Below are 40524 nucleotides of genomic sequence, written 5' to 3' on the forward strand. Positions count from 1 at the left end.
CGACTCCGCCCGAAAAATCGTAATCGACCTGCCCGTAGCTGACCAGCAGACCGGCCGAAGCACCGCTATCGAAACGGTAGAGAGCCCCGGCCCGCAGGAATGTGCGCGCCGCCGACATTTCGCCGCCACCCGAGAGACCGGCCTCGCCCTGATAGAGCGCCAGACCATCGACAACCGGCGCCCAGCCTGATTTCGGCTGCGCCTGTCCGGCCTGCGCTCCGAGGAGCGAAAGCAACGCAAATGAGATCGCGTAAAATATTCTGGGCATGGGACACTCTTTCGATGCAAGACTCTGAATAGGATAGCGCCCGGATACCCCCTGCCCAGCCCACCGGCTGCGGAAACGAAAAAGGCGCACCGAAGTGCGCCTTTCCCAACACGGTCGCCGGGTTCAAAGGCCCTTGGCGCGATAGCTCTTGGCGACCCGGTCGATCGAGACCAGATAGGCGGCGGTGCGCAGATCCTCGACATCGCCCCGTTCATGCCAGACATCGCGCATGGCCTGATAGGCGATGCGCATGGTGTCATCTAGCCCCGAGCGCACCAGCTCCAGTTCGTCGGCGCCGCGCAGGTATTTCTCCTTGAACTGCGGCGTCATCGACCAGGCATCGCCCAGATAGCGGTCCAGCCGTTCCAGCTCGTCCACCACCAGCTGGTGGCGCGCCTCTTCCTGGCGGCGCTGCATGCGGCCGAACCGGATATGGCTGAGGTTCTTGACCCACTCGAAATAGGACACCGTCACACCGCCCGCGTTGGCATACATGTCGGGAATGATCACGCATCCCTTCTTGCGCAGGATCTCGTCGGCACCGGCGGTGACCGGGCCGTTCGCGGCCTCGATGATCAGCGGCGCCTTGATCCGGTCGGCGTTGTCAAGGTTGATCACTCCCTCCAGTGCCGCCGGGATCAGGATGTCGCACTCCTCTTCGAGAACCTTGGGGCCATCGGTCACATGAGTCCCATCCGGGAAACCGGTGACGCCACCGTGCTTGACGATCCAGTTATGCACCGCCTCGACATCGAGCCCCTCGGCGCTGACCAGGGCACCGTCGCGCTCGATAATGCCGGTGATAACACAGCCGTCTTCCTCGCTCAGGAACTTGGCCGCATGATAACCCACATTGCCGAGGCCCTGCACGATGACACGCTTGCCGTCGAGCTTGCCCTCGAGGCCCGATTTGCCAACCCCGACGCGGTCGCGGAAGAATTCCTGCAAGGCGTATTGCACGCCGCGACCGGTGGCCTCGACCCGGCCATGGATGCCGCCCGCATTCAGCGGCTTGCCGGTGACACAGGCGCGCGCGTTGATGTCGGTGGTGTTCATGCGCGCATATTGGTCGGCGATCCAGGCCATCTCGCGCTCGCCCGTACCCATATCGGGGGCAGGCACGTTCTGGGACGGGTTGATCAGGTCGCGCTTGGCCAGCTCATAGGCAAAGCGGCGGGTGATCTGTTCCAGCTCGTGCTCTTCGTATTGCCGCGGGTCGATACGCAACCCTCCTTTCGAACCGCCAAAGGGCGCCTCGACCAGGGCACATTTATAGGTCATCAGCGCCGCCAGCGCCTCGACCTCGTCCTGATTCACCGCCATCGCGTAGCGGATACCACCCTTGACCGGTTCCATATGCTCCGAATGGACCGAACGATAGCCGGTAAAGGTCTGTATCTGGCCGCGCAGGCGCACACCGAACCGGACCGTGTATGTGGCGTTGCATACCCTGATCTTCTCTTCCAGTCCCGGTGGCAGGTCCATCAGGGCCACCGCCCTGTTGAACATCATATCCACGCTTTCTCTGAAACTGGGCTCGTTCTTGCGGGTCATTAACCAAAAACCTCCATGACCTTCTCCGACTCGGGTGATGACACCTTGTCGCAGGCAACATATGACGCTTCGTCACAGGAGTGCGACATTTTTAATCGCTTGAAGAAATCGAAACCGGTCAAAACGGCGATTCGAGCGGGTATCTGGCTTCATTGTCAGCACAGGGGAAACAAAGCCGACGCAACCAGTCGGAATGTCTTTAACACACGGTTAACATTCACCCTTTCGGGCGAATTGCGCCCCAATCCTGCCATCTTTGCCGGGCACAAACCGTAAGTGGAACTGTGATCTCCGGCTGGGGTTCTGCCGGGAAGGTAGGTGGAAGATGTTCGATACGCTGATCAGCATCGGTGCGGCAACGCGTCGTGTTCATACCCGGCTCAGGGACCGCGGCCATGCATTTGCGCGCGAAGAAGACGGGCTGATGACCGTGATGGCGCTGTTTCTGTTCCTGGCCCTTGTCGGTGCCGCGGGAATAGGCGTGGACCTGATGCGCTATGAGCAGAAACGCGCCGCGTTGCAATATACGATGGACCGCGCCGTTCTCGCCGCGGCCGACCTCGACCAACAGGTTTCGCCCGAAACCGTGGTGCGCTCGTATCTCGAAAAGGCCGGGTTGCTCGAATATCTCTCCAGCATCTCGGTTGAAGAGGGTCTCGGTTATCGAAAGGTTTCCGCGACCGCCACCGCAGATCTGCCCACCCATTTCATGAAACTCTCGGGCTATGACACCCTGACGATTCCCGCCGCCAGCACCGCCGAGGAAAGCATCGGAAACGTTGAAATCTCGCTGGTGCTCGACGTGTCGGGTTCGATGAACAGCAGCAGCCGGCTCTATAACCTCAAGAACGCGGCCAAGGAATTCATCGATCACATGCTGTCCGCGACCGAACCGGGCGCGGTTTCGATCTCGATCATTCCCTATGCAACCCAGGTCAATGCCGGCCCCGACATCCTGCCCTATTACAATGTCAGCACCGAGCACACCTACTCGCATTGCGTGAACTTCATCGATGACGAATTCAGCCAGCCCGGCCTGTCGCGTGTGACGCCGCTGGAACGGACGATGCATTTCGACCCGTTCACCTATTCCAAGGATCCGATTACGACGCCGGTCTGCCCGGTGCGCGCGAGCACCGCGATCCTGCCGTTCACCAACAACCAGACGGTGTTGGAAAACTATATCGACGGGATGACCGGTCGCGGCAACACCTCGATCGATATCGGCACCAAGTGGGGGGTCGTCATGCTGGATCCCGGCACCCAGAGCGTGATCAGCGGCCTGATCGCCGACAACAAGGTTCCCGCGATCTTTCAGGGTCGCCCCAGCGCCTATGACTCGGGCGATGTGCTCAAGGTGCTGATCGTCATGTCGGACGGTGAGAACACCGACCAGTACATGCTGAACCCGTCGCTGCGCACCGGAAACTCACCGGTCTGGTACAACGCGGCCGAAGATGTGATCAGCGGGTCGCCCGACAACAACACCACCGATGCGTTCAGCATCTATCACGACAACGGCGGCGACTCTTACTACTGGCCGGACCAGAACCGCTGGTCGGACCACCCCTATGGCAACGGTCAGAGCGAGGTCTGCGGCTACAATTCCAATGGCCAATACAACTGCGCCATGCATGACGAGCCGGGAACCGCCGTTCAACTGACCTATGCCGATCTCTTTGCTAAGGTATCGCTGGCCTATAACGCCTATTACAACTTCGAATTCACCAGCAACGCCTGGGCGGAATGGTACACTGCCGCCATGACGCACAAGGAGGCCACGGCCAAGGACCAGCGCACGGACCATGTCTGCGACGCGGCCAAGGACGAGGGTATCATCGTCTATACCGTCGGCTTCGAGGCCCCCGCGAACGGCCGCCGCGTACTCAAGCGCTGCGCCAGCTCGGACAGTCACTACTATGATGCCGTAGGGCTGGAGATCAGCGACGCCTTCACCTCGATCGCCTCGTCGATCCGCAAGCTGAGGTTGACACAATGATACGGCGACTGAGCACTTTCCTGCGCCGGTTCCGCAAGGGCGAGGACGGCAACGCAACGGTGGAATTCGTTATCGTGTTCCCGGCGGTGATCGGGGTGATGCTGGCGGGGGTCGAGTTGACCTTCATGACGCTGAACCACGCGATGCTGGAACGGGCGGTGGATATTGTGGTGCGCGATCTGCGCCTGAACACGGGCTCCAACCCCGGTCACAACGAGCTCAAGTCGCGGATCTGCGACAAGGCCGTGTTCATCCGCAGCTGCAGCACCAACCTCAAGCTCGAGATGATCCGCCAGGACCCCTATGCCGGCATCACCCTACCGGCAACGCCGGACTGCACCGACCTGTCCGCCGAGGCGCGCCCGGTGCGTAACTTCGAGAACGGTCAGGCCAACGAGCTGATGGTGCTGCGGGCCTGTGCCAAGATCGACCCGATCTTTCCGACCTCGACGCTGGGGGCGACTCTGGCCAACGAAGAAGGTCAGTATGCCCTGACCGCCATGTCGGTCTTTGTGCAGGAGCCGTTGTAACGCCATGCTGATGACACGCATTCTAAACTCTCTGCGCCTGTTCCGCCGTAACGAAGAAGGTTCGATCGCGGTCGAGGCACTGCTGACGGTGCCGATGCTGTTCTGGACCATCATGATCGGCTATACCTATTTCGATGGGTACCGTGAGGCGGCCTCGAACGTGAAAGCCGCCTATACGATCGGCGATCTGATCTCGCGCGAGACGCGCACCATTGACGATGCCTATATCGATTCGATGGTCGATCTGTTCGAACATATGGTGCAGGACACCGACAATCTTCAGGTTCGCATCTCGCTGCTGCGCTATGACCAGAAGCAGAACCGGCACCGGGTACGCTGGTCGGCCAATCGCGGCTTTGATGGTACGTTGAGCAACGCCAATGTCGCTACGGTCAGCCCGCGCCTGCCGCCGATGTCCGATCAGGACACGCTGATCCTGGTCGAAACGAGGAACGTTTACCGATCACCCTTCCGGGTCGGGCTGGAAGACACCGACATGGAAACCTTCATCTTTACCCGTCCGCGTTTCACCAACGAGATCGCCGGCAGCGTCTGACGCTTAGCGCGGCAAGGTTCCATCGCGTTCCGCCATCATGGCCGAGAGCATCTCGGCCATGAATTTCGTCTGCGACCCGGGGGTGACGCCGCCGATGCCGATCCGGCGGCCCATCCGCCACCACAGGCCCGGCTGCCATATGCGCCCGCCCGGCACAGAGGTACGCAGCAGGAACCCGTTCGACGGCTTGAACGCAAAGACGCCCCGGTCCAGGGCCTCGATATCGGCAATGCGCGCGATCACGGTGCCGTCACTGCCGCGCAATTCCGTCGCAGTCATCTCGACCCGCCCCGCCGTCGCCTGGAACATGCGCTGCGCCAGCCACAGCGTCAGCGCCCCCAGCACGATCAGAAAGACCTGCCAGACCAGCGCGGGCGGTGTTACGACCGCCACATAGATCAGCAGCGCGCCCAAAATCGTCAGCACCGCCAGCGCCAGCCAGCGCCGGGGTGCCGATGCCTCGATCGTAGCTAAAACCTCATCCTGCATCTGCTTGCGTCCCCTTGTCCGTTGCGCCTGCATAACCGATTGCGCAGGCGCCGAACAGGCATCTTGCCCTACCCACAAACCCCGAGTTAGCGTGGTGGCCATGAGCTATCCCGCCAACCGGCCCGACCGTACCCGTCCGACCGATGCCGCCGCCGGGATCGAGACCACCGAGGCTTTTGAGCGCTTTTCCCAGCGCAATGACGTGTTCACCCGCGCCATGTGGGATCCGTCGGTGCGGTCGAAACAGACAGATGCCTTCTTTGCCTCCTACCGGATGGAGGCGGCGCCGCGCCGGGGCGATGGGTTCACCCAGCGTGATTTCGCGCTGCGCAACGCCGCCTGGCTGATCTCGGACGTGGTCACCAACCGGTTTGCTGCCGAGGGGCGGCGCGAGGGGTTCCAGGCCCCGATCAGCTATGACACGCCGGTGGCGCCGCAACAGGTCGAGGTCGACGATCCCGCCGCCATGCGCGCCGAGATCAAGCGCGTCGCTCACTTCTTTGGTGCCGATCTGTGCGGCGTGACCGAGCTGGACGAACGCTGGCACTATACCACCCGCGTCGATACCCGCGACATGAGCGAGGCGCCGTTGGGCCTGCCGCAGGGTCTGACCTCGGTCATCGTGCTGGGCCACGAGATGGAGCGCGACCTGGTGGCCACCTACCCCTCGGCGTTGGCCGGGGCCGCCACCGGGCGCGAATACAGCCACGAGGCAGCGGTGGTGATGCAACTGGCCGCCTATATCCGCAATCTGGGATACGAGGCCGTGGCCTCGATGAACGACACCGGGCTGGTGATCCCCTATGCGGTCAAGGCGGGCTTGGGCGAATATGCCCGCAACCAGATGGTGATCACGCCGGAATTCGGCCCCCGGCTGAGGTTTTCCAAGGTGTTCACGAACCTGCCACTGGCCCATGATGTGCCGCGCCCACGGGGCGTGCGCGCCTTTTGCGACATCTGCACCGCCTGTGCCGATGCCTGCCCGGTCAAGGCGCTGCCCTATGGGCCGCCCTCGGATGTGGCGCCGAATGTCTCGGCCATCCGGGGTGTGCGCAAATGGACCTCGGATGCCGAGAAATGTTTCGGCTTCTGGGCCAAGCTCGCCTCGGATTGCGCGATCTGCATGCGGGTCTGCCCGTTCAACCGCGACTATGCGCGGCGGCGCAACCGATTATGGCTGCGGCTCGCGCTGTCGCCGCTGCGCCACCTGGCGCTGCGGCTGGCGCGCGGGCACGGCAAGCGGCGCAAACCTGCGGAGTGGTGGGCCAGAACCCGAACCTGACAATCAGGCGGCTGTGCGCCGCTGCACAAGCCCGGTGGCGCGACGCGGAATTGCCTTGGCGACCGCGCCTCCTATCTTTTCACCAGCTTTCACAGCCCAAGCGAGACCCCACCATGTCCATTCGTCCCATCCTTGAAACCCGCCGCGCAACCCCCGCGCTCGAAGGTGCGGGGGTCAAGCTGCACCGCGCCTTTGGCTTTCATGACCCGACCGAGCTGGACCCGTTCCTGCTGTTTGACGATTTCCGCAACGAGCATCCGCAGGATTACCTGCGCGGGTTTCCATGGCATCCCCATCGCGGCATCGAAACCATCACCTATGTGCTGGCTGGCACGGTGGAGCACGGGGATTCGCTGGGCAATACAGGCACGCTGGGCGCGGGCGACGTGCAATGGATGACCGCCGGGTCGGGCATCCTGCATCAGGAGATGCCGAAAGGAAATCCGCAAGGGCAGATGCACGGTTTCCAGCTTTGGGGCAACCTGCCCGCCAGCCAGAAGATGACGGCACCCCGCTATCAGGATGTGGCCGGCAGCGAAATCCCCGAGGTGATCGACGATGACGGCACAAGGGTACGGGTGATCGTCGGTAGCTTCTGGGGCAAGACCGGCCCGGTGGACGGGATCGCCGCCGATCCGCAATATCTCGATGTCTTTGTTCCGGCGGGGGTGAAGAAGACGTTCCGGATCGACACCTATCGCCGCGCCTTTGCCTATGTGTTCGAAGGCGCAGGCGCGTTTGCCGATGCCTCGGCGCCAACCGGTGTGCTGCTGGAAAAGGAGGTGGCGGGCGAGGAGGTCAATATCCGTGACCTGTCCGGCGACCGCACCCTGATCCGCTTCGGCACAGGCGACGAGGTGACGGTGCAGGCCGGGCCGGAGGGGGTGCGTTTCCTGTTGATCTCGGGCGCGCCGATCGCCGAGCCGGTGGCCTGGCACGGGCCGATCGTGATGAACACGCAGGAAGAGCTGATGCAGGCCATGCGCGACCTGCGCAACGGCACCTTCATTCGCCCCGCGCATTGAGGCGCGCGGAATTTTGCAAGAATCCCGGCCCGGAAAACATGCGTTTTCCGGGCCGTTTTCCGAAACGGAAAACGACTAGGCCGCCACCGCCTTGCGCACCATATCCCAATAGATGCCTTCCACCTGGTCGAGCGACAACCGCCCCTCGGCCCGGTACCAGGTATTGACCCCGTTCAGCATCGCGATCACCGCCAGCGTCGCGATCTTGGTATCGGGCACCGCAAAGGCGCCCTCGGCGACCCCGGCCCGCAGGATCGCCTCCAGATCATCCTCATAGCATCTCCGCAGCCCTTCGATGGTCGCGAAATTCTCGGGCGTCAGGTTGCGGAGTTCCATATAGGCGATGAAAACCTCGTCGGGCCTGTTCAGGTGGAACCGGATGTGAAAGCCCACGAAATCGCGCAACCGGGTCAGCGCATCGCCACGCACCCGATCTTGGCGCGCCGACAGGAGTTCGTCCATGTGCCGGTGCATCAGCCCAAACAGCAGGCTCTGCTTGTCCGGTGTATAGTTGTAGAGCGCGCCCGCCTGCACCCCCACCTCGCCGGCGATCTGGCGCATCGACACCGCGGCAAACCCGTGCCGCGCAAACAGCCTGAGCGCCGCGTCCTGAATGCGCGGGCCGGTGATATCGGAATGAGAGCCTTGGGTACGTGCCATGGGGTCACGCTATCTGAACATACGTTCAGATAAAAGCCCCGCTTGCGCCGCAGCCCGCAATTTACGACAAAAGGGGCACCCTTCAACAGGTCCGGTGGCCGCATGCCTAGATCCGCATTTCTTTCTTTGCTGCTGCTGGCGGCGGCCTGCACACAGGTGCCTGAGTTGAACGAGCGGATCGGCCCCGATCTGCGCAAAGCGGAATTTCCCAAACTGGTGCCACTGGACGAGGCTCTTGGCCCGCCCGACGACCCCGAGGGCGAGGCCCTGGCGGTGCAGAAGTCCCTCGAAGCGCGCCGCGACGCCTTGGCCCAGCGCGCCCGGCGCCTGCAAGAGGCGACGCACGAAGACGCCTCGCAAAGCGAGACCGAATAACACGCCCGACGATTGCACGCCCGCCCCGAACGGGCTAAGGCACGCCGCAAGGGAGCGACCCGGCAGGGCCGCACCAGGCACGAGCAGAAAGGACAGACAGCATGAAACCGGCATTGCGGCTTGGGATCGCGGGATTGGGAACCGTGGGCGTCGGCGTTGTGCGCATCATCCGCCGTCAGGCCGATCTGCTCGAGGCGCGTACCGGGCGCCGGATCGAGATCGTGGCCGTTTCGGCCCGCGATGCGGGCAAGGACCGGGGCATCAACCTGTCCTCTTACGCGTGGGAAACCGACCCGGTCGCCCTCGCCCGCCGCGACGATGTCGATGTGTTCGTCGAATTGATGGGGGGCGAGAACGGCCCCGCCAAGGCCTCGATCGAGGCCGCGCTCGCTACCGGCAAGGACGTGGTCACCGCCAACAAGGCGCTGCTGGCCATCCATGGCCAGGCCCTGGCCGAACAGGCCGAGAACGCAGGCCGGGTGATCCGGTTCGAGGCCGCGGTCGCCGGTGGCATCCCGGTGATCAAGGCCCTGACCGAAGGGCTGGCCGGCAACGAGATCACCCGCGTGATGGGGGTCATGAACGGCACCTGCAACTATATCCTGACGCGGATGGAATCGCAGCGTAAAGGCTATAACGCGCTGTTTCAGGAATGCGCCGAACTGGGCTATCTCGAGGCCGATCCGACGCTGGATGTGGGCGGGATCGACGCGGCGCACAAGCTGGCACTGCTGGCCGCCATCGCCTTTGGAACCAAACCTCATTTCGACGGAATCGACATCGAGGGGATCGAGCGCATCAACCTCGAAGATATCGCCTATGCCGCCGATATGGGCTATCGGATCAAGCTGCTGGGCGTGGCCCAGCGCAGCGGGCGCGGGCTGGAACAGCGGATGCGGCCCTGTCTGGTGCCGGCGGACTCACCGCTTGGCCAGCTCGAGGGCGGCACCAACATGGTGGTGATCGAGGGCGACGCCGTGGAACAGATCGTTCTGCGCGGCCCTGGCGCGGGTGAAGGCCCCACGGCCAGCGCCGTGCTGGGTGATATCTGCGATATCGCGCGCGGCTTCCGCCTGCCGGTATTCGGCCAGCCCGCCGCCACGCTGGCCGAGGCTGACAGCGCGCAATCAAACTCTCCGGCGCCGTATTACCTGCGCCTGCTGCTGCCCGACCGTCCGGGTGCGCTGGCCAAGGTGGCCGCCGCGCTGGGCGATGCCGGGGTCAGCATCAACCGGATGCGCCAGACCGGCCATGACAGCGCCGAGGCGCCGGTGGTGATCGTCACTCACAAGACCCAGCGCGCCGATCTGGACGCCGCACTCAATGCCATGACGGCGGCGGGTGTTCTGGCCGCCGAACCTGTGGCGCTGAGAATCGAGGCGGTCTGACCCGCCCGAACCGTTTTCGCAAACATGCTTGTGGAACCCCGCCGCGCTGCGCTAGAGGGTCAGTAAGCCATCTGCAAGGAATTATTCATGTCCTCCATGCCCGAATTTCATGACCGTATGCTTTCCCTGGGCCTCGCGCGCGTGGCCGAACAGGCCGCGCTGGCCTCGGCTTCGCTGATTGGACGCGGCGATGAGAAGGCCGCCGACCAGGCCGCCGTGAACGCCATGCGCGAACAGCTGAACCTACTCGACATCGCCGGTGTGGTGGTGATCGGCGAAGGCGAACGCGACGAGGCGCCGATGCTGTATATCGGCGAGGAAGTGGGCACCGGCAACGGCCCGGGCGTCGATATCGCGCTGGATCCGCTGGAAGGCACCACGCTGACCGCCAAGGACATGCCCAACGCGCTGACCGTGATCGCCATGGGCCCGCGCGGCTCGATGCTGCATGCGCCCGACGTCTATATGGACAAGCTCGCCATCGGCCCGGGCTATGCCGAGGGCGTGGTCTCGCTCGACATGTCGCCGCGCGAACGGGTCGAGGCGCTGGCAGCGGCCAAGGGCTGCAAGCCGTCAGACATCACCGTCTGCATTCTGGAGCGTCCGCGCCACGAGGCGATGATCGCCGAAGTGCGCGAAACCGGCGCGTCGATCCGGCTGATCACCGATGGTGACGTCGCCGGGGTGATGCATTGCGCCGAGGCCGAGACCACCGGCATCGACATGTATATGGGCTCGGGCGGCGCGCCCGAGGGGGTGCTGGCGGCGGCTGCTTTGAAATGCATGGGCGGGCAAATATTTGGCCGGCTGCTGTTCCGCAACGATGACGAGCGCGGCCGCGCCGCCAAGGCCGGCATCACCGATCTGAACCGCGTCTATACCCGCGACGAGATGGTGACGCAGGACGTGATCTTTGCCGCCACCGGGGTGACCGGCGGGTCGCTGTTGCCGCGCATCAAGCGCGAGCCCGGCTGGGTCGAGACCACGACGCTGCTGATGCGGTCCAAGACCGGCTCGGTGCGGCGGATGAGCTATCGTACCCCGGTCTGAGCCTTTGGCGGGGAATGCGGCTGACGCCGCAGCCTCCGGCGGGAGTATTTGAGGCGAAATGAAGGGCCGGGTCCTGGGCGGGTCCGGCCTTTGCGCATGAGGTGAGTGGTGAGCTATCTGGGCATCGAACAGTCCCTGAGCGGGCGGCGCTGGGTCGGCCCCGATCTCGAGACCGAGCGGGCGGCGCAGATGATGCGGCAGCAGACCGACCTCCCGCAGGCGGTGTGCCAGGTGCTGGCCCGGCGCGGGGTCCCGGCGATCGAGGCGCGCGGCTTCCTTGACCCCAAGCTCAAGGAACTGCTGCCCGATCCGCGCAAGCTGAAGGATATGGAAATCGCGGCGACACGGTTCCTGGCCGCGGTGGCCCGGCGTCAGCGGATCGCGGTCTTTGCCGATTACGACGTGGATGGCGGCAGTTCGGCGGCGCTGCTGATCTGCTGGCTGCGCGAGATGGGGTTGGGAGCCACGCTGTATGTGCCCGACCGTATCGACGAAGGCTATGGCCCCAACGAGGCCGCGATGGCGGACCTGGCCCGGGGCCATGACCTGATCGTATGTGTCGATTGCGGCACGCTCAGCCATGGCCCGATCGCCGCCGCCAAGGGCGCCGATGTCATCGTGCTGGACCACCATCTGGGGGCCGAGACCCTGCCCGATTGCGTGGCGGTGGTGAACCCCAACCGACAGGACGAGAGTGGCGATCTGGGCTATTTCTGCGCCGCCGGCGTGGTATTCCTGATGCTGGTCGAGGCAGGCCGCCAACTGCGCACGCGTGGGCAACGCGGGCCGGACCTGATGGCGATGCTCGACCTGGTGGCGCTGGCCACCGTGGCCGATGTGGCGCCGCTGATCGAGGCGAACCGGGCGCTGGTTCGCCAGGGGCTGAAGGTGATGGCGCAGCGGCAGCGGCCCGGCCTGGTGGCGCTGGCCGATATCGCGCGCATGGACGCCATGCCCAACACCTATCACCTGGGCTTTCTGCTGGGGCCACGCGTCAATGCCGGGGGCCGCATCGGGCAAGCCGATCTGGGCGCCCGCCTGCTCGGCACCGACAACATGAGCGAGGCGCAGGCCCTGGCCGAGCGGCTGGACCTGCTCAATACCGAGAGGCGCGAGATCGAAACCGCCGTGCGCGCCGCGGCACTGGATCAGGCCGAAACCCGCGGGCTTGAGGCGCCGTTGGTCTGGGCGGCGGGCGAGGGCTGGCATCCGGGCGTGGTGGGCATTGTCGCCTCGCGCCTGAAGGATGCCGCCAACCGGCCCGCCATAGTCATCGGTTTCGACGGCGACGAGGGCAAGGGCTCGGGCCGCTCGGTGGCGGGTGTCGATCTGGGTGCGGCGATCCAGCGGCTGGCATCCGAGGGGCTGCTGGTCAAGGGCGGCGGTCACAAGATGGCCGCCGGTCTGACAGTGCTGCGCGACCGGCTGGAGCCGGCGATGGAACGGCTGTCAGAACTGCTGGCCAAACAAGGTGCGGGACAAGGCGGGCCGGTGGATTTGCGGCTGGACGGCGTTCTGATGCCGGGCGCGGCCACGGTCGAGCTGCTGGAACAGATCGAGCTGGCAGGCCCTTATGGCGCCGGCGCCCCTGCCCCGCGCTTTGCCCTGCCCGACCTGCAAATCCGCTTTGCCAAACGGGTCGGCGCATCGCATTTGAAACTGTCGCTGGCCGACGGGATGGGCGGCGGGCTGGACGCGATCCTGTTTGGCGCCTTCGATGGCGAGATCGGTCCGATGCTGGAAAACCACGGCGGCGCCCGGTTCCATTTCGCGGGCCGGCTCGAGATCAATTCCTGGGGCGGCAGGCAGAGCGTGCAGCTGCGCGTGGACGACGTCGCGCGCGCCTGACCTTTTGAAAACTAAGGGTTTTCATAGCCTTGAAAAAAAGTTTAACGAATAGTGTTTTTCCACTTGCGAGGGACAGGAGGACACCATAAAACGCCCTCCACAAGCCAGCGTGGCCCGTTCGTCTATCGGTTAGGACGCCAGGTTTTCAACCTGGAAAGAGGGGTTCGATTCCCCTACGGGCTGCCATTTCTCCCTGATATCCTCTTGGTCTACCCCGCATCGCCGCCGATGCAGCGGCTGTTCCGCTTATGTTGTGCTGCCCGAATGCGGGCCTTTCCAGAGCAGCCAGGCAGGCGACAAATGCCGAGAGAATTTCGCATTTCCCCTCTTGCGCCGTGCCGCGACTCTCCGTAAAAGCCGCCTCACGCCAAGCGCGGCCCGTTCGTCTATCGGTTAGGACGCCAGGTTTTCAACCTGGAAAGAGGGGTTCGATTCCCCTACGGGCTGCCATTTCACCCGATCAACAGGCCCTTGCGGACAGCCCGGTCATCGAGCGCGGCGTGGCAGCCACAGGACCGTGATAGGGGCTGGCACTTTTGCATGTGATGGCTTACCTCCAAATCTCGGAAAGGAAGCCCGCGACATGCCTATCAAAATCCCCGCACATCTGCCTGCATATGACATTCTGACCCGCGAGGGGGTCATGGTCATGTCCGAGGATCAGGCCGCGCGGCAGGATATCCGGCCCCTGCGGATCGGGCTTCTGAACCTGATGCCCAAGAAGATCCAGACCGAGACCCAGTTCGCCCGTCTGATCGGCGCCACGCCGCTCCAGATCGAACTAAGCCTGATCCGGATGACCGAGCATCAGACCAAGACCACCGCCGCCGAACATATGGAAGAATTCTATCGCCCCTTTCAGGAGGTGCGCGACGAGAAGTTCGACGGGCTGATCATCACCGGCGCCCCGATTGAACATCTGGAGTTTTCGGACGTCACCTATTGGGACGAATTGCGCGAGGTGTTCGCCTGGACCCAGACCAACGTGCATTCAACATTCGGCGTCTGTTGGGGCGGGATGGCAATGATCAACCATTTCCACGGCATCCGCAAACATATGCTGGACCACAAGGCATTTGGTTGTTTCCGGCACCGTAATCTGGACCCGGCCTCGCCCTATCTGCGCGGATTCTCGGATGATTTCGTGATCCCGGTCAGCCGCTGGACCGAGATGAAACAGGCCGAGATCGACGCGGTGCCCGAGCTGGTGACCCTGTTGGGCAGCGACGAGGTCGGCCCCTGCCTGGTCGCCGATCCGGAGCATCGCGCGCTCTATATCTTCAACCATTTCGAATATGACAGCGACACGCTCAAACAGGAATATGACCGCGACGTCGCGGGCGGCACCGCGATCAACGTGCCGATCAACTATTATCCCGACGACGATCCCTCGCGGCAGCCGCTCAACCGCTGGCGCAGCCATGCGCATTTGCTCTATGGCAACTGGATCAGCGAAATCTACGAGACCACGCCCTATGATATGGCGCGGATCGGGTTGGAATCCACCGACCTGCGGGGCTGAGCGGTCATGCGGGTGCTGCTGATCCTATTGTTGCTGGCGGGGGGATTCTGGGCGCTGACCCTGTGGCGTGCCGCCCGGCACGAGGCACGCGCGCAGGCCAGCCATCCCCCGCAGGGCCAGTTTGTCACCGTGGACGGGACGCGCATCCATGCCGAGGTCATGGGCAGCGGCCCGGAACTGGTGATGATCCACGGCTCGAACGGCAATACCCGCGATCTGAGCTTTGTACTTGCGCCGATCCTGGCCGGGCATTTCCGCGTCATCCTGCTGGACCGGCCCGGGCTGGGCTATTCCGATCCTGCCCCCGCCGGGGCCGAGGATATCGCCGGTCAGGCGCAGCTGTTGATGCGGGCGGCGGTGCAACTGGGCGCCGAACGTCCCATCGTGCTGGGCCACAGCTATGGCGGCGCGGTGGCGCTGGCCTGGGCGGTGCATCACCCCGACCGGCTGGCGGCGCTGGTACCGGTGGCCGCCGCGTCGAACCCCTGGACCACGCCGCTCGACCTGCTCTATCGGATCACCTCGACCCGGCTGGGCGCGGCGGTGGCAGTGCCACTGATCACCGCCTATGTGCCCGACAGCTATGTCGCCCGCGCGCTGGACGACGTCTTCGCCCCGCAACCGGCACCCGCAGGCTATGACGCGCATTTCGGCCCCGGCCTGTCCCTGCGTCGCGGCTCGCTCAGGGCCAATGCGCGACACCGGGCCAGCCTGTTGGAGGAAATCAAGGCGCTGCATCCGCGATATCGCGAAATCGCGGTGCCCACCGAGATCGTGCATGGAACCGAAGATGACACCGTGAATTTCGACCTGCATTCGGCCACCCTGTCGCGGCAGATCCCCGGCGCGGTGCTGACCGCCCTGCCCGGCATCGGCCACATGCCCCAACATGTGGCGGCCGAGACAGTCGCCGAGGCGGTCCTGCGCGCCGCGACACGTGCGGGTTTGCGTTAATCGCCAACAGCTTCCATATTGAACCCAAACGGCAGCACAAGGGAGCGCGGGCAAATGATGGGCGCGGCAACAGGCGAGATTTCCCGCTATTTCAACGACAAGGCGCCAAAGGACATCCGCCGCGCCATCGAGAAGGCGGACAAGGACGATATCCTGAACCCCAGCTATCCCTATGACGCGGAAATGTCATCGAAAGCCTACCGGGCCGAGATGGAGGCCTTGCAGATCGAACTGGTCAAGCTTCAGGCCTGGATCAAGCAGAGCGGCGCCCGCGTCGCCATCCTGTTCGAAGGGCGTGACGCCGCCGGCAAAGGCGGCACCATCAAGCGGTTCCGCGAGAACCTGAACCCGCGCGGCGCCCGGGTGGTGGCGCTGGCCAAACCAACCGAGGCCGAGCGCAGCCAATGGTATTTCCAACGCTACATCCAGCATCTGCCCTCGGCGGGGGAATTGGTTTTCTACGACCGCAGCTGGTACAATCGCGGCGTGGTCGAACATGTGTTCGGCTGGTGCAGCGAAGACGAGCGCGAGCGCTTCTTTCGCCAGGTTCTGCCCTTTGAACATGACCTGACCGATGACGGCATCTATCTGTTCAAGTTCTGGCTGAACGTGGGCCGCGCCGAACAGCTGCGCCGGTTCCACGACCGCGAGCGCGACCCGTTGAAACAATGGAAGCTGAGCCCGGTCGACATTGCCGGGCTGGACAAATGGGAGGCCTATTCCGCCGCCATCTCGCAGACCCTGACCCGCAGCCATTCCGACAGGGCGCCCTGGACCGTGATCCGCTCGGACGACAAGAAACGCGCGCGGCTGGCGGCGATCCGCACCGTGCTTGCGGGCATCGACTATGACAACAAGGACCGGGACGCGGTCGGCCAGCCCGATGCGGCCATCTGCGGAGGCCCCGACATCTGGAATGCGTAAGCAGGGCTATCATCACGGCAATCTGAAACAGGCGCTGATCGACGCGGCGCTGGAGTTGATTCGCGCCAAGGGTCCAACCGGGTTCACCCTGTCCGAGGCCGCCAAGACCGCCGGGGTCACCCCCGCCGCAGTCTATCGCCATTTCGACGGGCGCGAAGAGCTGATCGCCGAGGCCGCCCGCCAGGGGTTCGAGATCTTTGCCGACCTGATGCAATATGCCTATGACAAGGGCCAGCCCTCGGCACTGGCCGCGTTCGAGGCGACAGGCCGCGCCTATCTGGCCTTTGCCCGCAAGCATCCGGGCCATTACATCGCCATGTTCGAAAGCGGCATCTCGGTCAATCGCAGCCCGGAACTGGCCGCTGCCGCCAACCGCGCCAAAGCGGTGCTGGAGCAGGCCGCCGCCGATCTGAGCGACCACATTCCCCCCGAAAAACGACCGCCCGCCGCCATGGTCTCGGCCCATATCTGGGCGATGAGCCACGGGGTGGTCGAGCTCTACGCCCGCAATGCCGGCGCCACCGCCCCCTTTGCGCCCGAGGATCTACTGGAATCCGGGGTCGGCATCTACCTGCGCGGGCTGGGCCTGATCCCGCCCGACTGACAAAGCCCCTTGTCTCGGGTGGGGTGTCCCGCTACCCAGACAGGGACATTGACGGAGTAAACTTGCCGTGAGCCATTCGATTTCCAACACCACCCTTGTCCGCCGCGACCGCCTGCGCCAGTTGCAACAACGGGAAAAAGCCTGGTTCGACCTGGAATTCCTCAAGGCCATGGCGCCCGACGATCGCAGCCGCTGCATCGACCTGTTGGACCAATCGAAATCGCAGCTGCGCCAGGACCTGTTCGCGCTGTGCCAGACCGGGTTCAAAGAGGGCGGTTTCTTTGTCGAATTCGGTGCCACCGACGGGATCGAGCTGAACAATTCCTACCTGCTGGAGACCGGCTTCGGCTGGAGCGGCATCCTGGCCGAACCGGCACGCGGCTGGCATGCCGCGCTCAAGGCCAACCGCGCCGCCACCATCGAAACCCGCTGCGTCTGGCACACATCAGGCGAAACGCTGGGCTTTACCGAGGCGCCGCGCGGCGAAAACTCGGGCATCTCGACCTTCGTCAAATCCTCGCGCCGCATCCGCGGCCAGAACTACAAGGTCGAAACGATCTCTCTGGTCGAGCTGCTGGAAACCCACAAGGCGCCCGCGCATATCGACTATATCTCGATCGACACCGAGGGCAGCGAGTTCGACATCCTGAACGCCTTCGACTTCGACCGCTGGACATTCGGGGTGATGACGGTGGAACACAACCACGCCCCCCAGCGCGAGGACATCCACGCCCTGCTGACATCCAAGGGGTATCGCCGGGTGCTGCCGGACATCTCGCGCTTTGACGACTGGTACCTGCGCGACGGGTGAGACCTCCCCTTTCTGGTTCGGACTGGATGGCCGCTGGTTCGCGCGTGATTTTGCGTTTTTTGGAGAAGCGTCGAGTTTCGCGCGTAATCAGTGCGGCTGCCGGGGGTTGCGCGCCATCAGACGGCGGCAAACAGGCGGAACTGGCGATGGGCGGGGAACGGTCATTCGCTAGTTCGATCATCAGAAGCAGCTTTGCGGACAATCCCGTCGTTAGCACATTTACGACAATGGCCGCTTCACGGGAGGCTGTCACGTGCGGCCTCAAAGCCGGTTGGCTGTAGCTGCACGACAGTCTTGCTCAGAGCTCGACACTGTTTATGAAAATGGTTGCTTCCTTTCCGAAGACTTGGCGAGTACGATGATGATCTATCGGATATTATTCGTACACATGTGACTGGGGGATTAAGATGTTACGGATGAAAACTTTCGTCGCTTCGTTTTGCTTGGCGCTTGGGATGTCAACCGCAGGTTACGCTGCGACAATAACGGGGGCGTATTCGGGAACCACGTGGCTCGAGATTTATTTCGACGATAGCAATCTCAACGGCTTGTTGGATTTTCCGGAGTTCACGGGTTGGACGGGGTACGATAATCTCGCTGGCTATGAGCTGTTGAATCCATTACTTTTTGCCATCGGTAGTGCAGAGCCGCTCCCGGCTATCGCGGTACAAGGTGGGGCCACCGCTTGCGCCCTCGAATTATTCTGCTTCACGTCTGTTACGGGCGGTTTGTTGTCGCTCGGCCCCGACCCGAATTGGAGGTTTACTTCCGACGCCGTCCCTCCCCCCCCGGTCCCACTACCCGCCGGGCTCCCGCTGCTGCTAACCGGTCTCGCAGGCTTCGCGGGATTGCGGTTGAGAAAGAAACGGGCTGCCAGGGTCTAAGTCGCCAAGCCCACCCCGGAACCATGCGTTCCAGCGCGTGAGATACTGCCCTAGGGGCGTCGGTTGGGTCCGATGCCCCTTTTGCTCGTAAAGCCGGGCGGCAGTCTCTGTCATCTTGGCGACGGTTTTCTCGGCGGCGCTCAGCACACCGTCGAGGAAGTGATACCCCAGAAAGTCAAAGCCCTTCGAGACGCGCCCGATGAAGGTCTTTTCGGGGTGAATGTCGAGGCGCAGGCCGTTCAGCACGAACCGCACCACCGCCATCGCCTTGCGGATTTTCCACCGGGTCGGGGTAAGAATGAGAATGTCATCCATGAACCGGACATAGAACAGACCGCTGCGTTCAAAACGCTGGTCCAGCTCATATAAGTAGAATGACGCCATCAGCGGGCTGAGAGGGCAGCCAAGCGAAATGCCGCGCCTGATGTCGACGAAGTTGCCGCCATCACAAATACTGCGCCGCAGGTATTGACCCAGGAGGTTCATCACCGTCCGGTTGGTGATATGCTCCGCCAACCTGTCCAGAAGCCGGTGATGGTCGATGCTGGCGTAGTAGGATTTGACATCCGTGCGCAGAACATACCCGTGATGGGGCAAATGTTGCGCGACCTGCCGGACGGCCTGCTTAGCCCCACCATGGCCTTTGATGTGTGTGCAGGAGGGCGATGAAGGCAGCACGTTGGCCAGACACAGGCTCATGGCCTTGAGCACCAGCGCATCGCGCGAGGTCCAGACATCGACGCTGGAGCCGTCTTTCAACTCGATACGGTCGAGAGCCTCAAAGCGATAGTTGCCGGTCAGCAGATGCTGCTGCAGCCGTTGCTTCTCCGAAGCCCAGTTGCGCCGAAACCACCAGATGTCAGCATTTGCGGGATAGTCCCGCCTCCGGTGGCAGAGCCACGCGTAGGCTTCCTCCAAGACGTCATTCGAGGTAATTCGTACGATCAGCATACCAGACGTTCGCGCGGGCTGTAGAAAACGCCAATATGGGCTCAAACCAGTCCCATGCTGCAAAGAGATCAAATGACCGGTCGCGGCTGTTTCATGGTTCTGCAAAGCCTCTCCCTGCACATCGCTTGTTACCGAATGGCATCGACCAAGGCCTCGATCAGTTCTGCAATGCAGAGCCATCGCCCCCCACACCCAACAACAAAAAAGGCCGCGCACTGCGCGGCCTTTTCCATGTTCTGGGTCCGAAACTTAGCGCTTCGAGAACTGGAACGAACGGCGGGCTTTGCGCTTGCCGTATTTCTTACGCTCGACCACGCGGCTGTCGCGGGTCAGGAAGCCGGCGGCCTTGAGCGCGCCACGCAGCGAGGGATCGTAGAGTTGCAGCGCCTTCGAGATGCCGTGCTTGACCGCGCCGGCCTGACCGGTCAGGCCGCCGCCCTTGACGGTCGCCATCACGTCGAACTGGCCTTCGACACCGGCCACCTGGAACGGCTGGCGCAGGATCAGCTGCAGAACGGGGCGCGCGAAATAGGCGTCCTGGTCCTTGCCATTGACGACGACCTTGCCCGAACCCGGCTTGATCCAGACACGGGCGACCGCGTCTTTCCGCTTGCCGGTGGCATAGGAGCGGCCCAGCTCGTCGCGAACGGGTTCGCGCGGCTCGTCTGCGGCCACGGTTTCGAGGCCTGCGACGGCGCTCAGCTCTTCGAGAGTGTTGATCTGATCAGCCATCGGTTTCAGCTCCGGGTGTTTTTCTTGTTCATGGACTTGACGTCCAGAACTTCGGGGGCCTGGGCTTCATGCGGGTGCTCGGTCCCGGCATAGATGCGCAGGTTGGTCATCTGCTGACGCGACAGGCGGTTGCCCGGCAGCATGCGCTTGACGGCCTGATAGACCACGCGCTCGGGGTGTGCCCCCTCGAGGATCTGCTGCTTGGTGCGCGACTTGATGCCGCCCGGGTGGCCGGTGTGCCAGTAGAAGTGCTCTTCGCGCTTCTTGCCGGTGATCTGCACCTTGTCGGCATTGATGACGATGACGTTGTCGCCCATATCCATATGCGGAGTGAATGAGGCCTTGTGCTTGCCACGCAGGCGCATGGCGACGATCGAGGCGAGGCGGCCCAGAACGACACCCTCGGCGTCGATCAGGATCCACTTCTTGTCGATGTCTGCAGGAGTTGCAGAGAAGGTTTTCATGGCAGGATGGTCCTGTTTGATGTGAAAGACCGGCCGCAACGACCGGTCCTAATCCGATGGGCGGTTTCTAAGGAGATGTATGGGGCGGGTCAAGCGCATGTTGCGCGATTTAATCACGCAAAAACAATGACTTATAAAATAGGTATTATTTTACCCCAAGAAAATCAGACACTGATCTGCTCGGGCGGGTTGTCCAGCAGCGCGCGCAACCGCATCATCGCTGCCTCGAACCGCTCCAGCGAGACATGGGCGTTCATCGCGATGCGCACCGCATTTGGCGCGCGCCCGTCGCGCAGGGCAAACTCGTCGGCCGAACGCACCTGCACCCCTGCCCGCTCGGCGGCGCGGGTAAATGCGGCCGAGCGCCAGCCCGATGGCAGCCGCAACCAGACAAAAGGCACTGCCGAATCCCAAACCAGATCGAACCCGCCCAGCGTGTTGACCGTGACGCGCACATATTCAGCCATGCGCTGCTGGACCGCGCGGGCCAGATCGCGGGCGCGCAGGTCGCTCAGCATCAGCCGGGTCAGTTCCGCCAGCGGTTGGGCCAGGCCGAAATAGCCATATTCGGCCGAGCGGCGCAGCCCCGCGCTCTGCCCTTCGGGCGCGATGGCAAAGCCCACCCGCAGCGCCGGGGTCAGTGTCTTTGAGATGGACGAGACATGCCAGCCCCGCTCGGGCGCCAACGCCCGATAGCTGGGCGCCTGAGGCTCTCCCATCCGGTAACAATCGTCCTCGATGATTTGCAGGTCATGCTTGCGGGCGACCTCGACCACCTCCTTGCGGCGCTCCAGCGGCGAGCGGCAGCCGGTCGGGTTCTGCACCTCGGGTGAGACGCAGATCGCCTGCGCCGGGGTCTGGCGCGCGGTCAGGTCCAGCGACATCGGGTCAATGCCCCATTTGTCCATCCGCACCCCGATCACGTCGGCCCGCATCAACTCTGCCGCGCGCCGGAACCCGGCATAGGACAGGTCCTCGACCAGAACCACCGGCTTGGGCCCCTTGAACACGGTCTGGAACACAACGCAAAGCCCGTTCTGTCCGCCATGGGTCAACACGATATCATCCGCCGTCAGTGGCCCCAGCGGCAGATCGGACATCCAGTCCGCCACCGCCTGGCGCACCCCGGCATAGGCATCGCGGGTGGGATAGTTCAGGAACATCGCCGGATCAGCCTGCGCCACCTTTTGCAGACATTCGCGGATCAGCGCCACCTGCCCCATATCGGCCAGACGCGGGCTGAACAGGCTGACATTGTTGTCATTCCGCTCATCCAGAAGATAGAGCTGCCGCGACCAGACATCATCCAGCACCGGGCGTTTGGGCGGCGCCACGAATGTGCCGCGCCCCACCTCGGCATTCAGCAGCCCCTCGTCGGTCAGGATCGTATAGGCCCGCGCCACGGTTCCGGGGGTAATGCCCAGTTTATAGGCAAGCTCCCGCACCGGCGGCAGTTTCACCCCAACCTCCAGGTCCTTGGCATCAATCGCTTTTCGGATGACGTCGGCAACCAGAGTGTACTTGGCGCCTTTGGCCTGCGGCAAGGAGTCGGGCCAAATTGTACCCATTACAATCTTTCCTTTGATCTTGGGACAATTTCGAATGTATCAAACATATGTACCAAGTAAATGAAACTTGTGTCAATACAATTTTTGAAAGGACCCATGTCATGACCCGCATGATGCATTCGCCCGCTCTGATGCTGCTGAACGCCAGCCCCCGGCTGCCGCTGATCGCCGCTCTTGCCGTGCGTTTCGCCGCGACCGTGACCAAATGGGAACAACGTCGGCGAACCCGGCTCAATCTGGGCAAGCTCGACGATCACCTGCTGCGCGATGTGGGTCTGACCCGACAGGCCGCCCGCGACGAGGCTGCCCGCCGCTTCTGGCAGGGCTGAAACGGAATCCCCAGTCCCTTCATTGGGACCTCTTCACTGGCCGGGGCTTGCCCCGGCCTTTTTTCATCCGAACTGCGCGGCGGCAGAGCCCTGCGGCGGGATCGAATAGGTCATGCTGGCCCGCGCCACTGGTTTGTCGGACCCTTCGGAGAACATAAGGATATCCCCCACCGCCAACGAGCGGCCAAGTTTCAGCAGGCGGCACTGCGCCACGATCTGGGCGCCGCCCTCGGGCTTGCGCATGAAGTCCATCGAACAGTTGGTGGTCACCGCCAGCGCCTGCCGCCCCAGCCGCGCAAGCACCATCGCATAGACGCAGACATCGGCCAGCGCGAACATCGACGGCCCCGAGACGGTACCACCCGGGCGCAAATGCCGCTCGGCGGTCAACAGCCGCATGGTGATCGTGTCCTCGGTCAGATCGTCGATGGCGAAATCCTCGCGCACCTGCGGGAACACCTCGGCCAGGTATTGCGACAATTCCTCCCGGTTCAGTGCCAACGCCATGCTTTCCCTCCTCGTCTCCTGCGCCTAGAGTTGCCCCGAGTTTGGTAGGGAGGGCAAGATGGCAATTCTGGAACGTCGCGACACGGGGGCGGTGGCCCATCTGACCATGAACGCGCCCGAGCGGCTGAACGCGCTCAGCGACGAGATGCTGGCGGCGCTTCAGGCCGAGTTCGACGCGCTGCGCGACGACGCGCGCATCCGCGCGGTGATCCTGTCCGGCGCGGGCAAGGCGTTCTGCGCGGGCCACGACCTGAAACAGATGACCGCCGGGCGTCAGGCCGAGGATGGCGGCAAGGCCTACTTCAAGGATCTGTTCGACCGCTGCGCCCGGATGATGATGACCATCCAGTCGCTGCCCCAGCCGGTGATTGCCCAGGCCCATGGCATCGCCACCGCTGCCGGCTGCCAGTTGGTCGCGACCTGCGACATGGCCGTCGCCGCCGAGGGCACCCGGTTCGGCGTCAATGGCGTCAATATCGGCCTGTTCTGCTCGACCCCGATGGTCGCGCTCAGCCGCAATATCCCGCGCAAGCAGGCGTTCGAGATGCTGACCACCGGTCAATTCATCGAGGCCAGCCGCGCCGCCGAACTGGGGCTGGTCAACCGGGTGGTGCCCGCCGCCGATCTCGAGGCCGAAACCCGCGCGCTGGCCGACACCGTGGCGGGCAAGCTGGGCGCGGCGGTTCGGATCGGCAAGGAAGCGTTTTATCGCCAGCAAGTGCTGCCGCTGGATCAGGCCTATGCCTATACCGGCGAGGTGATGGTGGAAAACTTGCTCTATCGCGACACCGCCGAGGGAATCGCCGCCTTTATCGAGAAGCGCGACCCCGATTGGCGCCAGTAATCGGATCATCGCACCAATCCACGGGAATTGTTTCCAAATTTGCGCTTTCAATCGGGGCAACACTGTGGCAAAGCTGGGGCAAGGTAAATGCCTTGACGACTTTTGGGTCGCCGTGGGCGGAAGGTCCCTCCTAGCCGGCTCTCTCTCCGGCATTGACATTCCCGCAGCGGCGACCCCAAAAATCTCCCGTCTTTGATCCGCCACAATTGCCGCGCTGGCCAAACGCGTGACGTATTTTCGGTTGACAGCGCCTTGGACAGGCGAAAGAGGGCCACACTCGATCATTGCACCATGCCGCGCCCTGCCCTATGTGGCAGACCATGACAGACAGATTGCATATCGTGGGCGGCGGCATGGCCGGGTCCGAGGCCGCCTGGCAGGCGGCACAACAGGGTATCGACGTGGTAATCCACGAGATGCGCCCCACCGTCGGCACCTTCGCACATCAGACCGGCAACCTGGCCGAGATGGTCTGCTCGAACTCGTTCCGCTCGGATGATGACGAACAGAACGCCGTGGGCCTGCTGCACTGGGAGATGCGCGCGGCGGGCGGGCTGATCATGTCCGCCGCCGATGCCCACCGCCTGCCTGCCGGAGGCGCGCTGGCAGTGGATCGCGACCCGTTTGCCGAGACCGTGACCGCCCGGCTGCACGCCCATCCCCGCGTCTCGGTCACCGCCGAGGAAGTGACCGAACTGCCCCGCGACGGGCACTGGATCTTTGCCACCGGCCCGCTGACCTCGCCCACGCTTGGCGCTGCCATCCAGGCCGAGACCGGGGCCGAGGCGCTGGCCTTTTTCGACGCCATCGCGCCCATCGTCTATGCCGACACGATCGACATGTCGCGCGCCTGGATGCAATCGCGTTATGACAAGGGCGAGACCGAGGAAGAGCGCACCGCCTATCTGAACTGCCCGATGGACCGCGACCAGTACGAGGCCTTCATCGACGCGCTGCTGGCCGCCGACAAGACCGAGTTTCACGAGGGCGAGACCGCAACCTATTTCGACGGCTGCCTGCCGATCGAGGTGATGGCCGAACGTGGCCGCGAAACCCTGCGCCATGGCCCGATGAAGCCGGTTGGCCTGACCAATCCGCACCAGCCCGACGTCAAACCCCATGCGGTGGTGCAGCTGCGCCGCGACAATGCGCTGGGTACGCTCTATAATATCGTGGGCTTTCAGACCAAGATGAAATACGGTGCCCAAACCGCTGTTTTCAAAACCATTCCCGGCCTGGAAAACGCCAGCTTTGCCCGTTTGGGTGGCATCCATCGCAACACCTTCCTGAACTCGCCGACCCTTCTGGATGCGCAGATGCGGTTGAAATCGCGCCCCAATATCCGCTTTGCCGGGCAGATCACCGGGGTCGAGGGCTATGTGGAAAGTGCGGCCATGGGCCTTTTGGCCGGGCGGCTGGCCGCGGCCGAGATCCAGGGTCGCAACCTGCCCGAGGTGCCGCAAGACAGCGCCATGGGCGCGCTGATCCACCACATCACCGGCGGCGCCGAGGCGAAGACCTTTCAACCGATGAACGTCAATTTCGGCTTGTTCCGCCCGGTCGACGGACTGAAGGGCGGTCGCCGGGGCCGCAAGGACCGTTACAAGGCCTATACCGATCGCGCCAAGGAAGCCTGGTCCACCTGGCTAACCGAGGCTCAGAACGGGTAAATATCATGCGCTTTCTTATTGAAAAAACATGACTTTTACCACCCGCTTTGCACCATCCCCCACCGGCCCGCTGCATCTGGGTCATGCCTATTCGGCAATCCTGGCCCATGACATGGCCCGCGCCGCCGAGGGCAGGTTCCTGTTGCGGATGGAAGATACCGACCTGCAACGCAGCAAACCGGAATGGGATGCGCAGATCATTGACGACCTAACGTGGCTGGGCCTGACCTGGGACGGCCCCATACTGCGCCAGTCGCAGCAGCTTTCCTCATACGACTTTGCCCTGCGCGCGCTTGCCGATCTGAACCTGCTCTATCCCTGCTCGTGCAGCCGCAGCCAGATACAGGCCGCGCTGGCCGCCCCGCAAGAGGGCGTCACGCATGAGGTCTATCCCGGCCTCTGCAAACACCGCCCGATGGCAAGCCGCCGGGACGGTGATGCGCTGCGCCTGCATCTGGACCGGGCGCTGGCATTGTTTGACGGCGCCTATCCGCAATTCACCGAGACCGGACCTCGCCATGCAGGTACCCATCAAATCGACCCGAAACAGGCCATGGCCCGGATCGGCGATGTCGTCCTGTCCCGCAAGGGCGAAGATATCGTCGCCTATTTCCTGGCCTCGGCGCTGGATGACGTGGCTCAACGCATCACTCATGTAATCCGGGGCGAGGACCTGTTCGACTTCACCGCGATACAGGTCATTCTGCTGGCGCTTCTCGACCTGCCGATCCCGATCTATCACCATCACCGCCTGATCCGGGACGAGATCGGCAAGCGGATGGCCAAGCGCGACGATGCCCGCGCCATTGCGAAATACCGGGCCGAGGGCGCCAACCCCGCCGAGATCCGCGCCATGGTCGGGCTCTGAGCGTCAGACCATCGGCGCCATCAGCTCCACCTCTTCACCCTCGCGAACAGCGTTATAGAAACAGCTGCGCCGGTTGGTGTGACAGGCCGGGCCGGTCTGACGTACCGTGACCAGCAGGCAATCGCGATCGCAATCGACGCGGAAATCCACCAGTTCCTGCACATGGCCAGAACTTTCGCCCTTGACCCAGAAGCTTTGACGCGAGCGCGACCAATAGGTCACCCGCCCGCTTTCCAGCGTGCGCGCCACCGCCTGGGCATTCATCCAGGCCATCATCAGAACCTCACCCGTGGCGGCATCCTGGGCGATGGCCGGAATCAGCCCCGCAGCGTCATACTTTAGTGTCGAAGGGTCGAAGGACATGGCCAAAAACCTTTTGCATCCGGATGTTCGCCCACTATGTATGGGGAACAGCGAACGAGGGAAAGCCATGTCCGGCGAGACCGATCTGATCAAGCTCTATTCCGGCCGTATCCTGGCGCTGGCGGCGGATATCCCGCATCTCGAGCGGCTGGACAGCCCCGACGCCACCGTCAAGAAACGCTCGCCGCTTTGCGGATCCACCGTGACGGTGGACGTGAAGCTGCGCGACGGGCGTATCGACCAGTTCGGCCAGGATGTGAAGGCCTGCGCGCTGGGTCAGGCCGCCGCCGCCGTTGTGGGCGCCGCGGTTGTAGGCACCACCCGCGCCCAGATCGAGGCTGCCCGCGACCAGCTCAAGGCGATGCTGAAACAGGATGGGCCGGTGCCCGATGCCCCTTTTGACGGGCTCGAAGTTCTGATCCCCGCGCGCGATTACAAGAATCGCCATGCCTCAATCCTGTTGACGCTGGAGGCGACGGCCGAGGCGTTGGAACAGGCCGAACGCGCAAACTGCGCCTGACCGGATCAGGGGGCGCTGCCCCCGTCGCCAAAGGCGAGTCCCCCGGAGTATTTCCCGCGGAATGAAGATACCGGTAGTGCTGCTTCTTTCTGGTTCCAAATACTCCGGAGCGCGAGGCGGAGCCTCGCAAAAAAACCGCCGCTCCTCCCGGGCAGGAGGGCGGCGGCAGGTTGTGCGGGTCTCGTATGGGGTCCGGTCCGCGACGCCATGAGCCGAGGCGCGGCCCAGGAAGGGTCTTGGGATAGGCAGGTCACCCTTGCATCGAATGGGACAGGATGCGCGCGGAAACCGGGTACGAGATCGCAGGCAGAAACAGTCAGAACGTGCCGGGCAGCAGCAGAGCCGCAACCAGCATCACCACCAACGAGGCGGCCCCGGCGGCATCCTGCAACAGGGTATGCTGCGAGCGGCTCAGGACGGTCTTGATCTGGGTCAGCATCGGCTCTCTCCTCCGGGCGTCAGTTAATCCTTTGTTGACCTTTTGTTCTCACATCTCGCCGAGTCGGTAAAGAACTTTTTAAGAACATTTGTGAACTTTCAGGGGGAGTCGGGCTCAACCCACTGAAATCAAACGGATCGCCTGATCCTGTTTCATCAGCCACAGCAGGATGCGGGCCGCGCGGCCGCGCTCGCTGTTCAGCTCGGGGTCCTGGGCCAGAAGCGCGCGGGCATCCGTCTGCGCCGTGGCCATCAGCGCGGTATGTCGTTCCAGATCGGCGATACGAAATTTTGGCAGGCCCGATTGCGCGGTCCCGATCAAATCGCCAGCGCCGCGCATGTCCAGATCGGTCTCGGCGATGCGGAACCCGTCCTCGGTCTCGCGCAGAACCTCAAGCCGGCGACGGCCGCCCTCGGTCAGGGGCGGTTGATACATCAGCAGACAGGTCGAGGCCGCTTCGCCTCGCCCCACCCGGCCGCGCAGCTGATGCAGCTGCGCCAGGCCGAAAATCTCGGCCCGTTCGATCACCATGATGGTGGCGTTGGGGACGTTCACCCCCACCTCGATCACCGTGGTGGCGACCAGAACCTGGGTCTCGCCCGCCTGGAACGCGGCCATGGCAGCGTCTTTCTCGGCTGGCGGCATCTGACCATGGACCAGCCCGACCACGCCCTCGCCCAGCACCGCGCGCAGGCGCTTGAACCGGTCCTCGGCCGCGGTCAGATCGCTGACTTCGGATTCGTCCACCAGCGGGCAGACCCAATAACATTGCCGCCCCTCAGAGATGGCGCGGCGCAAATGATCGATTACCTCATCCATCCGCTCGGTGCTAATCACGGCTGTGCGGATCGGTTTGCGCCCGGGCGGTTTCTCGTCCAGCACCGAGACATCCATGTCGCCATATTGCGCCAGCGCCAGGCTGCGCGGGATCGGCGTGGCGGTCATCACCAGAACATCGGCGCCCATCCCCTTTTCCGCCAGTTCCATCCGCTGGCGCACCCCGAACCGGTGCTGCTCATCGACGATGGCCAGCCGCAGATCGGCAAATTCCACATCCGCCTGGAACACCGCATGGGTGCCGACCAGAATCGAGATATCGCCGCGTTTCAGCGCCGCCAGCTTGGCGCGCCGCTCGGCCCCCTTGTCGCGGCCTGTGAGCAGTTCAAGCACCACGCCCGCCTCTTCGGCCAATGGGCGCAACCCTTCGAGATGCTGGCGCGCGAGGATCTCGGTGGGGGCCATCATCACCCCCTGCCCGCCCGCCTCGACCGCGACCAGCAGCGCCATGAAGGCCACCAGCGTCTTGCCCGCCCCCACATCACCCTGCAACAGCCGGTTCATCCGCGCGGGCGCGGCCATGTCGGCGGCGATCTCCTCGATCGCGCGGGCCTGAGCGTTGGTGGGGCGATACGGCAGGCTGGCCAGCACCCGCGATTGCAGCGCGCCGGTCGCCACGCTGGAGATGCCGCGCGCCTTGCGCTCGCGTCGCCGCGCCAGCGCAAGGGTCATCTGATGGGCAAACAGCTCGTCATATGCCAGCCGCATCCGCGCCGGGGCGGTGGCGGCCACATCATCCAGCCCTTCGGGCGCGTGGGCGGCACGCATGGCGTCAGCCCAACCCGGCCAGCCCTCGCGCGCGCGCAGGGCCGGGTCGATCCACTCGTCCAGATCGGGCAGCCGCGCCAGTGCCGAACGCGCCGCCTTATAGGCGGTTTTCTGGCTGATGCCCTGGGTCAGCGGATAGACCGGTTCGAATTCCGGGATCTCGCCCGCCTCGGCCACCGGCAGGATATGGTCGGGATGGACCATGTTGGCCATGCCATCGAACAGTTCGACCTTCCCCGACACGACACGGCGCGACCCCTCGGGCAGCACCTTTTTCAAATAGTCGCCGCGCGCATGAAAGAAGACCAGCTGGAAATCGGCCTGCGCATCCTCGACAAAGATACGATAGGCACCGCCGCGCCCGCGGGCCGGGCGATGGGCGCCGACCGTCACCTCGACCGTCAGCGTCGCGGGCAGATCAGCACCCCGGATCGTGTCGCGCCGACGCCGGTCGACAACGGAATAAGGCAGCGAAAACAACAGGTCGCGCGGGGTTTCCACATCCAGATGCGCAAACAGCTGCGCGGTCTTGGGTCCCACCCCTTCGAGCGTCTCCAGACCCGCGAACAGCGGGAAGAGCTGTTCCGGCCGCCCGCTCATAGCCCCTCGATCAGCGTCAGCCAGCCATCCTCGTCCAGGGTCTCGATCCCCAGGCTCTCGGCGGTCTTGAGCTTGGAGCCGGCGCCGGGCCCCGCCACCAGCAGATCGGTTTTCTTGCTGACAGACCCCGCGACCTTCGCCCCCAGCGCCTCGGCCCGCGCCTTGGCCTCGGCCCGGGTCATCTTTTCCAGCGAGCCGGTAAAGACCACGGTCTTGCCCGCGACCGGGCTGTCGCGCGCCGGGGCATCGGGGGGGATCACCGTCAGATGCGCGGTCAGCCGGTCAAAGGCAGCGCGCTCGTCTGTATTGGCAAAGGCATCCGACAGCGACAGGCCCAGCGTGGCGCCGATCCCGTCGACGCCGATCAGGTCGGCCCATGCGGCGGCGGCCTCGGGCGGCACCTCTTGCGCGGCGATCACGGCAGCGCGGGTATCGCTGATGCGGGCGCGGCGCCCTTCGGCCTGGGCCTGCTGGCGCTCCTGCTCCTCGGCGGTGTCGGCGGCACGATGGGCCAGTGCGGCGGGGCGGGCTGTGTCCAGTGCCGCTGCCATCGCGTCCCAGTCGCGGTAATGCAGCGCCAGATCCTTGGCGCCCACCTCGCCCACATGTCGGATGCCCAGGGCAAAGATCAGGCGGGCCAGCGGAATGCGGCGCTTGTCGTCGATGGCCTGAAACAGGTTGGTTGCCGATTTCTCGCCCCAGCCCTCGCGGTTCTTCAACTGTTGTAGCCCTTCGCCATAGCGGCTGCGCAGCTCGAAGATATCGGCAGGTTCGCGGATCCAGCCGTCGGCGTGGAACTGTTCCACCTGCTTGGCGCCCAGCCCCTCGATGTCAAAGGCGGCGCGGCTGACGAAATGCTTGAGCTTTTCCACCGCCTGCGCCGGGCAGATCACGCCCCCGGTACAGCGGCGCACGGCATCGCCGTCCTCGCGAATGGCGAGGCTGCCGCACTCAGGACATTGCGTCGGGAAATCAAAGGGCTGCGCATCCTCCGGCCGCTTGCTCAGATCGACATCGGCGATCTTGGGAATCACGTCACCGGCGCGATAGACCTGCACCCAGTCGCCGACGCGGATATCCTTGCCGTCGCGAATCTCTTGTCCCCGGCTGTCGCGCCCGGCGATGTAATCCTCGTTATGCAGGGTGGCGTTCGACACCACCACTCCGCCCACGGTGACCGGGGTCAGCCGCGCCACCGGGCTGAGCGCACCGGTGCGCCCCACCTGGATATCGATCGCCTCGAGCCGGGTCCAGGCAAGTTCGGCCGGGAATTTATGCGCGATCGCCCAACGTGGCGTGGTCGACCGAAAGCCGAGCCGCGCCTGAAGAGACAGCTCGTCAAGTTTGTAGACCACTCCGTCGATGTCATAGCCAAGCGTCGCGCGCTGTGCCTCGATATCGCGATACTGCGCGATCATGGCCCCCAGGTCGGCGCAGCGGCGGGTTAGCGGGTTGGTCTGAAATCCAAGGCTGGCCAGCCGCCCGATCGCCTGCATCTGCGTTTCTGCCAGCGGTTCCGAGAGTTCACCCCAGGAATAGGCGAAGAATCGCAAAGGCCGCGCGCGGGTGATCGCGGCGTCGAGTTGGCGCAGCGAGCCGGCGGCGGCGTTGCGGGGATTCGCAAACAGCTTGCCGCCCTCGGCCTCTTGCCGGGCGTTGAGTGCGGCGAAATCCGCATGGCTCATATAGACCTCGCCGCGCACCTCCAGCACCTCGGGCGCGCCCTCGATCCGGGCCGGGATATCGGCGATGGTGCGGGCATTGGCGGTGACATTCTCGCCCACCTCGCCATCGCCCCGGGTCGCCGCCTGCACCAGAACGCCCTGTTCATAGCGCAGCGACAGGGACAAACCGTCGATCTTGGGCTCGGCGGTATAGGCCAGCGGCGCCTCGGAATCGAGGCCCAGATACTTGCGGATCGAGCGGTCAAAATCGGTGACGTCCTCATCGTCAAAGGCATTACCCAGCGACATCATCCGCACCGCATGAGTGACCTTGGAGAAGCCCTCGCCCGGGCGAGCGCCCACCTGCTCGCTGGGGCTGTCGGCGCGTTTGAGATGGGGGAAACGCGCCTCGATCGCGGCATTGCGCTGTTTCAGCGCGTCATACTCCGCATCGGACATCTCGGGCGCGTCCTGGGTATGATAGGCGAGGTTCGCCTGCGCCAGCAAACCGGCCAGTCGTTCCAGTTCATGCGCGGCTTCCGCCTCGGTCATTTTTTCGATGGGTTCTGAAACTGTCATGGCCCCGCCCGGTCTGTCTGGTCTTTGCGACCAGTGATAGGGCGAGGCCATGGTCAGGTCCAGATCAGTCTGCGTGAGTGGTGGTGCCGCGCTGGACTCGCGACTGGCTGTTCAGGCGTTGACCGCGATCCGCGGATCGGGCAACCCGTCGGCCTGAGGATCGCGCAGCACATAGCCCCGTCCCCAGACCGTTTCGATGTAATTCTCTCCTCCGGTTGCATTGCTTAACTTCTTGCGAAGCTTGCAAATGAACACGTCGATAATCTTCAATTCGGGTTCGTCCATGCCGCCATAAAGATGGTTCAGGAACATCTCCTTTGTCAGGGTCGTGCCCTTGCGCAGCGACAGCAGTTCGAGCATCTGATATTCCTTGCCGGTCAGATGCACCGGCTGACCCTCGACCTCGACCGTCTTGGCATCGAGGTTGACGGAGATCTTGCCGGTGCGGATCACCGACTGTGAATGCCCCTTGGACCGACGGATAATCGCGTGAATGCGCGCGACCAGTTCCTCGCGGTGGAAGGGTTTGGTCAGGTAGTCGTCGGCGCCAAAGCCGAAGCCCTTGATCTTGCTCTCTGTATCGTCGACGCCGGACAGGATCAGGATGGGGGTTTCGATCCGCGACATGCGCAACTGGCGCAATACCTCATGCCCGTTCATGTCGGGCAGATTGATGTCGAGCAGGATCAGGTCGTAGTCGTAAAGCTTCGCCAGGTCGATGCCTTCTTCGCCCAGATCGGTCGCATAGACGTTCAGATTGGCATGGGTCAGCATCAACTCGATGCTCTTGGACGTCGTCGGATCATCCTCGACTAGAAGTATGCGCATCTCAAGTTCTCCGCCTTAAACGCTATTCCGTACTGGAATTAACCGTGACGAATAAAGGTTAATCTGCCGTTACCGATATTCACATTATGTAAGATCAACCTAAAGTTGTCGATATCTTTTTAGCGCAGTCACCTTCAATGCATCTTTCCCGTGTTCGGCCAGGGCCGAGACCCAGCTGTTGAACTCCTCATCGCTCAGACCATAGGTCTGCTTCGCCTCTGTCAGCGTGATCAGCCCATAAATGACCCCCCGGACCACCGCGATCTTGCGCGATGCAACCCAACGGCGCGTATTGGCCGGCGGCAAATCCGCGCGCGTAATGATAGAGCCATCCGGCAGGGTGACAGATCGGGGGCCTTCAACCTTTCGCAAGAACATCACCTATCCCTTCTTGTGTCAGGGCAACATTGGCGACAGCCTACTTAATGCCGGGTGAAACCGCCCCTTGAGAGTAGTTCGGATTTTCCTATATTCTGCCGGTCTCCCTTAATCTTCAGGAGTTGCCCGGATGGCGCTGGACACCGAAACGCCGCTGAACACGCTTGGCTTTGCCAAACCGCCCTCGGAAACGCGGGTGGTCGTTGCCATGTCGGGCGGCGTCGACAGTTCGGTCGTGGCCGCCTATCTGGCCGATCAGGGCTATGACGTGGTGGGCGTCACTTTGCAGCTATACGATCATGGCGCAGCCCTGGCCAAGAAAGGCGCCTGTTGCGCCGGGATCGACATCCATGACGCCCGCCGCGTCGCCGAAGAGCGCGGTTTTCCCCATTACGTGCTGGATTACGAGAACATCTTCAAGGATGCGGTGATCGACGAGTTCGCCGACAGCTATCTGGCCGGTGCCACACCGGTCCCGTGCATCCGCTGCAATGAACGGGTGAAGTTCAAGGACCTGCTGGAAACCGCCCGCGATCTCGAGGCCGACTGCATGGCCACCGGCCATTACATCCAGCGCAAGATGGGCCCGAACGGACCCGAGCTGCATTGTGCCGAGGATGCCAACCGCGACCAGTCCTATTTCCTGTTCTCGACCACGCCGGAACAGCTCGACTATCTGCGCTTTCCGCTGGGCCACCTGCCCTCCAAGGACGCGACCCGCGAAATGGCCGCGCAATATGGCCTGGCCGTGGCCGACAAGCCCGACAGCCAGGACATCTGTTTCGTGCCCAACGGCAACTATGCCAGCGTGATCGAGAAACTGCGCCCCGGCGCCGCCGAACCGGGCGAGATCGTGCATGCCGATGGCCGCGTGCTGGGCAGCCACGAGGGCGTCATCCACTACACGATCGGCCAGCGCCGCGGCCTGGGCATCGGCGGCCTCAGCGATCCGCTTTATGTGGTGCGCCTAGACGTGGACAAGAAACAGGTTGTCGTCGGACCCAAGGAGATGCTGGCCACCCGCACCATCCCGGTGCGCGAGATCAACTGGCTGGGCGATGAACCTTTCACATCGCGCCCCGAATGGCACCTGTCGGTCAAGGTCCGCTCGACCCGCCCCCCGCGCGAGGCGATCGTACGCCCGATCAGCGAGACAGAGGCCGAGGTGGAACTGCTGACGCCCGAGGAGGGCGTGTCGCCCGGACAGGCCTGCGTTTTCTACGAAAGCGACGGTAGCCGCATCTTTGGCGGCGGCTGGATCTGGCGTGGGTATTGAGACGCTTCAGACCCCGCGCCTGACCCTCTGCCCGATGCGGGCAGAGCATGCCCCTGCCCTGCATGCCGTCTTTGGCGATCCAGAGGCGATGTGCTTCTTTGGCGAGACCCACAAAGACCTGGCACAGACCGAACGATGGGTCGCCGGAACGCTGGCCGAACCTGCTGAACAGTGCCGTGAATACGTGCTGCTTGAGGATGGTTTGGCGATCGGCAAGGCCGGGCTGTGGGCCGTGCCCGAGCTTGGCTTCTTTCTGCGCCGGGATCGCTGGGGCCAGGGGCTGATGCGCGAAGCCTTGACTGCGCTCATACCCCATTTGTTCGCGACCCTGCCGCTTGATCATATCCGGGCCGATGTCGACCCGCGCAACGCGGCCTCTCTGGCGTTGTTGCACCAGCTTGGATTTGTCGAGACCCATCGGGCCAGCCGAACGATCCAGATCGCCGGGGAATGGGCGGACAGCGTTTATCTGGAACTTGAACGGAGCAATGTCGGCGGCTAGCCCGGCAACCGGTCCAGCACCGCCTGCGCCGCGCGCAGACCCGGCGGGGTGCCGCCCCGGCCCAGACGCTCCATCGTCAGGCGCATCGCCGCGTCCTGCGCGGCAGGGTCGGCATGCACCGCCGCCAGCCGCGCCGCGATGTCTTCGGGCGTGCAGGCGGGGCCCAGGCATTCCGGCACCACCCGCGTCTCGCTGACCAGATTGACCAGCGTCACCGTGTCGATGGTGACCATCCGTTCGGCGATCTTCTGGGTCAGCCAGTTCACCTTGTAGGCGATCACCATAGGCGTGCCCGCTGCTGCCAGTTCCAGCGACACCGTGCCCGAGGCCGCCAATGCCAGATCAGCAGCAGCAAAAGCCGCGCGCTTGCGCATGGCGGCTTGCCCAGGCGCCAGCCCGCGCGGATCGACCAGCACCGGCGCACCGGGCCACTCGGCCACCTGCTGCGCCACCTGTTCGGCCACATGCGGCACCACCGGCACCACCACCCGCATATCGGGATGCTCCGGCAGGAACCGCCTGAGTGCCGCGCCAAAGACGGGCGCCAGACGCTCGACCTCACCCCGCCGCGAGCCGGGCAGTGCCAGCAGCACCGGCGCCGCGCCCAGCCCCAGTTCGTCCCGCAGCGCGGCGATATCCTCCCCGGTCGCCTCGGGTTCGGTCACCACCGGGTGGCCGACAAAGTCGCACTCCATCCCGGCTCGCTCCATATAGGGCGGCTCAAAGGGCAACAGCGCCAGCACATGGTCGATGACCTTGGCCATCTTGTCGGCCCGCCCGGGCCGCCAGGCCCAGACGCTGGGCGCCACGTAATGCACGGTGCGGATATCGCTCGCCTCTTTGACCAGCCGCGCCACCCGCAGGCTGAAATCGGGGCTGTCGATGGTGATCATCACATCGGGACGCATCGCCAGCACCGCCTGGGCGGTCTCGGCGATGCGGCGCTTGAGGTGGAAATATTTCGGCAGCACCTCGACCAGACCCATAATCGAAAGCTCGGCCATGGGAAAGCGGCTTTCCAGCCCCTCCGCCTCCATCGCGGGTCCACCGACCCCGTCAAACTGCACATCGGAGCAGAGCTGACGCAGGCCCGCCATCAGCGCTCCGCCAAGCCGGTCGCCCGAAGGTTCGCCCGCAAGGATAAAGACGCGCATCAGGCGTCCGGTCCCGCAACAAACAGAAAGAGGCCCAGCCGGTCACATTCCGCGATCACCCGGTCACGCTCCAGCACGATGACGCCGCCCGCTGCGATCACCAGCCCCGAGAGGCCCGCCACCACGGCGGCGGTGACGGTATCGGGGCCGATGGTGGGCAGATCGGCGCGCCGGTCCTGATCGGGTTTCGGCGCCTTGTACAGCACTCCACCGCCCGCATCGGGACGTTGGCCAAGGGTTCCCAGCATCCAGTTGGTGCCAAAGACGCTTTCGATCGCCAGCGCCTGTCCGCGATGTGCCACACAGGCCTGTCCGATATCGGCGGCCGACATGGCAGCCACGATCTCGGCGCCGCGCTTGGCATCCGCCAGCTCCGCAGGCCCCGGCTGCGCCTTGGTCGGGCATCCTGGGGGCATCAACAGATCGGGGGCGATCTCATGCGCGGCGCGCACCGCCAACCCGGCGCTTTCGAATATCCCCATCACCGCCCTCAGCGCGCCATCGTCGCCCGAGGTCAGCGCCTGCTGGATCACCGGCACAAGCGGCAGCGTGGCCGCGTCGATCCGGGCCGGATCGACAGCAGGCCGTCCCACCGCGCCCGCAAGGCAGATTTCGGTTACACCGCGTACCTTGAGTTGCTCCACCAGCGAGCCCAGATGCTCGATCGGGAACGGGATATCGACCGCGAGCCGTTCTGGTAAAAAGCCTTCCATCGCGCAAATCAGCGGCGGTTCGGGCAGGCGGGCAACCAGTTCCTCGGGCAGCGCCCCTGTCCCTGCGATCAGCGCCAGCATGTCACTTGCCCGGCGTCAAATAGGACCGGTCGGTCTGGCCCAGAATGAACTCGGCGATCTCGCGCACATAGTCGCTGTCGAACTCCTCGCCCATGCGGCGTGCGCGATCCTGAAAGGTACCCTCGCCCTGGGCCAGCATCTGAAAGGCGGCGCGCAGCTGGGTGATGTCGGAGCGCGCCACGCCGCGCCGTTTCAGCCCGATCAGGTTCAGCCCGTCCAGCTCGCCGCGCGGCGCCTGCACCAGGCCATAGGGAATGACATCATTGGGGACCATGGTCAGCGCGCCGATGATGGCGCCGCGCCCGACCCTGACCCATTGATGCAGGCCCGAGATACCGCCGATGATCACGTCATCCTCTACAATGCAATGGCCCGCGGCGCCCGCATGGTTGACCATGATCACCCGGTTGCCCAGCTGGCAATCATGCGCCACATGACAACCCGCCATCAACAGGCAGTCATCCCCGATCCGGGTGACGCCGCCACCCCCGGCGGTGCCCGCGTTCACGGTCACATGTTCGCGAATGCGGTTGCGGGCACCGATCACGACGCTGGTTTCCTCGCCGCCGAATTTCTTGTCCTGCGGGATCTCGCCGATCACCGCAAAGCTGAAGATCACGCTGTCCTCGCCCACGGTGGTGTCACCGGTGACAACCACATGGCTCTTCAACTCAACCCGGTCGCCCAGAACTACTTTTGGCCCCACGATGCAGAACGGACCGATCACGCAATCGGCGCCGATCTGCGCGCCCTCTTCGATGATGGCGCTGGGATGGATCTGGCTCATGTGCTTTTCTCTCCGGTCAGGTCCACATAGGCCGAGAATTCGGCCTGTGCCGCCACCTCGCCATCCACAGTGGCAGTGCCACGGAACTTGAAGATCTTGCCGCCCATCTTGCCGCGCAGGGTTTCCACATGCATCTTCATGACATCGCCCGGCACAACCTTGCGGCGGAATTTGCAGTTGTCGATATTCATGAAGTAGATCAGCAACTCGCTGTCGACGATATCCATGCCCACACCCAGCATCACACCGGCGGTCTGGGCCATCGCCTCGACGATGGTGACACCGGGCATGATCGGCGTGCCGGGGAAATGGCCTTGGAAATGCGGCTCGTTCATGGTGACGTTCTTGATCCCAACGGCCGAACTGTAACCGTCGATCTCGACAACCTTGTCCACCAGCAGAAACGGATAGCGGTGCGGCAGGATCCGCTGGATCAGCTGGATATCGGCGCTCTTGGTCTCGGTGGTCATGCTGCACTGTTCCTGTTCTTGTCGGTCTTGATCCGGGATTAGCAAGACTGGCCGCAATCGGCAAGCAAGCGCAAACAGGCGCTAATCCCGACGCAGGGCGCTGCCGTCGCCAATGGCCGCGTCGATGCGGCTGATCGCGATGGCGGTGATATCGGTGGTGTCGAGGCTGAGGAATACTGTCGAGCGTTCAAGGATCACGCTGGCCCCGGTGTCGCGCATCAGCGCCGCAAGGATCGGCCGGGCCAGTTCGACAAAGGTGGCGCGGGCCTCTTCGCCGCGCGCCTCCAGCGCCTGCCGCTTGGCGGTCTGGTTCTCACGATGGGCCTGCACCTTGACGTCGAAGGCTTCGGCCAGCACCCGGAACGCCTGCGGCTCCAGCTCGGTCCGGCGCTGGGTCAACTCCTGCTCCTCGCGGCTCAACTCGGCCACGATCCGCTCGTTCTCGGCCGCCAGAAGCGCGCCTTCGGCCTCGATCTCGTCGATGATGCGGCGGCCATAGGCGGATTTCACGAACAGGATTTCACCCGAGATGGTCAGCACCTCGTGGCGCGGCAGGCCCAACTGTTGCGCCCCCACGAGCGACGGCAGTGCCATAAACAGCAGCAGGGCCCCCAAGAGGCCCCGCATTGCCTGCCCTGTTTGCCAAGGCCGCATGCCGTGATCAGAACCGCGCCTGAATGGTCAGGTCGAAGGACTGTTCCTTGTCAAAGGTCTCTTTCTTGAGCGCCTTGGAGAAGTTGAAGCGCAGCGGGCCAAAGGCGGTGGTCCAGAGCAGCGAGAAGCCGATCACATGACGGAACGAGCCATCCGCACCGACAATGGTGCCACCGGCGGTGTTGACATCGCTCAGGTCCCAGACGTTGCCAACGTCGTAGAACACGCCGCCACGCAGACCCAGTTCCTCGGGCAGGCCCAGCGGGAATTCCGCCTCGAACCGTGCCACCGCATAATAGTTGCCGCCAATCGCGTCATCGACCCCGTTGGACAGGTCGCGCGGACCGACACCGGCGGGCTCAAACCCGCGGAAAGTGTTCGGGCCGATCACGAAACGGTCAACCGCACGGCTGAACCCGCTGCCCTGCCAGCTGAACGCGCCCAGGTCGAGCGAGGCCCGCAGCGTGATCTCTTCGTGCCAGACACGGGTCTGTGCGATGGCCTTGGCCGAGGTCTTGATATATTCGTTGTCGCCGCCCAGACCGGCCGCATCGACGCCGACCTCGAACAGCACACCCGCATTGGGGTTCAGGCCACCGATCCGGCTGTCATAGGTATAGGTCAGCCCCAACGCGCTGGACGATTTCTTGCCCTGCGCGATTTCGCTGGCGATCACCGCGCCGCTGACCGTGGTCGCGGTCCGCTGCACCATCTCGCTGGCCTCCCAGCGATAGCGCAGTTGCAGGGTCGACAACTCGCCCAGTCGGAAGGTCAGGCCGGGCGCAAAGAAGGCCCGCTCGGTGTCATAGCTGGCAAAGCTGGAATTGGTGTTCGCCACGCCGAGATCGATGTCAAAGCGCAGGTCGCGACCCAACAGCTGCGGCTCGGTGAACGAGAGCACATATTGCTCGGCATCCTGCGCGGTCGACAGGGTCAGGCCCAGCCGCTGGCCGCGACCCAGCCAGTTGTCCTCGGTCAGGCCGATGGCCACACCGAAACCGTCCGAGACCGAGTAGCTGCCGCCGAAGCTGAGCGAGCCGGTCGGCTTTTCCTCGACATCCACATCGACGATGACCTGAGCCGGGGTCGATCCCTCGCGGGTTTCCACGTTGGCATCGGCGAAGAAGCCCAGCGCGCGAATGCGCTCGGCGCTTTCGCGAATCTCGCGCGGATTGAACGGGTCGCCTTCGACGGTGCGGAACTGACGACGGATCACCTGATCCAGCGTGGTGGTGTTACCCTCGATATCGATCCG

The 40524-nt window shown here is 63.8% G+C and carries 43 protein-coding genes and 2 tRNA genes (1 of these 45 only partly in view); 24 read left to right on the forward strand and 21 right to left on the reverse strand.

The window, feature by feature from the left end:
* Both AC2FL1_RS05850 and AC2FL1_RS05855 read right to left on the reverse strand, forming a co-directional pair.
* Nucleotides 1-268, reverse strand: partial view of a hypothetical protein gene (locus AC2FL1_RS05850; protein WP_496876279.1) — the 5' portion only. Its footprint begins 632 nt before the window's first position; 268 of the gene's 900 nt are visible here — the first part of the coding sequence; its start codon is at nt 266-268; its stop codon lies off the left edge, out of view.
* A 123-nt stretch (nt 269-391) separates the two neighbouring features.
* Entirely contained in the window at nt 392-1822 is a 1431-nt protein-coding gene (locus AC2FL1_RS05855; protein WP_496876280.1) for a Glu/Leu/Phe/Val family dehydrogenase, read from the reverse strand.
* Nucleotides 1823-2147: 325 nt separating this feature from the next.
* Between AC2FL1_RS05855 and AC2FL1_RS05860 the strand changes: the two genes are divergently transcribed.
* Genes AC2FL1_RS05860 through AC2FL1_RS05870 form a run of 3 tightly spaced genes read left to right on the forward strand, consistent with a single transcriptional unit; the run spans nt 2148 to nt 4907 of the window.
* Complete coding sequence (locus AC2FL1_RS05860; RefSeq protein WP_496824057.1) at nt 2148-3821, forward strand: pilus assembly protein TadG-related protein; 1674 nt, start codon at nt 2148-2150, stop codon at nt 3819-3821.
* Nucleotides 3818-4351 carry a TadE/TadG family type IV pilus assembly protein gene (locus AC2FL1_RS05865; RefSeq protein ID WP_496824058.1) on the forward strand — a complete coding sequence of 178 codons (534 nt, stop codon included), beginning with the start codon at nt 3818-3820 and terminating at the stop codon, nt 4349-4351. The genes AC2FL1_RS05860 and AC2FL1_RS05865 overlap by 4 nt, the downstream gene beginning before the upstream one ends.
* 10 nt (nt 4352-4361) lie before the next feature.
* On the forward strand, nt 4362-4907 hold the full coding sequence (locus AC2FL1_RS05870) for a TadE/TadG family type IV pilus assembly protein (RefSeq protein WP_496876281.1): 546 nt from the start codon (nt 4362-4364) through the stop codon (nt 4905-4907).
* 3 nt (nt 4908-4910) lie between these two features.
* Here AC2FL1_RS05870 and AC2FL1_RS05875 read toward each other — a convergent pair whose 3' ends face one another.
* Nucleotides 4911-5396 (reverse strand): hypothetical protein, encoded by a 486-nt coding sequence (locus tag AC2FL1_RS05875; protein WP_496824062.1) that lies wholly within the window; start codon nt 5394-5396, stop codon nt 4911-4913.
* A 100-nt stretch (nt 5397-5496) separates the two neighbouring features.
* Here AC2FL1_RS05875 and AC2FL1_RS05880 point away from each other — a divergent pair, with 100 nt between their 5' ends.
* Entirely contained in the window at nt 5497-6678 is a 1182-nt protein-coding gene (locus tag AC2FL1_RS05880) for a 4Fe-4S double cluster binding domain-containing protein (RefSeq protein WP_496876282.1), read from the forward strand.
* Nucleotides 6679-6791: 113 nt separating this feature from the next.
* Nucleotides 6792-7703 carry a pirin family protein gene (locus tag AC2FL1_RS05885; protein WP_496824066.1) on the forward strand — a complete coding sequence of 304 codons (912 nt, stop codon included), beginning with the start codon at nt 6792-6794 and terminating at the stop codon, nt 7701-7703.
* Between the two features lie 75 nt (nt 7704-7778).
* On the opposite strand, the gene AC2FL1_RS05890 is transcribed toward AC2FL1_RS05885, so the two are convergent.
* Nucleotides 7779-8363: a TetR/AcrR family transcriptional regulator gene (locus tag AC2FL1_RS05890; protein ID WP_496824067.1), complete on the reverse strand. Its 585-nt coding sequence runs from the start codon at nt 8361-8363 to the stop codon at nt 7779-7781.
* A 102-nt stretch (nt 8364-8465) separates the two neighbouring features.
* On the opposite strand from AC2FL1_RS05890, the gene AC2FL1_RS05895 reads away from it, so the two are divergent.
* From AC2FL1_RS05895 to AC2FL1_RS05950, 12 genes are all read left to right on the forward strand, one after another.
* A complete protein-coding gene (locus AC2FL1_RS05895) occupies nt 8466-8738 on the forward strand; it encodes a hypothetical protein (protein WP_496876283.1) in 273 nt (90 codons plus the stop codon).
* A gap of 101 nt (nt 8739-8839) precedes the next feature.
* Complete coding sequence (locus AC2FL1_RS05900; RefSeq protein ID WP_496824071.1) at nt 8840-10126, forward strand: homoserine dehydrogenase; 1287 nt, start codon at nt 8840-8842, stop codon at nt 10124-10126.
* A 96-nt stretch (nt 10127-10222) separates the two neighbouring features.
* Nucleotides 10223-11176: a class II fructose-bisphosphatase gene (glpX, locus tag AC2FL1_RS05905; protein WP_496876284.1), complete on the forward strand. Its 954-nt coding sequence runs from the start codon at nt 10223-10225 to the stop codon at nt 11174-11176.
* Nucleotides 11177-11284: 108 nt separating this feature from the next.
* On the forward strand, nt 11285-13024 hold the full coding sequence (gene recJ, locus AC2FL1_RS05910) for a single-stranded-DNA-specific exonuclease RecJ (RefSeq protein ID WP_496876285.1): 1740 nt from the start codon (nt 11285-11287) through the stop codon (nt 13022-13024).
* 111 nt (nt 13025-13135) lie between these two features.
* Nucleotides 13136-13210 (forward strand) — tRNA-Glu (locus AC2FL1_RS05915).
* A gap of 189 nt (nt 13211-13399) precedes the next feature.
* Nucleotides 13400-13474: transfer RNA gene (locus tag AC2FL1_RS05920), tRNA-Glu, on the forward strand.
* A gap of 133 nt (nt 13475-13607) precedes the next feature.
* The gene (metA, locus tag AC2FL1_RS05925) at nt 13608-14546 is read left to right on the forward strand and encodes a homoserine O-acetyltransferase MetA (RefSeq protein WP_496876286.1); all 939 of its coding nucleotides are present in this window, start codon (nt 13608-13610) and stop codon (nt 14544-14546) included.
* A gap of 6 nt (nt 14547-14552) precedes the next feature.
* Nucleotides 14553-15500 (forward strand): alpha/beta fold hydrolase, encoded by a 948-nt coding sequence (locus AC2FL1_RS05930; RefSeq protein WP_496824077.1) that lies wholly within the window; start codon nt 14553-14555, stop codon nt 15498-15500.
* A gap of 54 nt (nt 15501-15554) precedes the next feature.
* Nucleotides 15555-16424 carry a polyphosphate kinase 2 gene (gene ppk2 / locus AC2FL1_RS05935; protein ID WP_496876287.1) on the forward strand — a complete coding sequence of 290 codons (870 nt, stop codon included), beginning with the start codon at nt 15555-15557 and terminating at the stop codon, nt 16422-16424.
* Nucleotides 16417-17028 carry a TetR/AcrR family transcriptional regulator gene (locus tag AC2FL1_RS05940; RefSeq protein WP_496824080.1) on the forward strand — a complete coding sequence of 204 codons (612 nt, stop codon included), beginning with the start codon at nt 16417-16419 and terminating at the stop codon, nt 17026-17028. Before ppk2 ends, AC2FL1_RS05940 begins: the two co-directional genes overlap by 8 nt.
* A gap of 67 nt (nt 17029-17095) precedes the next feature.
* The gene (locus AC2FL1_RS05945; protein ID WP_496824082.1) at nt 17096-17839 is read left to right on the forward strand and encodes an FkbM family methyltransferase; all 744 of its coding nucleotides are present in this window, start codon (nt 17096-17098) and stop codon (nt 17837-17839) included.
* Nucleotides 17840-18294: 455 nt separating this feature from the next.
* Nucleotides 18295-18723: a VPLPA-CTERM sorting domain-containing protein gene (locus tag AC2FL1_RS05950; protein ID WP_496876302.1), complete on the forward strand. Its 429-nt coding sequence runs from the start codon at nt 18295-18297 to the stop codon at nt 18721-18723.
* Here AC2FL1_RS05950 and AC2FL1_RS05955 read toward each other — a convergent pair.
* The 4 genes from AC2FL1_RS05955 to AC2FL1_RS05970 all read right to left on the reverse strand — a co-directional run bounded on the left by AC2FL1_RS05955 (nt 18661) and on the right by AC2FL1_RS05970 (nt 22438).
* Nucleotides 18661-19674, reverse strand: coding sequence for a reverse transcriptase domain-containing protein (locus AC2FL1_RS05955; RefSeq protein ID WP_496876288.1), 1014 nt, complete (start codon nt 19672-19674; stop codon nt 18661-18663). The genes AC2FL1_RS05950 and AC2FL1_RS05955 overlap by 63 nt on opposite strands.
* 249 nt (nt 19675-19923) lie before the next feature.
* Nucleotides 19924-20406, reverse strand: a complete 483-nt coding sequence (rpsI, locus tag AC2FL1_RS05960) for a 30S ribosomal protein S9 (RefSeq protein WP_234136480.1) — start codon at nt 20404-20406, stop codon at nt 19924-19926.
* A gap of 5 nt (nt 20407-20411) precedes the next feature.
* On the reverse strand, nt 20412-20870 hold the full coding sequence (gene rplM, locus AC2FL1_RS05965) for a 50S ribosomal protein L13 (protein ID WP_011047426.1): 459 nt from the start codon (nt 20868-20870) through the stop codon (nt 20412-20414).
* Between the two features lie 164 nt (nt 20871-21034).
* Nucleotides 21035-22438, reverse strand: a complete 1404-nt coding sequence (locus AC2FL1_RS05970) for an aminotransferase-like domain-containing protein (protein ID WP_496876289.1) — start codon at nt 22436-22438, stop codon at nt 21035-21037.
* A gap of 101 nt (nt 22439-22539) precedes the next feature.
* Here AC2FL1_RS05970 and AC2FL1_RS05975 point away from each other — a divergent pair, with 101 nt between their 5' ends.
* Nucleotides 22540-22767, forward strand: coding sequence for a DUF1127 domain-containing protein (locus AC2FL1_RS05975; RefSeq protein ID WP_234136478.1), 228 nt, complete (start codon nt 22540-22542; stop codon nt 22765-22767).
* A gap of 63 nt (nt 22768-22830) precedes the next feature.
* Here the strand turns inward: AC2FL1_RS05975 and AC2FL1_RS05980 are convergent, their stop codons facing one another.
* Nucleotides 22831-23274, reverse strand: coding sequence for a PaaI family thioesterase (locus AC2FL1_RS05980; RefSeq protein WP_496876290.1), 444 nt, complete (start codon nt 23272-23274; stop codon nt 22831-22833).
* A 58-nt stretch (nt 23275-23332) separates the two neighbouring features.
* On the opposite strand from AC2FL1_RS05980, the gene AC2FL1_RS05985 reads away from it, so the two are divergent.
* From AC2FL1_RS05985 to gluQRS, 3 genes are all read left to right on the forward strand, one after another.
* Nucleotides 23333-24118, forward strand: coding sequence for an enoyl-CoA hydratase (locus AC2FL1_RS05985; protein WP_496876291.1), 786 nt, complete (start codon nt 23333-23335; stop codon nt 24116-24118).
* Between the two features lie 320 nt (nt 24119-24438).
* Complete coding sequence (gene trmFO, locus AC2FL1_RS05990; RefSeq protein ID WP_496824103.1) at nt 24439-25788, forward strand: methylenetetrahydrofolate--tRNA-(uracil(54)-C(5))-methyltransferase (FADH(2)-oxidizing) TrmFO; 1350 nt, start codon at nt 24439-24441, stop codon at nt 25786-25788.
* A 28-nt stretch (nt 25789-25816) separates the two neighbouring features.
* Nucleotides 25817-26656 carry a tRNA glutamyl-Q(34) synthetase GluQRS gene (gluQRS, locus tag AC2FL1_RS05995; RefSeq protein WP_496876292.1) on the forward strand — a complete coding sequence of 280 codons (840 nt, stop codon included), beginning with the start codon at nt 25817-25819 and terminating at the stop codon, nt 26654-26656.
* Between the two features lie 3 nt (nt 26657-26659).
* Here the strand turns inward: gluQRS and hisI are convergent, their stop codons facing one another.
* Nucleotides 26660-27019, reverse strand: a complete 360-nt coding sequence (gene hisI / locus AC2FL1_RS06000) for a phosphoribosyl-AMP cyclohydrolase (protein ID WP_496824106.1) — start codon at nt 27017-27019, stop codon at nt 26660-26662.
* A 67-nt stretch (nt 27020-27086) separates the two neighbouring features.
* On the opposite strand from hisI, the gene AC2FL1_RS06005 reads away from it, so the two are divergent.
* Nucleotides 27087-27539: an iron-sulfur cluster assembly scaffold protein gene (locus AC2FL1_RS06005; RefSeq protein WP_496824107.1), complete on the forward strand. Its 453-nt coding sequence runs from the start codon at nt 27087-27089 to the stop codon at nt 27537-27539.
* A gap of 316 nt (nt 27540-27855) precedes the next feature.
* Here the strand turns inward: AC2FL1_RS06005 and AC2FL1_RS06010 are convergent, their stop codons facing one another.
* From AC2FL1_RS06010 to sciP, 5 genes are all read right to left on the reverse strand, one after another.
* Nucleotides 27856-27978, reverse strand: coding sequence for a hypothetical protein (locus AC2FL1_RS06010; protein WP_011047417.1), 123 nt, complete (start codon nt 27976-27978; stop codon nt 27856-27858).
* A 114-nt stretch (nt 27979-28092) separates the two neighbouring features.
* Nucleotides 28093-30183, reverse strand: coding sequence for an ATP-dependent DNA helicase RecG (gene recG, locus AC2FL1_RS06015; protein ID WP_496824109.1), 2091 nt, complete (start codon nt 30181-30183; stop codon nt 28093-28095).
* Nucleotides 30180-32399 carry an NAD-dependent DNA ligase LigA gene (gene ligA, locus AC2FL1_RS06020; protein WP_496876293.1) on the reverse strand — a complete coding sequence of 740 codons (2220 nt, stop codon included), beginning with the start codon at nt 32397-32399 and terminating at the stop codon, nt 30180-30182. Before ligA ends, recG begins: the two co-directional genes overlap by 4 nt.
* 138 nt (nt 32400-32537) lie before the next feature.
* Complete coding sequence (gene ctrA / locus AC2FL1_RS06025) at nt 32538-33254, reverse strand: response regulator transcription factor CtrA (protein ID WP_011047414.1); 717 nt, start codon at nt 33252-33254, stop codon at nt 32538-32540.
* Between the two features lie 99 nt (nt 33255-33353).
* Nucleotides 33354-33632 (reverse strand): CtrA inhibitor SciP, encoded by a 279-nt coding sequence (gene sciP, locus AC2FL1_RS06030; RefSeq protein ID WP_496876294.1) that lies wholly within the window; start codon nt 33630-33632, stop codon nt 33354-33356.
* Nucleotides 33633-33762: 130 nt separating this feature from the next.
* On the opposite strand from sciP, the gene mnmA reads away from it, so the two are divergent.
* Nucleotides 33763-34908 carry a tRNA 2-thiouridine(34) synthase MnmA gene (gene mnmA / locus AC2FL1_RS06035; protein ID WP_496876295.1) on the forward strand — a complete coding sequence of 382 codons (1146 nt, stop codon included), beginning with the start codon at nt 33763-33765 and terminating at the stop codon, nt 34906-34908.
* Nucleotides 34898-35410, forward strand: coding sequence for a GNAT family N-acetyltransferase (locus tag AC2FL1_RS06040; RefSeq protein WP_496876296.1), 513 nt, complete (start codon nt 34898-34900; stop codon nt 35408-35410). The genes mnmA and AC2FL1_RS06040 overlap by 11 nt, the downstream gene beginning before the upstream one ends.
* Here the strand turns inward: AC2FL1_RS06040 and lpxB are convergent.
* The 6 genes from lpxB to bamA all read right to left on the reverse strand — a co-directional run.
* On the reverse strand, nt 35407-36564 hold the full coding sequence (lpxB, locus tag AC2FL1_RS06045; RefSeq protein ID WP_496876297.1) for a lipid-A-disaccharide synthase: 1158 nt from the start codon (nt 36562-36564) through the stop codon (nt 35407-35409). The two genes, AC2FL1_RS06040 and lpxB, sit on opposite strands and share 4 nt — an antisense overlap.
* On the reverse strand, nt 36564-37358 hold the full coding sequence (locus AC2FL1_RS06050) for an LpxI family protein (protein WP_496876298.1): 795 nt from the start codon (nt 37356-37358) through the stop codon (nt 36564-36566). The genes lpxB and AC2FL1_RS06050 overlap by 1 nt, the downstream gene beginning before the upstream one ends.
* A gap of 1 nt (nt 37359) precedes the next feature.
* Complete coding sequence (gene lpxA / locus AC2FL1_RS06055) at nt 37360-38145, reverse strand: acyl-ACP--UDP-N-acetylglucosamine O-acyltransferase (RefSeq protein WP_496824122.1); 786 nt, start codon at nt 38143-38145, stop codon at nt 37360-37362.
* Nucleotides 38142-38615 (reverse strand): 3-hydroxyacyl-ACP dehydratase FabZ, encoded by a 474-nt coding sequence (fabZ, locus tag AC2FL1_RS06060; RefSeq protein WP_234136461.1) that lies wholly within the window; start codon nt 38613-38615, stop codon nt 38142-38144. The genes lpxA and fabZ overlap by 4 nt, the downstream gene beginning before the upstream one ends.
* Before the next feature lie 81 nt (nt 38616-38696).
* Nucleotides 38697-39242 (reverse strand): OmpH/Skp family outer membrane protein, encoded by a 546-nt coding sequence (locus AC2FL1_RS06065; protein WP_496876299.1) that lies wholly within the window; start codon nt 39240-39242, stop codon nt 38697-38699.
* 34 nt (nt 39243-39276) lie between these two features.
* Nucleotides 39277-40524, reverse strand: a 1248-nt coding sequence (gene bamA / locus AC2FL1_RS06070; protein WP_496876300.1) for an outer membrane protein assembly factor BamA, incomplete at its 5' end; no start/stop codon positions are given.

This window comes from Ruegeria sp. YKSF070 (assembly GCF_059612725.1).

Bases quoted from the DNA above. Each gene is read 5' to 3' on its own strand.
- AC2FL1_RS05985 (WP_496876291.1), top strand. From the start codon at position 23,333: ATGGCAATTCTGGAACGTCGCGACACGGGGGCGGTGGCCCATCTGACC.
- recG (WP_496824109.1), bottom strand. From the start codon at position 30,183: ATGAGCGGGCGGCCGGAACAGCTCTTCCCGCTGTTCGCGGGTCTGGAG.
- ctrA (WP_011047414.1), bottom strand. From the start codon at position 33,254: ATGCGCATACTTCTAGTCGAGGATGATCCGACGACGTCCAAGAGCATC.
- AC2FL1_RS05890 (WP_496824067.1), bottom strand. From the start codon at position 8,363: ATGGCACGTACCCAAGGCTCTCATTCCGATATCACCGGCCCGCGCATT.
- sciP (WP_496876294.1), bottom strand. From the start codon at position 33,632: ATGTTCTTGCGAAAGGTTGAAGGCCCCCGATCTGTCACCCTGCCGGAT.
- AC2FL1_RS05870 (WP_496876281.1), top strand. From the start codon at position 4,362: ATGACACGCATTCTAAACTCTCTGCGCCTGTTCCGCCGTAACGAAGAA.
- hisI (WP_496824106.1), bottom strand. From the start codon at position 27,019: ATGTCCTTCGACCCTTCGACACTAAAGTATGACGCTGCGGGGCTGATT.
- trmFO (WP_496824103.1), top strand. From the start codon at position 24,439: ATGACAGACAGATTGCATATCGTGGGCGGCGGCATGGCCGGGTCCGAG.
- AC2FL1_RS06010 (WP_011047417.1), bottom strand. From the start codon at position 27,978: ATGCTGACCCAGATCAAGACCGTCCTGAGCCGCTCGCAGCATACCCTG.
- AC2FL1_RS05865 (WP_496824058.1), top strand. From the start codon at position 3,818: ATGATACGGCGACTGAGCACTTTCCTGCGCCGGTTCCGCAAGGGCGAG.
- ligA (WP_496876293.1), bottom strand. From the start codon at position 32,399: ATGACCGAGGCGGAAGCCGCGCATGAACTGGAACGACTGGCCGGTTTG.
- ppk2 (WP_496876287.1), top strand. From the start codon at position 15,555: ATGATGGGCGCGGCAACAGGCGAGATTTCCCGCTATTTCAACGACAAG.
- AC2FL1_RS05975 (WP_234136478.1), top strand. From the start codon at position 22,540: ATGACCCGCATGATGCATTCGCCCGCTCTGATGCTGCTGAACGCCAGC.
- AC2FL1_RS05980 (WP_496876290.1), bottom strand. From the start codon at position 23,274: ATGGCGTTGGCACTGAACCGGGAGGAATTGTCGCAATACCTGGCCGAG.
- AC2FL1_RS05860 (WP_496824057.1), top strand. From the start codon at position 2,148: ATGTTCGATACGCTGATCAGCATCGGTGCGGCAACGCGTCGTGTTCAT.
- lpxB (WP_496876297.1), bottom strand. From the start codon at position 36,564: ATGCGCGTCTTTATCCTTGCGGGCGAACCTTCGGGCGACCGGCTTGGC.
- rplM (WP_011047426.1), bottom strand. From the start codon at position 20,870: ATGAAAACCTTCTCTGCAACTCCTGCAGACATCGACAAGAAGTGGATC.
- rpsI (WP_234136480.1), bottom strand. From the start codon at position 20,406: ATGGCTGATCAGATCAACACTCTCGAAGAGCTGAGCGCCGTCGCAGGC.
- AC2FL1_RS05880 (WP_496876282.1), top strand. From the start codon at position 5,497: ATGAGCTATCCCGCCAACCGGCCCGACCGTACCCGTCCGACCGATGCC.
- AC2FL1_RS05930 (WP_496824077.1), top strand. From the start codon at position 14,553: ATGCGGGTGCTGCTGATCCTATTGTTGCTGGCGGGGGGATTCTGGGCG.
- metA (WP_496876286.1), top strand. From the start codon at position 13,608: ATGCCTATCAAAATCCCCGCACATCTGCCTGCATATGACATTCTGACC.
- AC2FL1_RS05955 (WP_496876288.1), bottom strand. From the start codon at position 19,674: ATGCTGATCGTACGAATTACCTCGAATGACGTCTTGGAGGAAGCCTAC.
- AC2FL1_RS06050 (WP_496876298.1), bottom strand. From the start codon at position 37,358: ATGCTGGCGCTGATCGCAGGGACAGGGGCGCTGCCCGAGGAACTGGTT.
- mnmA (WP_496876295.1), top strand. From the start codon at position 33,763: ATGGCGCTGGACACCGAAACGCCGCTGAACACGCTTGGCTTTGCCAAA.
- AC2FL1_RS05895 (WP_496876283.1), top strand. From the start codon at position 8,466: ATGCCTAGATCCGCATTTCTTTCTTTGCTGCTGCTGGCGGCGGCCTGC.
- AC2FL1_RS05900 (WP_496824071.1), top strand. From the start codon at position 8,840: ATGAAACCGGCATTGCGGCTTGGGATCGCGGGATTGGGAACCGTGGGC.
- AC2FL1_RS05855 (WP_496876280.1), bottom strand. From the start codon at position 1,822: ATGACCCGCAAGAACGAGCCCAGTTTCAGAGAAAGCGTGGATATGATG.
- AC2FL1_RS05970 (WP_496876289.1), bottom strand. From the start codon at position 22,438: ATGGGTACAATTTGGCCCGACTCCTTGCCGCAGGCCAAAGGCGCCAAG.
- gluQRS (WP_496876292.1), top strand. From the start codon at position 25,817: ATGACTTTTACCACCCGCTTTGCACCATCCCCCACCGGCCCGCTGCAT.
- AC2FL1_RS05940 (WP_496824080.1), top strand. From the start codon at position 16,417: ATGCGTAAGCAGGGCTATCATCACGGCAATCTGAAACAGGCGCTGATC.
- glpX (WP_496876284.1), top strand. From the start codon at position 10,223: ATGCCCGAATTTCATGACCGTATGCTTTCCCTGGGCCTCGCGCGCGTG.
- AC2FL1_RS06065 (WP_496876299.1), bottom strand. From the start codon at position 39,242: ATGCGGGGCCTCTTGGGGGCCCTGCTGCTGTTTATGGCACTGCCGTCG.
- lpxA (WP_496824122.1), bottom strand. From the start codon at position 38,145: ATGAGCCAGATCCATCCCAGCGCCATCATCGAAGAGGGCGCGCAGATC.
- AC2FL1_RS06005 (WP_496824107.1), top strand. From the start codon at position 27,087: ATGTCCGGCGAGACCGATCTGATCAAGCTCTATTCCGGCCGTATCCTG.
- fabZ (WP_234136461.1), bottom strand. From the start codon at position 38,615: ATGACCACCGAGACCAAGAGCGCCGATATCCAGCTGATCCAGCGGATC.
- AC2FL1_RS05885 (WP_496824066.1), top strand. From the start codon at position 6,792: ATGTCCATTCGTCCCATCCTTGAAACCCGCCGCGCAACCCCCGCGCTC.
- AC2FL1_RS05950 (WP_496876302.1), top strand. From the start codon at position 18,295: ATGTCAACCGCAGGTTACGCTGCGACAATAACGGGGGCGTATTCGGGA.
- AC2FL1_RS05875 (WP_496824062.1), bottom strand. From the start codon at position 5,396: ATGCAGGATGAGGTTTTAGCTACGATCGAGGCATCGGCACCCCGGCGC.